The organism is Mastigocoleus testarum BC008 (genome assembly GCF_001456025.1).
In the GTDB taxonomy this organism is placed as follows: Bacteria; Cyanobacteriota; Cyanobacteriia; order Cyanobacteriales; family Nostocaceae; genus Mastigocoleus; species Mastigocoleus testarum.
Genome location: NZ_LMTZ01000137.1, coordinates 1 through 55094 on the forward strand (window position 1 = coordinate 1; position 55094 = coordinate 55094).

Below are 55094 nucleotides of genomic sequence, written 5' to 3' on the forward strand. Positions count from 1 at the left end.
CCTTAATTTTTACGTTGAAAGAGAATCTGCAAGGATTGGTCTCAAAGCCTTGTAAATACTGCCTTGTAAATTTTAGGACGGGTCTAAGGAGAAACCTGGACATTTGAAATTTAAGGCACTTTTCTTTTTAAGATATCTCCTAAGTCATACCTCGAATAAAGCTGATTTGAGTAACTCTATTGTTGATTTCAATTATTGTTACTCATTAAACTTGTTTTAATACTCAGTGTTATCTTTGAGATGTTAATCATAACAAGTGTAATTAACTGTACAAAATGCAATATAAATCTACTTTATTTTTAATGTTACTCTTCGCAGGTACAATCTTTACTAGCTGTGCTAGTTCTACAACTGAATCAATAAAAATTTCAGAATCAGGAGAGGTATCAAGTGATACTTTTGTTGCACAACGAGTAAGTGACGCTAGCTCTAAACTAATTGAATCTCCACAAGCTGTAAAAGCATCTCGTCCAAAAACTCAACTAATCAAAAAAGCAGCCATGACTGCGATCGTTGACTCAGTGGAAGAAAGTATTGATGCTGTATTGGAAATTATTACTAAACAGCAAGGTGATTTAATTAAGTTAGAACAAAAACAGCCCAGAAATAATCGTACTCCCTACAAAGCATTAATTCAAATGCGAGTACCACAAAATTTATTAACATTAACTCTTGATGAATTAGCTAAATTAGGTACTGTACAAAGTCGTAATATTACGGCTCAAGATGTAAGTGACCGCTTAGTAGATATTCAAGCCAGACTCAATAATTTGCGCAAGACAGAAGCTAATTTGCAGAAACTTATTGATCGTGCAAAATCAGTAAAAGATATATTGAGTGTAACTCAAGAACTAAGTAAAGTAAGAGAGCAAATTGAGCGAATTGATGCTCAACTCAAAAACTTACAAAATCAGGTAGCTTATTCCACAATTACCTTAAATTTAGAAGCCGCAGTTGTTAACTCTAGTCCAAAACCCAATTTTGGTAGTCAAATAAAATCTACCTGGAATAACTCAAGTAATTCTGTTGTTGAATTTACAATTGGTTTACTCAAAATAGGTATTTGGCTAGTTGCATACACCCCATATTTATTGATTATGCTTGCAGCTGCATATGGTATTAACAAATGGCGACGCAGTTCTAATAACTTAAACTAAAGGCGAGAAAGGTTCTTGGGGAATTCTTTGCAAAAATTAAAACCCTTATCAAATCTGGATCAAGCACAATTTTTTTAATATTCACGAGAACAGGCGGTCAATTTTCTCTCGATCATAATCTAAAATCCATGCATTATGACTTTTATAAAGCTTTTGCAAAACATCTTTTTTTAAAGCAACTATATCCATGCCTCTATCATCATAAAGAAGCAAGACTAAACCTTTAGTATGATTGATAAAAAAGCATTCACCGCGTAATGAAGGTTGTCGCATTGAGCCAAAATCAGTGTTTATCAACGCCAATAATATATTTTTTGAATTTACGTCCTTCACTTTAAGGTTTGGGATAGTTACTCTACGCAAACACATGAGTTTACCATACAAGTCTTGGGAATATATTTCTCTATGCTTAGTAAACTTGATATTTCTATTCTTGATATTACTGACCTGCTTGAAGAGAAAATTCCCCTTTCTAATTTTATTTCGACCATGAGAGAAAATTTGATAAGCGATAGAAATATCATCATCTGGTGAAAAAGCGGACTCAAATATACTTACGGCTCTTGCAAAAGCTACATTAAAATATTCTTTGTTTAATATTCCTTTATCAAAGTCAGTCCAAATATCTACTTCAGCCGGACCAATCTCAAACCTTAGCCCAAAGGTATTGTTATAAAAAAGGGGTTGTTCTAGTTTTATCTCTTCACAGACCACAGAGTTAACCAGGAAATAAACAAGTATTAAGTATATTTAACAAGTATACAAAATAAGTAATCAAGAAAGTTGTTTTTCAACACTTGAAAAAGTAGAATAGCCAAAATTACAAATGATATTTCTTAGCTTTTCTACGTAATTAGACTTCATGTCTTTAGGAAGATTACTTACAAAATGCAAAATGTAGTCATTAACATCTTCTGACTCAAAATATTCATCTTCTTTATGATAATTCTCGAGATACAAGTAACCATCTTCAAAAGCTTGCTCAACGTCCTCAATTATTTTTATTATTAAATCTCCAATTTGCGAAGGAAATTTATCCCACAATCCTCTAATTTTTTCTAGCTGTTTTAATAATTCATGTTCAAACTCTTTGGGATTATACAATTTCTCCTCATCAGAAAGTAGAGTATTGATAGTTTTTGAAACTTCTTTTAAGAGATTAATCGCATCATCTTGACTGGCAAATTGGGTATTAACATTTTCAAAAAAACTTTTCGGTGCAAATTTTAATACCAACTCAATAAGCTCTTCTTTTGTAAGATTATTTAAGTAGCTTAAAGTTCTCTTTTTTAAGTTCGGTTTACTCATATTATTGCCTGTAGCTTATGTGAAACTTACAAATTAAACCAAGTAAAGATGTAGTGATAATAAACTATATATGGCCACAGGGTAACTACACACTTTGCTTATCTTCTAAAGAAGAAGACTTTGGTCAGAGATAAAAGATTTAGTTAAGATAGCCGTGAAAATGCATTGGAAACTGAATAGTCAGATAATGAATGATGGAATGGTCAATAGATAGTACTTCGGGTAAAAAGTTTGTAACTGTGCCAGACCTGTTGCCTGATAAACTTATTAAAGCAATGGATAATCCTCCTGGTTCATTTTTATTAGATCCTTATAGGAATTATCGTTTTTCTTCCACCAGACTACCGGAAATACTGGATAATCTTCACAAGGCAATATATGACCCTCGTCAAATCAATCGTCAAGAAGTTCTTGAACGTCTACACTTGAAGCAGTGGGAAGAATGGGCTTGTGGCGCATTACAATCTGCAGAGAATAAAGACATACTTCTAGTTACACTTTTGAAATTAGAAGATTTGTGTTCTTATGCACTAAGGGAAGGCAAAGACATATTAATTTTTGGTGATTGATCCACATTTTGAGTGACTACAAACTACCAGAAGTGACGCACAACCAATATTATTTTTTCTTTCCTCGATTCTTTCGACGAGATTCTTTCTGCATTTTTTTCTTTTTCTTCGCTTTACTTTTAGAAGTCTTTTTACCTGACCTGGAAAAACCTTCTATTCCTGTCAAATTATTGTTCAAATTTTTTGGCTGATTCTCCTCAAAACAAGCCCAATATCCGATTTCCGATATCGTATCTTTAATCAAAGAATAACGCTCATCTTCACGAAGCTCATTCAAATTTGCTTCTGAGCCTGCTTGGAGATTATCATTAAATTCATCCCTTCCGAAAAAGAATGGTTCGATTAAATCTTCATCAAAAGCTCGCTCAATATACTCCTTAAGTTCTTCAGGACAAAGTATAGAACTGTTAATTACTAACTCTGTCCAAAATACATATTCCCCTTCCCATTCAAGATCAGTTTTAGAATCTTTAGTTGCAAACACAGTTAAGAAAAGTTTCTCAAAATATTCTATAACTTCTTCCAGAGGAATAATTTCTTGAACTACCAAAATAACTAAAGTTCTAATAGCAGCACTTCTGGTAAATTGGTCAACTTCTTGCTTTTCTATCAGTTGTTTGATCGGTTCAATATTTCCATCACTTACCCCAAGCTAGTATTTTGCCTAAACCCTCAGTTACTACATCTCCTGTTACTTCTAATGGCAGTTCTCCCGGTACTGAGAAAAAATCAATTATGAGAGGATAAGCCTTTGGTTCTCTAAATTGTGCTAGTAAAAATAAAGCATAAATATGTAAAAAATAGTCGGATTTATTAAATAAATCCTCCAAATTATCTTTACATTCTGATAAAACATCTAACAAAAAAGGAGTAATTGCTTCCTTTGATTCAATAGCTCTTTCTAAAGCTTCACGAGGAAATTTTCCAGTATTATTTTCTAATTCTGATAAAATCTCTTTTACTTCCATATTCTTAAAATTCCTTTGACGAGAATACGAACAATAGTTTAACTAGTATAAATTTTTGCTATAATTTTAAATTACCTAATTTCATCTAGTCACATATCTGATTTCTTTACACTTACACCTTTTTGAGAAATGGAACCAAATGCATCATGTAATCTCGTTTTCCGATGGGTACACCATCCATACGAAGAATGTCGTAAGCCGTAACCATATGGAAGTAAAAGTTTGGAATCAGAAAGTCATTCACATAATCTCTACCAAACATCTCGATGTAAAGACCCTCACCTAAGTCAACGCGGGTAAACTCACGCCCGCTTTTTATCTCCAACATTAATGTATCCAAGAAGCCCCTTAGTATTTGCTATATGTTCGTATGCCTGCACAAGAGATGTAACTTCTGGATTTAAATTATCCATCGGTTTACTATCACACCACAAAGCAAAGTTACGGGGTTGATTGCAAGTAAAAGCGATCTGTGTACCAAAGGGAAGCATATCAGCCACAATCCGCTTGTGAAGAAACGACTCACTACCACTAAAATGAGTCTGGGCTAACTTTAGAATATGCTCAAGAGTTGTTAGACGACTTTGGAAGATTGTTTTGATTGAATCTATATTTTGATTCTGCATTTTGTGATCTCTCTTATCAACAGTATTTATAAAAAACTATCTCATACACTTACAAAAAAAATATAGCTTGATAATATCTTTCTAGCTTCCTACGGCTACCCTTGCTTTTTGCTGTGAAAAATACCGGAGTAAAAATCTCATAATCTACACTGTGGGCAAACTTGATTTTGATCATTAATAATAAAAACTTGAAAGTCAACACCCTCAAGGAATCTAGACGTTTCAAAAGTAGAATTAGCATTACCTTTTGTGGAATAACCAATCCACCATCAAGATAATCGAAACCAATTGAACTGTTCTTTCGTTCAAAGTATTAATTCAAACGTTAGATTTACACCTGACTGATTATTTACAAGACTTACAGTAATTGAAGACCACAAATCGTAGTATATTCAAACACTGTAAATACTAGTATAAAAACTAATTATGCAAATAGCTGCCAACTTCATATTTGTGTTTTCTCAACTTTTTAAGAGCACGTTGCTGTATTTGTCTTATGCGCTCGCGACTCAATCCTAAACGTTCTCCAATTTGGGATAAAGTTAGTTCATCTCCATCCGTTAAACCAAAGCGCAGAGTTATAATTTCTTGTTCTTGAGGAGTTAGTTCTGACAGAAGTTTCTTAATATTTTCACGCAGAAGCTCTGCTTCAACATAAGACTCGCTGCTAAAACTTTCACATTTAAGCATATCTTTTAATTCAGTATCTCTATCTTCACCAATTCGCATATCCAAAGACTTCGGTTTACGAATCAATCTCAAACATTCTCGAATCTGTTCTGTAGATAAAGATAATGCTTGAGCGATCTGTGCCACATTTGGCGCATAACCCAGTTCCTGAGACAACTCTGCTTGAACACGCTTAATTTTGTTAAGTTTCTCGGTCATGTGAACTGGTAAACGTACAGTGCGTGCTTTTTCTGCAATACCTCTTGTAATACCCTGACGAATCCACCAGTAAGCATAAGTTGAAAATTTGTAGCCTTTGGTTGGATCAAATTTTTCTACTCCTCGTTCCAAACCCAGAGAACCTTCCTGGATTAAATCCAGAAATTCCATGTCTCTATCCTGATATTTCTTGGCAACGTGCACTACAAGCCTTAAATTACTCTCCATCATTTTTCGCTTTGCTATCTGACCTTGCTGAAGTTGTTTTGATAGCATTTCTTGACTGAGTTGCATTTTGTTAGCCCACTCGCCAATTGTTGGTTCACGATCTAATTGCGCCTTCAGCTTTTCTTTGGTCTCAAGCAAAGTAAGCATCTGCTGAATTTTCTTGCCGTATTGAATTTCTTGTTCAGCATTTAAGATTGGAAAACGTCCGATCTCGCGAAGAAAGGTTCCAATAATATCACGGGAAGACTTAGGTTTTTTCTGTTGTTCGTTGTTATTTTTAACCTTTGTTGCATTCATTTAAATTTCCTCCGTCAACACCCTTATTAATGAGTAAATTAAAGTTATAAAAATTCCAGAATAAATAAATATCTTAAAAGTAAGTCATAAAATTTTTCGTTTAAATGATTTATCACAATACCATAAATTAAACATTCTTGTATTTGTTGAGGGTAACAGTACCAAACCCTTGCCAAATGAAGGTTATTCCCAATGATATAATTCAGAGGGCAACACTGCATATTGGATTCTATCTACGGTTATATTGCAAAAATAGAATTAAAATGTAGTTAGAAAACATTAATAATTTCAGTGATAGTATTCCCAACAAAAGTCACACAGTGAGGTCAATCAGACTCTTACATTATTCACATTTGTTGAAACCAGTTTTATAATTGTTAAATTATTTCTTGAGAGGCGAAATATGCTGTTTTCTGCAATTGGGGTTTTAGCTGGTAATATCACTCAAAAAGATGACAAGCTATTTATTTCTATACAAGATAAAGAATATCCTTTGTTTTACAGCAAGTATGACTCCAAAAAAATAAATCAATCCCTTACAAGTAATTCCTCTACACAACAGCGTATCTCTGTTTACCCAAAAATATCACACTCTAATAAAAAAGATAAAGTACATACTATAAAGTTTCGTTTGCTGAAATTTGAGCCAGAAATATCTAATACTGTTACCAAAGGTATTTTGCAGACTTTTGAACCCAACGAGTTTAAAATTTTTGGCTTATGGCAATTTCTTCAACAATGTCAAACTCCTGTTATTTCTGTTTATAGAAATTTTGATCAATACCGCTTCAAAGAATTAGAAAAACTCGAACCAAAACAACAAACTAAACGCATTTCTCCTTCTCATTTACCTGTAATGTGGGAAAATCCACCTGTCCAACCAGTCAAATTAAACTCCAAACAACAACATCCATATTTTGTCCAAGTAAAAGCTAAATTTAATCCGACAACAGATATATTTGAGTTTGATAGTTTATTATCTGAGCCAACAAAGGAATGTCCAGAATATTTTAAGCCTAACTATAAAAAAACAAAGTCTAAGGAAGAATCTAAAACTAATCATGAAGAGCGTTCTGTTTCCACTGCTGCATAATTATTTTTGAATGCATAAATAAATAATTAACAGCAAAAAATGACCCCAGACTTTTAATAGTCTGGGGTTAATTCTATTTTTTCACACATCAAAAAATTTAATTTCCAGGAAATCCTCTTCTGGTTGCCAGTCTCAACACTTTATCCTGGAAGCACTTCAGCATTTTTGAACTTTGTTTAGTTGCCACTTATTTTTGTAGCTTTTAAATTTCAACGAGAATAAGCCAAATTCTGACTATTTCTGGAATCTCTGCATCTCTTAGTGTTCTTAGGTGCATTTACATGTTGTTTCTTCCAATTTGCTTTGATTCCTGAGATAAAGCTTGTTGCCTTGGTATTTTTGGCTTGCAGAAATTCCTCAACTGCCAACCAAGTACTTTTACAGCGGAAGTCTGCATTGGCACAATTGTAACCAATTTTACTCAAATTTGATTTTAATTGGACAAGGTTTTGCGCTCTTGCTAGCTTTAATGCAGATTCCTTGATTTCTTGTAGTTTTCTTGGACTTGTTTCTTTGGATGAATTTTTTACGTATAAATTTGGTAAACTTTTGGAAGACGCGCGGCTGCGCCACGAATGGCTTTAATTTCTTGGTTCTCATTTTATTGAAGAGACGTAACTGTGGCGTTAATTTGATACTACCACAGTTATTGCAACTTAACCAAAATGCCAGTCTTTATACAGGGAAAGGTTAGTCTTGAGGACGCCTCTATCTACTGCATTCGCAAGAGCATCTACAGCATCAGCTAAATTCATGTCACCCGTCTTGTGTGAAGAGGCACACAAGGCGTTCCATTGAAGTTCACTTTGTAAACTTTCCATCTGCTGGAGGATTTCTGCTAACTGCGATTCAAATTCTTGGTTGTTCATTTCATACCTCAAAATCAAATATACCTTGCACGCCATGTATATCCAGCTTTTCTGGATCGACCAAATTCTGTTTTATCTTTTCTAGCCTATTTGCTGCTCCATCAAAAGTTTTGTAGAGTTTCGCATTTTCTATCCCTTTCTGCGGCTTGTTTTGTTTGCCCCAGTACCATAGATCATTTCCGTCAAACCAAAACGCCCCGTAGAAATAATTTTCTGTATCCATATTTCAAAATTTTCAGGTCAAACTGTGTTTACGTAAGCGTTGCAGCAACGCTTACAGGCAATTCTATAATTAAACTATTTTGTTAACTTGACAGTTAACAGCAGGCACAAGGAACTCAGAAGCATAAACAGAAGCATAGGTTTCCCAACTGTCATTATCAGCAACTTTAACAAGTAAAAAACCATATGAACTCGCATCAAAATTGCAATGATTAGCAACAGCTTGAATGTCTTGAGAATCAGTAACGAGAAGAATGTTTTCGCCTGCTTGAAAATCACCTACAGTATAATTTTTCATTTTTCTGATTCGCCTTTAAATATTGCTGTAAGAAGTAATACTTATTTCAATCTGTAAACTGGAAAGTCAACAACAGGAACGAAATATTCTTCAGAATAAATTATTGATTCGTTATTGCTGACTAAAAGAAAGCCTTTTCCTTTAGGATCAAAGTCGTGCTTTGTTGCGATCGCTTTAATTCTGTCATAACCATTAATCAGACTAAACTCTTTATCGTGCATGAAGTCACGGACGATGTTTTTAACTTCTGGTGCAGCCATTTGTTGATTATTCAATTACTAGGTTCAACTCAAATTCTTGATAGTCTATCTTTTCAAATATCTTTTATGATGTGTAATCCCAGCGTCGAAAACAATGGAACCGTCATCAGCATGACACTGGATCAATTTGCGGAACTTCTTCTGGATGAAGCCACACAGAAAATCCGTCTTTTTCTCTTGCTTTTAGGTTTTCGCGTTTGGGAGGAATCACAACTTCTAGATCACTTATAGAGACTTCAGCTTTATATCTCTCGGGCAATTCTTCAGCAAGATTTATTTCTTTACCGGTCTTCTGATCAACCAATGCAAACTCAAAATTAGTCTCTCGACTACTGTTTTTGACCTCGTAGTCAACTATCTTCGCTTTGAAAGTCGCTTCACTGGGAGTTTTTTTGTTGTATTCGAACATTTCTCTACGCTAATAAATAGTAAATGGCTCACAAAATGTTGATGAACATATTGTGTTCATCAACTATAAAAAAACTGATTTGCAGTTTACGAAATCGCTTTGAGTAGCTCTAACTGGCTGAGAAAACTGCCTTCTTCTTTCCACTTAGAAAACTCTCTGATAGCTTCGACATGAGTAAAATTTCCTGTACCGTCAGCTTTATCTACTTTTGTAGTCATAATTTTTAAAGCCTCAAAACGTGTCAATGGTGCATCTTTCCAGAGGTCGTGAGAGTGGAGATAATGCACCCAAAAGCTTTGCCCTTTCTTGGCTTCTTGATGGATGAGTTTCTTGTGTAGAACCAATCACGCGAGTCACATGGGAACCGGGGAATTTAAAGTGTTTCTTCTTCATGTCTTGAAATATCAAAAATTATTGTAGTCATGTCTGCTTTGAGGTACTTTAAAAGCTAACGATCGCCATAGAAATGCAATATTTTTTCCCATTGCTTTCTGATATACGATTCACGAGAAAAGTCGTCAAAAACAAAGCTTTGATCATCAAGATTACTAGTAACACTGAAATCAACTGATTTCTCCTACTTTTTCTTTCATCAGCTAACTCCGCTTGAGTTCGTTTTGGAAGACTAGAAATTTGACTTTTTTTATCTCTGAATTCTGCTATGACGACAATTGGTGGTTGCTGTTTCATTTTAAAAATTACATGTAAGCGTTGCTGCAACGCAAACATTAACTGAAAATATTTGTCAATTTCTGTTTTGCTTATTTTTAAGTGCAGCAACATCGTCATCGTACCACTTAGACAATAGTTCAGGGTGTCTCACCCATTCACCTTTTGGCAAGCCTTCTAGTTCATTTCTAGCATTGGCAGTTCTGACTAATTTTTCTACGGCACGAGACAAGCGCGCCTTTAACTCTTCGCCCATGAGAATCTCCTTATTTTTCAGTTTCCTTGGTTTCTAGTAATGGCAGCTTGATGTCTCAATCCAGCTGCACTGGTTTTTAAGTCCTCCGACACCATTCGAGCTTCTTTACTTCCGAGTTGGAGCTTTAGCTCCTCAAGCATTCGTGGCTCAAAGCCTTCTACCATCTTGGCTTTTCGTTCAAGACAATATGCTTCAAAATTATTTTTGAGTCGGTCTACAAAACTCATTGAAATATCCTATTTTTTTAAATGACAATTTCTGAGATATTCTCCCATTTCTGGGGTATAGCCGGTGTGCTCTAAATAGATCTGAAAATCTCTGTTGTATTCGGGACTAGAACCTGAAGCCCAACGAATCACAGATTGGTCTGAAACTTCTTTTATTGCTTCTTCTGGAGTTAAGTCTCTGAAAACTCCCTGGCTAGCGCACTCAGCTAAGTCATCTCTAGCCCATGCAATCATGTTTGCATCTATATTCTCTGGCAACATTTAACTTTTTTCCTGTTTTATAAATATTGTGATTTAATGCACAAAGATATCAAAAATTACCGTAATCAAAAGCAACAGACTGACTTTTAAATTAACCAAATGTTGGAAACGACATCGCCTGAGGGGCATTTTTTTATTAATCCAAGGTGAATTCGTATTGAAAAATACTGTTGATAATTTCATCTGGAACTCCTTGGTTGTAATTTATTTGTTCATCAGTTTTTCTGGCAGGACACCCCATCCTTGCCCGCACTACGTGAACAACCATTAGGTAGGTTGGGGAGGAATGCCAGCCAACTCAACCAGTAATGTTTACAATAAGTCCGCTGCTTCTCTTTAACAGCTTGGTCTTGCGGACAGAGAATTGACCAAGCCGCTTCCAGTCAGCATTGCTGACAGAAACTTGTGTTTTAGTGTCGCCACTCACCCAACCTCTAACCGTTTTATAGCTGCATATCAGATAATTTGATATTCGTCAGTTTCAGAATGCCAGATTGCTTTTTCTTTACTACTCAAAGCATCATCAATTATCTCACCAGCAAGATAATAACCAGCTTTAGGATCATGGGACAAAATCTCCCAAACTTCTGCTGTTACAGTATCTCTAACTCTTTCGTCAACGTGAAAGATGTTTGATGTATCGTAGTTAGTCTCTTTCATTTAAATTTTCTAGCACGGATAATAATTGATTGTTGGGAATTGTCACCTCTTGCATTAAAGTCAAACCATGAGTCAGACTTACATTACCCAATGAATGCTTTTTCATTACCGCTTTGATTGCTTCGCGATCAACACTGTCAATACTTATTCCTCCACATGTAATATTTGCTTCTAATCCTTCACTACGAAATTTTTTGATAATTTTACAAGCTTCTGAATAGCTCCAAGGTCCTGAAATATTCATGTTTTCCTCGCTAATATTAAGTCGAATTTCACAGAAAATTGAACTGTAAACGGTGCAGCAACTCCAGCAGATTGGCTCAATCAGCAAAATCGATTTCTGAATACCAATCTTGTGCATTTAAAGCTTCCGGAGTTTTGGATTTAATAGCGTCGTAAAACTCAGAATCGCTAACCTGTTCTGCATGCCGCACCCTCAAAACTCTTTGATATCCATCTGGATGTTTCGGACAACCTTTAATCCGATCGATACATCCTGGATTATATTCGTACTTAAGGCTGCCATCATCTGCAATTGAGAACAACTTCCATCCATTAACTTTTTCAAATGTCATTTAAAATACCTCACACTTTGTTTCTATTGGTCTGAAGTCTTCCCAGCGAATGACCCAGACTATTTGATTATCGTCACCATTACTGAACTGGTTAATGTAATCTTGGGCAGTTTCCCAAAACCCACCTTCCAGAAGAACATCGCTTTCTGGCATATCTTGCAGATACTCCAAGTAAGGTTCACAGGTTAATTTAAAAGTACCGATTTTCTGAGCACCCCCAACAAAAGGGGCGTTTGACCAAGCGTCGTGGATAATTCGACCTTCCTTATAAGCCTTGATCCAAGTGGCAGCGTGCTTGCTTGACCAAAAACGGCGAGAAACAGTTTTTAAACCCGTGTAGAGCGGATCAGGAACACCACGTTCTCTCGCTAATTTTGATGTAAGCGAAAAAGATAGGATCATCTTTTAATCTCTGGAGACTTAAGTAATTCTGACGAAGAAATTAATTTTGTGTGAACAGAAGACTCTCCTGGAAGCCTTAACTCATCTGGAATATTGACTTGCACTCTATACATTTTTTGACCACAAAAATATAGAGATTCCAACTACATGCTGCTGATATGGACTTGGATGAATGTACGCATTCGCATGAACAAAATTATTTTGCATTTTGTACCTAAAATATCGATATATTTACAAAATTCTCTCCAACTCAGTATCTAGATAAGGCATGAATTTCTTAGACGCGCGGCACAAGCGCGTAGCGTGCTGTAGGCATTGCGCCACGAACAGAAGAATAAACTTCCTTATATTCTCCGTCACCAACATTAACTATCAAAAAGCCGCAGTCATGTTGCTTGATACCTATATGTTCTATGACCGCATCCATATCTTGGGAATCTTGAAGCAATTGATATTGCTCACCTTGCAAATCTCTAGCGTAATGATTCATTGTTTAAAATCCTCAAAATGCAGAATTATTTACGTTTAGACCAAAGGTTTTTTAGTTCCCATTCTTCATAATAACTATCCCAAACTTTCTGAGCCTTGATTTTCCCACGAGTCTCTATAGCTACTTTTTGAGATGAAGATTGAGCAAATTTTACTTCAAGCTCAGTTTCTTGAATAACCTCCTCAAAGGCTGCATCAGCCTCATAATCTCTTGCCTCGCCTTTGGTCATAGGACCATATGAGGTCACAATAATTTCGTTCTGCCATGAGGTCATATTCGTCTCTCCCTAATATTTTAATTTTTTGAATCAGAAGTTACGTAGTTTACAATTGCAACTCTATCGACAAGTGCCTTGCATAAAATATGGACAAAACTGCCAGCCCTTATCAGTTATATGTTTTAACCAATAATTTATTGGCAGCTAAGATTCTCTTTAATCGTTTTTAAATCCTTTGAAATTTTCTGGCAAGGGACTGGGAATGAAAGGAATTTCGCTTTCATGCTTTCTATGACTCTCCCAACATGCAGCAGAATATTGTGTGTACAGAATTATTGTTTGGTGTAATTTTTTGTTTGGGTCGAGGAGTTCTATCTGTGCGATATTGTTTAACTCATCGACAAGTAATTCAAGGTGATCTTTGGTCATTTTTAGATACAAAAAAACTTGATTGTGACGCAGCTGTAAACGTTGCTGCAACGCAAGCATTTTGTTAGCGGCAGGGGGAATTAATCTACTTCCAGATAATAAGTAAAGCTATCCCAGCAATTTATTCGCTCCATAATTGCATGATGAAGTGGATTTATGCTGGGACTTTCCAACATTTCTTCAGAAGCTATATTAAAAGCTTCTTGCATATTTTCTGCGACATATTTTATTTTTCTTTGAGCATTTCCAGATAAATAATTCCTTTTTCGCTCAACCAAATCCTCAAGTTCTTTTAGCTCTTCTTTTGAAGGATATTGCGGCATTTTTACAATGTCTCCTTGTTTTATTTTTCATATTTACTCCTTTTTTTAACTGCCATTACTCCCAAGGATTCTCTTGGAACATGGGGTCTACCTTAATTGTTCTAGTCACTAATTCTTCCAAATTCTTGCAAGTATCAATAATTATCTTCTCTCCAAAAAAAGCAGCATAAGTATCTTCATCTATTTGAGCGAATCGGACATTTTGATAAGGAGCTATTTGTTGATTTATTTTCCGAATTTCATCATTTCTATCAACCATATTATTTTTAGCCTTTTTAACGAACAAATATTACCTGTACAGACTCCGAATCTAAATCAAAGTATTTTAGGAATTTTTCTGCATCCTCCTTAGTTTTAAATTTTTGACTCTCCAGACTATCAGGCGTGAATTCACCATTAAAGTCTAGGTAATTCATGTTTATCTCATGGTCGTCAAACCTTATGTCAGAGATTACATAAAAATTAGAACTTTCCATTTATTTTCCTCCTGAAAACATTATTTGATTTAAATATTTTTGAGTCTTTGGGAATAAGTTTGCAAATATATTGTTTAATAATACAACTATGAAAATTCAGTTATTTCCAGCAGTAAAATAATTTTTCCCTCATTTATATTATTTATATTTTCATGAAAATCAAGTTTATAACTAATAAAATTAATGCAGTAAAACCATAGACTTAATTAACAGTAATAAAAAAATAGTAGAGAACTAAATAAGCTGTTGACACCGTCAAAAAGTTTGTTGCCTCTTGTTGACGTCAACAAGGGGCAACAAACAGGTCAACAAGGAAGTCAACAGGGTCGAAAGCTTACATAGAAGGGGTTTCATTGCTTAAGTCAACAGGAACAACAAAGTCAACAAGTTTAAGGCAACAGGGGCAACAAGGGGTAAACAGGGCATTTTAATCTTTTTTTTATTCCTGTTGACTTTGTTGCCATCGTTTATTTAATAACCAATGAAAGTGAAACCATTCTCTAAATCACCTTCTAATTGACCCCCTTCTTTAAATGCGAGCAACTCATTTTTGATATACTCGATTCCTGGGTATTCTACTTTTTTTTGTTCCCAATGTCTCGAATTTCTGACTGTTTTTGGGGTAATAATCCCTCGACTATTTTCAATGATTCCTTGAACTATATTTTGAACTGCATCTATATAGTCGTCATTATTTAAGTCCTTAGCTAAAAAATTATCTTCATCAGAATTATCTTCAACTCTAGAATTATCAGACTCATCCTTATTGACTGATTCGTCGGATGAATTATCAGCCTTAAAGCTGTCTTCGAGATGCTGTATTACGTCTTCTTCCTCTTTTTCAACTGGACGAGGTTTGGTGCTATTAGAATCAGTGGATGATTCATTTTTAGGTTGTATTTGAGTTGGATTATTATTACCAATAAATTTTCCAGAATCCCTATCAAAACCACTAAGATTTTCTAACTTAGGCATTGGGAACCAATCGGTAAAAGTACCATGATATATGACTCTTCCCACTGGGGATTCTTTACACAAACTCTCAAATTGTTCAGCAGTTGGAACTTTTTCACGGGGTATTAATTTAGCACTCAGAATTTGTAGTGCTTCGCTAATTGATTCATCGCGAACAATAACAATTGGACAAAAGATTGCTTTATCACCGCCGTTTAATCCACAACCTTCCACATGGGCATTTTGCGCCATTCCCCAAACTCTTTTGCCACGAGAACCACCATTACAAGCATAGTTAGCAAGTTTTGTTTTTATGGCATTAAGTCTTTTCTTGCCTTTACCAACTAATTGGGCAGTTTTTAAAATTGTTGGTAATTCATTAATAACTAATAATTTAATGTCACTGTTAAGCTCATTTTCTTTGCAATAAATATCATAATGAGCTAAACAGCTATCAATGAAGTCTGTTGCGTCTGAGGCGCTGACGTTGTCGAAATCTTTGCGAAATAAGAAATCAACACTTTGGAAATACCCAGTTTCTTTGCTATCGTTTTTGGGATCTATAAAGAAAACTTTGGTTTTTGGATTCTTAGCCTTAAGTCTTGCTAAAGCATTACTGACAAAGAAATCTTTACCAGCCCCAGGCACACCGACAATCAAAGAATTTTTGCAAGGATGAGCCATATTTCCTGCTAAATCAGGGATTTTTCTCGTAAACTTAATTTCTTGTGGGGCTTGTTGAGTTATGGTAGTTCCTCCTCTGGATTGAGTTGATGTACCACCACTCCTCAATAAACTCAATTGCTCTGCATGAGATAAATCTGACTCATATTCAGACAAAAGTGGTTGTGCAGTACCCGGCATTAAGAGAGGGCGAGCATCTAGAAAATCTTGTGCTGCCAAGCTCAAATCATATTCTTCCTCAACAGCAAATTGTAATTCTGCCTGTACTGCCTCCTCCCCTACCTGGCGCAGATACTGGCGGAAATTATCCCCATCCAGAAGATGTGCGATCGCGCCATAATCCACAACAGCTTTAATATCCCTTTGCTTCCGTTTAATACCTGCAATCGCCTCATAAATCAGGTATCCACCTGCTGCGGCTCCTACTAAGGGTGAGGCATAAGCGGATAGAACAAGTCCTAAAACTATTCCCCCCACCATCTTTTTAGAAGCGCCCGTCTCCATCGCTTCTTTTAATGCAATTTCGCTCCATTCTTCTGGCGATCGCTGCATACGACTCGGATCAAACCGTGACACACGACTAACTCCTTGAATTTACAGAGCAACCACAGGATTCGACCCTGTACCATCACGGCTTTTTGGAAATCCCAATAAATAAAATCTCCAACCGTTCCTTGTTCACTGCGTGAACAAGGGCCAGCAGTTTTTGGTTTTACCCAATATATATTTATACGGTTGGAGATTTTATAAATTTGAAGTCCCTTGGTTGCCAAAAATTAATTGCTGGACTGACGCATAAAATACATTAACTTGCCAACAAAAATAATCCCCAAAATGATTGTTTCAACGGCGAACAATATAATCAGATTTAGCCCAATGGCATCCCAATCTAACCTGCTATATTGACCAGTTGCGATTACTGTAACCAGGTCAAAAATGGTTCCATTAAGAACTGGAGGGTTGATTATGCAACAAAGAAATAAATCCAACAAGTATGCGAACGCCATAATCAGAAGCAGATTGCTCAAAACCTCTGTAGGAAGTCTGTTGGCAGCACGCTTAGCTATTTTGAGGGCGAAATCATCGCCGTCCTTGACTTGATACTTTTGGGCGCTGTCAGCTTGTTGGATGAATGCCTTCAAGAAAAGACCATGACCCAAGAGAATCAGGGGCAAAACTTCAGGAATTTGGAAACAAGCCCAAAGAACAGCTCCTACACCAAAAGTGAATACCTGCGATATTGCAGCAAATATGGGTCCAATTACCCAAATATTTGATAAAAACTCCCATAAATCAAAGTATTGGACCTGACCAGTTAAGTACCTCACCATTTTTTCGTAGGGTGAGATATTCAGATAAGCTGCCCATCCCAATGCCCCGTATAGACACCAATAAAGCGTAGTCAAGTACCAGGGAGCTTTAGCTCTCCTACGACCAGAAGAAGAAGATTTTCCCCAATTACCTGCTCTCATTGCTACCCCCATTTTTATAGGAAACATCGCCTACTACTGGCATTGAATATTGCTGTCTACGGAATCTTTTTGTACGTCTGGCTACTAAATCCCTATTACCAGTAAAGGCGACTGCACTAACACGCCCTTCTTCGTTCAAGACACCAGTTACGCCAAAGGCATCGCATACAACCGTGCCCCTCACCAAAGGTGCGCCACTAATCCGATCTGTTATTAATTGATCCTTTTTTAACCCCACGAAGTAATGACGTCCTCGACGCCGAACTTTACCCACAACGGGAAGACACTTCTCATAGCGTTGTTCTGCTATTTTGGCTTCTCTTTTCTCATCTGCCCTTTGTCGCTCTAATCTACTCAAGCGATCGTTACTAGCACTAACCTCTGCCTTAACTCGATTAGTCATGGCGATATTGTTGGCAATATCATCACGACTCACAAACAAGCCGACAACACACACTGTACCAAACACGATTTTGATGCCGTGTTTTTTCCATACACGATTTTTCCTCATCTTTTTTTATTTAGAAAACACTGCATTTTTTATTTTGAGAGCTAAATCCAATTGGTATACAAACGTAACAATCAATACTGTATTGCAAGTACAATCCCCACCAACCCAGTCTATTTTTACTTTTTGTATTTTTCGTTACAAAAAGCCGTAAACGTTGCTGCAACGCTAGCACTAACTAAAATTAAACCAAAATTCATATAAACTGCTAACGCTGGTGCAACGATAAGCTCTACAAACTCTGTGGTTAAAGTCTTTTAGGTGCAACGCATAACATTCATGTAGCATAAATGTTTACTCAATTAAGTCAAGAATTTAACCAGGTAAAAACTCAGCTAATCCATTCACTGCCCACTCCAAACCAGAATTCAGTTTGTCGAAAGGTGTAATAAAAGTTGCATTCAAAATTCGCCCCAACATTTTTCTTTTACTCCCGCTTAACTTATACGATAATTTGTTGATTGCCTTACGTCCCAAGGGACTTGAATTAATAAACTTTAGTAATTCCACACACTCGAAGTATGTGGAATCATGAATGTTTCTTACTATGTGATTTGGCACCAAAGCTGGTGCAGTAACTGCCAGTTCCACAAGTAGAAGTCTTAATTCCCACTCCCTCCTACTACTCGCTGATAATATTTTTTTGATTTTTCAACCACATTTTGAGCATCATCTCGCAGTCCTTGTAATTCTGCTAAAAGTTGCTGGTTGTCATCCGCCAAAGAATTTGCCCAATCTTGACGTTGTTTTTGATTATTTACTCGTTGTTGATTAGTTTGCTGTGTAACCAATTTGGCATAATTTAACCACGCACTAGTTCGACCTTGTTGAAAAGCGGCTATTTCCTCAAAGCCACTTTGTACACCCTCTACCAAAATTTCATTTACTGATAAATCAGATATTGTTTGACGTACAGCAAGTTGTACATCATGTTGCTGTAAAGCTAAGTATTCTGGAGTTAACTCAAACCCTTGAGTTGGTGCTGTTGTTAACTTAGTCTGTCTTTTATCACGAATTTTTTCGTATTGCTCAACAAATTTATCTGCAATATCTGCTCTTACAGGAGTATCAACTGCCCAGTTAATATCGTCGTACTCTGCACGCAGAATATCCAATAAATTTTGGACATCTATTTCGATGAATTCTGCTAATTCTTCTACAGTAAAGTTAGTCATTGTCTATTTCCTTTAGGCTGATTGTGGTTTTACTTCATTGAAAACTGTCATTATTTGATCGAATCTTTGTTTAGAAAACAAAGGACGATTATTACGAATGCATTGCTTCGTCATCTCAGCGTTGCAATAATAAGCCATTAGATTTCTTACCCGACTTATAGCCCAAACTTGATAAGGAGTTAGTGGTCTTGTTGTGTCCAGTCCTCCATTACTCATTTGTGGACATTCTTTTTTATAATCGGGAAGAATAAATGCTATTTTTGCAAGCTTTTGAATATATGCTCGCGAGCAATTAAGCATTTTAGATAGCTTTTCTCGCGAGATGTTGTAATCCATATAGATGGAATTATTTTCTAATAACGTATCTATTGTGTGTGCTTGAACTTGCATTTCAATTACTACATCATCGACTCAAAATTTTAATCAAAAGTCAAAACTTTCTCTATAAAAAATGGGGCAGTCTTCCCGTTACTGGGTCTTTGACCCAGTAACGGACGAGTTTCTACATTTAAAAACGAGAGCTTTTTTAAAAGACTGCCCCATTTCAATGCGCGCCTGCGGCGAATAGAAGTGGGCTCAGTAAGCGTTGCAGCCTCGTTTACGCTGAAACAAAAAAAATAAACTTTCAAGCATTGTCTCGGCTTTCGATCCAGTCAACGAATTTTCTGCGAGTTATTTGTTGATAGTTTTTTTCTTCTAAAAGAAATATTCTTAGATCTTGCACCAGCAGAAATTGATGTAATTGTATTACTCAGTAAAAAGCCATAACCCTTAATTTAGCGATATAATGTCATAAAAATTAGGTAGCGTTATCGAACGTATTTTGAATTTACCTGGGTTAATACCTAGAGGTGCAAGATCTGAGTATTCTCGCTTCATCATAGGTTCGGTTCACTATCAACAAAATTTCCACAAAATAAAGCAGAAACCGTTGATAACTATCAAGTCTATGTTTCTGCTTCTTGTTACCGAAATCCAAGTAATTTTGTGCTAGTACCAAATTCGGTTCGATGACTAATTTCCAGTTACGCCATGCTCCATTTCTACCAATACCTGACCTCAAATACCATTCTCTTCTGGTTAATTCACCGCTCCTAAACTTATTTTTCAGTACTTCTAGTACTTCTAGTATTTCCAGAACTTCCAGTTCAGACTTTGGTAATTTCTGCATCAGTAAAATAAATTCTTCAGGTAAGACAAGATTTTTCTTCACACCACAAAACATATAGCTTGTTAAAATTACTCAGAGATTGGTTCGTCATCCTCAGTTACTTGAAATGAGAAAGTATTAGGATCTATAGCACTATTATTCTTAGATTTGTATTTGGCATACCAATTCGCATGCTCTAGATCCAAGTTGAACCAAGCATTACCAAGGTCAGAGGTAACGCCACCATCCTTCGACAGATACCTTTCTTCATCACTGAACTCATCTCTGACAAATTTAATCCCGTAGGCTTTAAAAGACTTAGGCACTATAATTACCTCCTAATTCTTTGATTATTTCAATGGCCTTATTCTCCGGAACAGAACCGCTATACCTACTACCTACTTGAACCAGAAGCTCATAATCTACCAATGTGCTCAAAACAATACTTCGCTTATTTTTTGGTACGTGCTTTTGAATGAAACGGGTGCATTGGGTCGCGTTAAGCTGCTTCATCAGATACCTCAGAAGTCTCTTGATTCATAAGACGAACTGGCAAATCTTGAGCATCATTAATTAACTCACTCACCAGTTCTGCACCAGACATAAAAACTTCATAGATTGTGGGAGCACTCACCTCTTTTCCAGCAATCCTTACCTTATATTTGCGAGTCAAAATATCAAAACTAAAATCGCCACCAATTTTGGAGAAAAAATCAGTAGCGACTTGCACGCTTATTTTTGGATATGACATGTTATTTATTTAACCAGTTGTCCATTTCTTTAATTGCAGCTTTGTATTGACCTGATAAAGCTTGATATTGATGTTGAGAAATCGCACCATTTTTGAAAGCTGTATCAAGTTTTGTACAAACTTGCTCATATCCTCTTTTTCGTTGAGCTACAAAATTTATCTCATCCCGCTCAAGTTCCCTGAAGTCTTCACCCTCATAGCGTTTACCATCAACTTTTATCGCTGTTTCATAAGCTTTCTGACGTTCACGAGGCGACAAAGTTGGATCGAAAGCTTTATCAAGATTGTCCTCGATTTGGCAGTCTGGGTCTAACCTACGCACAACTGCAGCGCCTACAAAAGCTGCACCAGCTAATACTAACGGCAGCATTAATTTCCCCCTTTTAAAAACTTAGAAACATCCATCATTAGTTGGAAACGCTTATTACAACGATCAGCATAAGCAGGATTGTGCGGATAATTTCGAGCGCCTTCTTGAAATTGAGTTTCTGCTAGACTTTCAAAAAAATTACCGCGTTCGACTCGCTCCAATCGGCACTTGTAAGCGATATCCTCTTCCTTATCTTCTATCGAGATAAGAACATCACCAAAAACATCGCCTTGACTAGTTATGATTGGACGATGAATAGGGTAATCTTGTGCAAACTCAAAATTATTGGGCATAATCAAAAATCCCTAACGACAAATCCTCGCTGTCTCCACGCACTAGCATCTTCTTCTGGTATAGGCATCCTCTTGAATTCTGAATCAAAGACAGCACCACGTTGTGCTCCTGTGTACAACCAGTACTCGGCATCACTGGTGCTTTTCATCGCTTCCCATTTTTGAGAAACTGGTGCAAAACCGTTGGTATAATGACCATTTCTGTCTTTGAGATATACAACATCAACACGAGTCATTTGACTTAAAATTCCTCCTATTTAACATCCGTTTTAAGGCACTTGCGCTTTAAAAAGAAGCCGTCATAACCCAGATCTACGCTACACAACGAATAATCCCAAAACACGGCTGGTACCTTTTTTTTTGCGTCTCCCTAAAAAGCAAAATTCCTCGTAAGACTTTGATTAACAAGGGATTCAAAGATTTCAGATTTTTTATTGATTTACTGTTTTTTATTGTTACCTCCAAAATTTGAAATCGCAGTTGTCTGAGCTTCTGAATTATCGATTATTAGCTGTGCATCTTCTCTTGTACTACGGGGGTTTCATAAAAATTACTCAAATCTGCCCAGCCCTATTCAAATCTACTCATTAATACCACTGATTTTGGCTTGTGGCTTGGTGGGTATTTATACAGAAAGCCTTGATTGTAAACTAATCAAACCCACCAAGCCACAAGGGCTGGGCAGATTTGAGCAGGTTTTTCCAAGGGGGTAATTTTCAGAATTACTCCGTCATGAGGAACAACAAAGCGCTCAATTGCATAGAATTTATCAGACATCAATATCTCCTGAATACACAAAAGTTTTTATAGAAAATGCATGGCAAAGCCACAAACAGTTTTGAGAATTAAGCGCGAGAACGGCGCTCTACCAAGAATTGGGCTTTCTTGAAATCACCGTAATTGATATCTTCACGACTTACTTTAAAACCTTTAAATTCACCCTTTATCCTATCTTCGACCTTAGACATATCCCCTGCTGTCTTGCAGCCAAATTCTTTGTAATCATCAGGGTAGTAAGTGAATTGATATTCAGGCATCTTAAATCTCCTTTACTTGAAGATACGGAAGAGTTTTATCAATAATTTCCTGATCTACCTTACTCCGACCAAGATTTTTGAGGTAAGCATTATCGCGTCCAATCACTTGTGCTGCTTGATATGCCAGAGTCGGCGGACAACCGCTATTGAGAAAAACTTCCCATGCACCCTCATGAAACGCTGGATTGCTTGTATCAAAAGAGATTTCACTCATCCAAAATACCCCCTAGAATCATTCCCTCAGCCCTTTCTTGTATCTCGTTTAAATCGATTTTTCCATCGATAAATGCTTGGAGAATACTTACATGGGCAGCACCAATTTCTTGGATGTTTGGATAATTAAATCCATGAATATTTGAGTTAGATACTGCCCGACACAGAGCATCCTCTCGAATTTTTTGAGGATATTTTTCGTCTCCTGCAATGTTTAACTGTTTTTGGATATATGATTTATCTGGCATTATTCATCACCATCCATTTCAGATAGATCAAAAATTACAAATTTCTCAACTCCATTGACCGGCGTACCAACGATGAATTTACCTTCGAAAGCACCACCTGTATTTTTCGGTCGGAAATTTTCTACTTTTAAAGATTTATCTGGTTTTTCAGTTATTATTTCTAGATTTGCACCTTTACTCACAAGCACCAATGCTTGCTCTCTCGTCAAATTCGTTAGATCAAAATCATCCGTGTTCACAGCTTTAATACCTTATCCGTGACGACATACTCGACGATACCATCAGCTTCCGGAACTGCAAATATGCGCATATTTTGGTTGATACCGCCTTTATTCGTTGGTTGATAGTCGTGCATCCGAATTTTCCCGTCTTCTTTTTGGACGAAAAGACTCAACTCAGCACCGTTGGCAAATGCTTTAAGAGCTTGTTCTTTATCGAGTCTATCCAATCCTATAGACAAAATGTCAGTTGTTTTTTCCATTGTTTACACCTTTTTTAATAAAGAAAAACACGACACTCGGAGGAATATCGTGTTGAAGGCTAGGGTTCATATCAAATTACAGAAGTTTACTAAGGGTATTCACTTCCTCCAAAAGAATGTTTTTCGCTTCCCAAATACCGAATTTCATATCATTAAAATCTAATTTGAGTTCTGGAACTATGCCTAACTTTTCGTCAGTCATATTCAATACTTCTTGATAACCAGGCATTTCGCTTAAACTTTCCATTTCTTGATTGATTGCCCGTAATTTCTGAAGAATTGCCGTTTTTTGTTCTAACTCTTGATGCTTGTAGTCCATATTTTGTTTCTACGAGAAGAACATCCTTGAGAAGAAATCGAATTTTGCTTAGGGACTTCAAAGTAATAAAATATCCAGCCCTTGCGTTGCGCCGATAGGCGCAACGCTCAGCAGTCCTCGGTTTTACCCAAAATATATTTGATAGGGCTGGATATTTTATTTTTTGGATCTCTCTTATTTGAGTTCAACGATGATTCCCATGAACTTAATATACGGTCTATTTCTGCAAAGACTTCATCTAATCCTTCAAGACCTTTCTCAGCTTCCAAGGCTAGATCAAACAATTCACGTCTTTCCTTTTCGTTTATTTCCATATCTAAACCGGAACCCTCCTTGATTGTTTTGAAAATTGCGTTTCGAGAAAGCTTTGATATTTAGAGTTACTCATAGAGCTTAAATCTCTCGCTTCTCTTGGGTATCCGTTGCATCGCATTGCAGATACCGTAGCTTTTTGGTCGAGTAGATTGCAACTCAAACTCTGAACAAAACGCAAACCTTTAATCAAACGTTCTGAAAATATTATCGATTCCGGCAATTCAACTACCGGATACATTCGAGCCTTTCTTACAATTTTTTTGATTTCTACCGCACTTAAGTTATTGTTCATTTTTATATTTGGTTTTTATCTCCTCTACTTTTTTACGACAATCCTTAACAAACACGTCAGACTGGTTTAACTGTTCAAGAAGTGCTTTAGCAGCCTCACTTACTTCAGAAGAAAAAATTTTAGCCATTATTTTCAGTCCCAAAAAGAACGACAAACAAGTGACCAAAAGCCAGTTGCATATCAACAACTTGGCTGGGATACAGAAGCTTTAGTTCTTCCTGGAGTCTAAGAATTTCTTGAAGAGGAAGATTTACAACTTCTGTGATCTCACTATATCGCTCAAATATTTTTTGCTTTTGTTCTACCAGAGCATTGACAAAATCCTCTGGGGAGAATTCTTGTAGGCTCCAAACCAAACTTGCATAAGCTATCTGAGACATTGTTAGGTCAATTAGTGGAGTCTTTTTATTTATTGTCTTCATCAACTCTTTTTTTCTGACTCTTCGTGATACTTGTAAAAGCTCGTTGCTTGTTGAAAATATTTCATTACATTACGTTTTGGTGCTAATGGCGAACGACGAGTACGAACAATCGTAGCTGAATTTGATAAAGGTGTAATCCCATGCTGCTTTGCTTTTCGTACTATATTTTTAATTTCTCTTGCAGTTAACTTTTTCCCAGCCATAATCGTACTCTGTAAAAACATCAATGTTTAACTTGGCACAGTGCTTTATTGCTCTATACCTGCAAATTTCACAATGCTCTCCAATCAAAACCAAAGTTAATTGTTTTCCTGGATGATAAGCGCCATAAACTAATAATTGGCCTATTCCATGTTTCCAATTATGCGCAACCTTAACTTCTATCAAGCAGCTACTGGTCAAAACATCAATGCGCCCATCTGGGGTATTGACTTCTGTTTGACCATTTACTTTAATTGCTAGTTCACGGCAGAAACTAAGCTCAAACGTATTCTTACTTGATAGTGGAAGTATTCTTACTGGTTGAGACAAAGTACTAACTCTGCTTTTAAGCTTAGGCTTTACCTCACATTCTTTTTCTACTTTAAGCTTCGGTTTTGGTTTCGGTTTAGCCTTATTTTTAAGGATTGGCAATGGTTTTGGCTTAAATTTAGGATTAATCTTTGGTATTGGCAACAAACATGGTCTATTAGATTTTTCAGAAAGTGATTGACCATTTATGGCAAGCAATTCAACTTTGTTATATTTTCTTGAATACTCTACCCTACGTTGATAATCCTTAATTTCTGCTTGCGACTGCTCAATATGCTTTTGTTCCAACCAAAAAGGAGTTACTCTAGCTGGAATCATATCACCTCTACTTTTAACAAAAACATGGTAGCGGGGACTTAAACTATTTAGAAGAATTATCTTTCTTATTAATAATCAAAAACTCTTTACCCTTACTTAAAGGACTAAATTTCTCACATCCTAGAAAGTTAGGTCGTTCGCGTTCAATAAGACTTGCTGGCAAAGGCCCAATTCCGTGCTGCTTCCTTTTACGCAAAATTTTCGTGGCTTTTTTTGCAGTTATTTTTTGATTTGATCTCGACATTTCCAACCTCTCAAAAGTCGTTGATGATTGAGAAACTCAATTATCAACCTTGTCAAAATCAAAAAAAAAAAAAAGAAAAGCATCTTCACGACTCTAATAATCACACGACGGCGTACAAACTACCAAAGTCGTTACTTTCATTAAATTTTCAAGGTGCTTTGTCAATGCAGAGATACTGTAATTTTGCTGGAACATTTCTTGCAGCAATTTGTGTTTCTTTGCTCTTGACATTTTTAATGTAGCAATAGGTGATGCTGCTTGTCAACACCTTAATGTAAAAACATTTTTAGGTGATGGTATTTGGAGCCATTTGAAGACAAAAAGCAGCAAAAAAAGCTAGAATAAAGTAGCTTACAAAATCAAATACTCAAAAACATGGAGGTGCAAAATTCCTGGTCAACAAAATCCTAATCGCACAAGAATCACCATAACTATCGACAAAGCATTGGCGAGTTATCTGGAAGATTGGGCTGAAAGGGAAGACAGAAACAGTCGTGCTCAATGGGCAGCAGTAATAATAAAGCGAGCTATAGAGAAAGACAAAGCTGGCGAAATCGTAAACGGACATATGCTCGATGAGATCGAATTTGAACAAATCAAGAAATTCTTGGCTTTGTTATCAGGCGAGCACGATCGCAACGGAATAAGCTTTTCAGTAATTGCTGATTGCTTAGGTCTAGATCAAGATAAGCTCAATGAACTGTACTTAATGGTTTTATCCATGAGAGAAGTGGAGCAAATGATAAACAAACCACCACCAGGTTATAAATGGGGGTTGATTAAAACAAATGAAGAGAAGGTGAACCTATGACTGAAATAACATTGAATCAAAAAGAACTAGAGCAAGTACAAAAATTTTTCGCACTTTTAGATGGTAAAGAGAACCGAAACGGAATCAGTTTTGCCCTAATTGCTAAATGCTTGGATCTAGACGCAATAAAATTGAACGATCTTTACTTAAGAACACTACCTCAAAAAGAGGTACCAATTGCACCACCAGGTTTCAAGTGGAAATTAGTCAGAGAAATAGACGAGCAATAGCACAAAACGGTGGAAGCTACTACCTCTTCCACCGTTTATGTTTCTCGCCCATTAGAGCTAGACAATATTTTCTGTTACAAACAAAAATATTACTGGCTTCACAAAAACCAGCGGGTAATGTATGCTGAATTGTATCTATCCCCACAAAAAGGAGGAAAATAGTAAATAATCAGAAAAAATTACAACCGCATTGATTCTGAAAGTGTGACGATTTGGATTGGAGACCCGATGAAATCACACCTTAGAAAAAACACGGTTAATAGGGAAAGTTCCATAAAGACCCCTTAGGTCATAAAGAACTAAAAGCAATCCTGGTGCAACACAAATTTTTGTGCCTCACGCGGGACGAATGCTTTCGTGTCTTATGCTAACACGAAAGTGACAGTGTTGTATACCCTGCTGAAAACCGGGTCAGGCAGACAGCTTCAGGATTCTTGCCTTTGGAAAACGTGCGGCGTAGCCACGAACACTGAAAAACTTAGAAATTTTGAAACGAAATAAAAGCTGGAATTTCTGAGAAGGAAATGGGTTATCCTTCCGGCTCAACACATTGCTACATTCATGAAAATCATTCCTGTAAAAGGAAGATCCCAAATTCACGTGTGACCCGAAAGGGAAAACCACAAATTACAAAAAAGCAATTCGAATGTAACAATTCTTGAGAATAAAAGACAACTTTGGTGAAAAAAATTGCAAGATTAAGCAACTTAGATGTAAAAATTACAGCTTTAATCAATATAAGTACTGCATATCATCACTGATTTATTCTTGAGCCGTTGCGGATAACTCCGAATCAACAAAACCGGAGGAAACGATGAAATCACCGCAAACGACAATCAAAAACGAAAAAACCCCAACCGTTGGGCTGGGATCTAAAGTACCAAATATATTAGTAGGGGATTCCGAGAAAGCGAGGGCGATCTCGAAATATAAAATGAATGGGGAAGTTGATTTCCCTAAAAATGAGAAGAATAGTCAGGTTGAAAGTAAAGCATACTCTGTCCCAGAATTAGCAATACTCTGCACAAAAATTAACATTGTTGGAGGTGAGAAATGGTAAATTTCTTCAACTTCAACCAGTTCAGCAACTACGTCAGAGGCAAGTTCAAGCCCTACAAGAAGGGCGAAGTGTGTCCAATTTGCCAAAAACACTCTTCAAAATGCAGGAAATCAGACGCAAATCCAGACTTCAGATACTGCGGAAACGTAGATCTACGGTATGGAGACACAATCGGAGAGTGGAAATGCGTGGACAGAACCCGGAGGGGACATGGTCTAGCATTCGCACGGCGAGATAAAAACCGCTTTGGCTCGGACAGAGAGCGAGAAACCAGGCGACTACAGCATGAGCAACTGCTAGCGAAGATTGCAGCCAAAAAAAGGCAGGAAGAAGCGAAGAAATCATTTACAGTGGAAGTCGCACCATCTCTACCAGCAGAAGAGCGGCATGAATACTACCAAAAGATCCTGAAGGAACTAATTCTAGATTCCGAATCTCTCGAAGACTTGAAGCGACGTGGTTTCACTGAAGAACAGATTGAGAAATGTGGCTTCAAATCAATCAAAAGGAACCAAGCCTTAAAAAGAAAATACCCAAAAAATCTCCCAGGAATCAGTTGGAATCAAAAGATGTTGTTCGTGGGTGGTGCAGGAACCATCATCCCAGTACGCAATGCTGATGGCTACATAGTGGCGCTACAACTAAGGTTTCATAAACTGCTTGATGATAGTGGGCGCTACCGTTGGGTATCCACTCCTCAAACGGCAGTTCTTCAAACAAAAGAATTTGGAGAGTTACCACTGGCGATCTATATTCCCAGTTCCCTCAAAACTTTTAAGATTGTGTTCCCTGAAGGTACTGGTCACAAACCTTATTTGGCTGCAGAGAGATTGGGTGCTGTTGCGATAGGAGCAGCTGGAGGGCTGCATGGAAGCTCTCCAGAGACTCTGCTGGATGCTCTAGCAAAGATTAAATCTGCCCTCAAGGAAGTTGTCACAAACTTTAGTTCAGTTAAAGACTACCAAGGTAACTGGCTGAAAACCCAATTACATAAAAGCCTAGAACTTGGCTTGGCATCAGAAACAGACAGTAAAAAAGATACTGAAGAAATTAGGGATACAAAACTTCAAGAAATAGACCTGGCAGATGATAATTCCCAACTCAAGCACAAATTGTGCGATGAATTAGATAATGTTGCGTTTGAGGACAAGTCATTAGCTCAAGCATTGGATGATGTAAAAGCTAATGGCTTTTCTTTGGATCTTGAGATTGTACCAGATGCAGGTTTCGCATTAAACTCGCACGTTAAGCGCAATCTGAAGAACTTAGCCGAAATACTGGAAAACGTAGTCAAAGACGGAGAAGGTTACAACCCAATAATAGTTGCGGAGTGGAACCAGATTTGTAAAAACTGTGGAGATATAGACGAATTACCAGAACTGGGAGTTATTCGTCATTTGCAACTGGAGTCTTTCTACAATAAATATCAAACCGCATTTGAAGACCCCCAAGGCTATGAGAAGTGGGCGAAAGACCGAATAACACTAACTGCGGATATTGTACAGTATGAAAGATGGCTGACGATTCCCAAAGATATTGAGAAACAATGCGACATCTTGTTGATTCGGAAAGGACTTGGTGGTGGTAAGACACAAGGTTTAATCAACTTTCTTTTAACCCAAGCTGCAATCACCCTATTGATCGGCTATCGCAACACATTGCTCAATAATACGATCAAAAGATCCAACGAAGAAGGATTATCAGCCGCCCATATCAAGGCGGCCAAAGAATTTGAGCAAGTCATCAAAGGATTTAACAGCAAAATCAGAATCAACCTGACAGGGGAAGATTCCCTCACCAAACTTTGGGCTGGTTGCGCGGATAGTTTCCACAAGTTTAATGCCCTGATCGGGCATGTTGGTAAGTACTTTACCGCTCTCGATGAGATTGTTTCGGTACTCAACCACCTTAAAAGTGGTGGCACTTTGAAAAAGAGACAACAAAGTGCGATCGCATGGGTAACAGAGACAATTGAGAATTCAGCATTCTCAATCATGATGGACGCGAACCTCTCAGACAAGGAGGTGGAATTCATCAGAAAGCTATTTCCAGAAAAAAGAATTCTAGTATTGGACTCTATCCACGAAGTTTCACCTCGCACATTCCACTTTGTTGAAACTAAAAGTAAAAAAGATTATAGCCGTGGCTCTAACCATTTACCAGAACATCTAGTACAGATCGCAAGACAACACAAGCGAGTCCTGTGGTTGTCAGATTCTCAACGTTCTTGCGAAACTGCTAACGAGCTCTTCGTAAAAGAAGGGCACAAACATTTTAGACTAGACCGCAAAACTTCCAGTGATGAATTAGCCAAGTTGTTCCAGGAAGATCCACAAAATTTCATCGTCACAGAACAATTAGACTCTGCCAGCCTTAGTCCATCTGGGGAGTCAGGATTGTCGATCGCACTATTCGGTTACTTTGATGCGGTATTGTTTGATATTCGCGGCACTGTTGGAGTGAACACACTCACTCAGATGTCTGCAAGACTGAGAGATACTAAAGTTCCGATTTTCGTCGCATGCCCAGAATTTGTGAACTTTACCGAAAACATCTGTCCCCACGGAATACATAAACTCAACCAAGTTTTACTGGACAAAATATTATGGTCAATTGCTCAAGGCACTAAAGTAGAACCTGGATTAAGCGAAACTGAATTTGCAAAATTGGCACTATACGAGTTTGCAGAAAATGCCCTCAATGACCCCTGGTTCATTCAAAGTCTGCAGGACAGTAAACAGTTGGTTTATGAACACCAGAATCTAAAGCTGACTCTTAAGACCGCCTTATTGCAACAAGGTAATATCATCCATGATTTAATCGTTGAAATCAACGCCCAAACAGAAGGGGAATTCAAGGAAACCAAAGAAGTGATTGGCATGCGCCACGCCACCAAAGTTCATGGTTCAATCAGCATCGACATTGATACGGCGCAAATATTAAGTCAAACTGACCAGAGCTATGATGTTCAATGCCAGGTTGAGAAAGCATTTTTAATGCATCGTCTTCCTGGAATTGAGCATACCACTTCCTGGAGTCCCGAGTTCATCTACCAGATATCAGTGAAAAATCCACATTTTCTTGAAGGCCGCTGGCGACTTCACCAACTCCAAGATGAGGAACTGGCAAAAGCTGAGTTTATCAATAATAATAAGCACTCCTTCGAGGAAGGCTTTAACCCAATGGAAGTATGGAGTAACAAATCCACAAAACTCGAAGCATTACGGGAATTTGGAATCAAAGAATTGATTGATGGGCAGACATTTACAGCTTCCAGTACTCAAGCATTCGTAGATCGCTATTATAAAGAACAATCTTGGTTCAATTTAATTGAAATCTCCAGAGCAAAACAAACTCGTAACGAAAATGGAAAGCTTGCAAACACCAAATATGTCAAAGTAATGGCTGATAGGTTCCTAGGATTCTTTGGATTAGAAGCCAAGTCCAAGAAAGGTAAATATGAGAATTCTTATGCGATCGCTGTCCCTGAAGATTTCCAAGATTTCATCCAGGATATCGACAACTGCTACAAGGTAAGAGCTGAGAATGCGATCTCCAAAGCAGAAAAGATTTCCCTTACTGAGTTAGCTCAAACAGAAGAAGAACAGCGTAAGCAAGACATACAAGGGGATATAGAGCATCCAGCAGTATTAGAACAACCGATTATCTATCAAGAGACAGTATCAAATAATGCAAACTCCATCTACGGGGGTGAGTTACCTGTTAATTATATAGAAGAAGAAAGACAAGTCACCCCCTTAGAACTGAATTGTAATAATAATAACAACCAATCTACTGTATGCCGCAAAGCGGCGCGTGCCGTACACGCTCAGCGTGCGGACAATACCTGGTTTACTCCAGAGAACCAGAACTGGCTTGCTGAGGGGCTTTGCGACTGCGAGACACCCCAAGATGTTAACGCTATAAGGGGCTTTGCGCCGGTGGCAGCGCTGAAATCTGCAGCTAGGTTACTGGACGAAAATGCTCGTGCAAAGGTTAGGGAGTTAACCAAAATTGCAAACCAGAATCGTAATCTTGGATTTGGGGTGAGTTAGTTCTCTGATTACGGGAATTTACGACCACCATTCGTGGCGCATGCCGCGCGTCTTCCAAAACACGTTTTTAAGATGTTGACTTTTCTTCTTGTTGGGGGAAGGTAAATTTGTTATGGAATTTTTTGTGAATTCAAACAACTCTTCCAGAAAATGGCAAGCTTGTACCAAAAATTCAATTATCTGGTTTATCTGTAAGCCAATTTGTATGTAAATATGCTGGTTTTCATAAAAATATAAAATACAAGTAGTGTGGAAATATTCGTTTAGGCACTACTTAAATGTAGTAATGGTATAAACTGCTAATTAAAACTCATTGGCGCAACACCGCACACTACCCGAAAACCGTGGTTGAGGGAGATGACGCTGCGCTCTGCCCCCTCGAAGTTGAGGCGGTACGCACAACGACATTCGTTAGGATAGTAAATCCACGAACCACCCCGCAGTACAGCTCTGCCCTGCTTTTGAGAAAGATAATTATTGTTGTTAAACCATGCACCACCGTTGACTGGTGCTCCTTCACTCGATCCTTCCTCTTGGGGGGGTGCGCCCATCAGAAATGTGCCGCCTGGAATTTCTACCATTTCCAAGATGACACTATTGCCCAAACCTATGTCTACTGTGGGCGGATGTTCAGCAAGGTGAATGGACTCTACACCGCCCTTGATTTCTGCAATTAGTATGGGAATGTCTTCTCCAAGCTGCTTTAGGGCTTTGGCGGCTTCTCTACGAGTTTTTGCAACTTCGCTGTCATTTTCTAGAATTCTGCGCAGGCGAGGAATGGCTTTATTAGCCTTATTGCCCATATTACCCAAGTCTTCAGCAGCACGGGCGCGGTACTCTGTCTCTGGTGCGGAAAGTTCCTGAATCAGCATCCGCACTCGCCGTTGACGTTGAAATTGCTGCACTGAATCGGGATCTAAACCTGCCTTTTTGCCCAGTTCCTCCACAACAAATTCAGGAACATCAGCCCTTTTCCCCTTCACCTCGCAGCAGTCGTGCAGTGCCAACAAAAAGCCTTTGATTTCTTCTGGAAATCCTGGTTTATGCTGGGCTTGAGCTAAAATTTTTCTCCAAGCATCCTCATCATTCCTATACTGTTGAACCAAGTGCAATCCTGCCAAATATTCGGCTAAGGGGTCGAGGGTAAAACGCAGGGTTTGCAAGTCTGGTTTCTTCTTCCGCACCAGGTAGAGTCGTGATTCTAGATATTTAAGGTGCTGTTGAGCTTTTTCTGCTGCTGTTTCTGCTTCTGATTCTAGAGACTCCAAGGCTGTTAATACTTGCTTGCAATCGGCAGACTCAGGTTTAAAGGTAGGCTGGATGCATTTCCAAGCGACAATTTGAGCAATTTCATGCACCTTTTGATGACTTAGTTCCGTTTCGGTTAATTTATTCAGTTCATTTAAGTATTGCAGCATTAAGTCGGGCACATTATCTGGTAATTCATCCGTAGATATGCTTTCTTTAGCAGTAATCATTTGTTCGGCGTAGAGTTTTACCAGCAGGATGGAAAGACCTTGTTTGCTGGATGTTTTGATTTCAACTTGCCTAACACTTGCCATCCCCTCTAAGCGGCGATAAGCTTCGGAATAATCCAGTCCGTCAAAGAGATCTGCTTTGCTTTTTTTTTCCAAATAGCGGTTAAGGAAGGAAGCCAGATTACCCACAGAAATCCGAAATGGTTCTATAAAGGTGGGAGTGACTTCTGAACCCAAAATATCCTTGAGGCGAGAAGTAACAATTAAGGCATTAGCGGGAAAATCTTGATTGTCTGGCTGAATTTTTTTGCGGGTTTCTTCTCCCATTTCTGAGAGATGATCGACAATCAGTAAAATCCGCTGCTGTCTGAGTAATTGCTTTAATAATTCCTCTGGAATCGCTTTACCTTCCTGGGTTAACTCCTTCAATAACCCACCAATGGTTTCCAATAAGGGTTGATCTAACTCATCCTCAATCAAAATTGGTAGCATAGGATGCTGACGAAGGCGATTGCTAAGGGGCGTTTTCTTCAGCGAACGTAGATGCCCACAGGGTTTATCAGTTTTCTCTTGTATGGTCGCTTCGCCCATGTCCTCTATCGCCCATTTAGCGATTTGACAAGCCAGACTGGTTTTCCCTGAACCACCTTCCCCCCAAATCACTACCCGTACCTGAGATTTAGAGAAAGTATCTTTCAGAACTTTGGCGTTAAAATCTGGGATATCCACTTTCTGGTCATTCAAAAGAATTGGTTCAGCAACATGGATTTCGTGCTTCTTAACCGTATCCCTACTCTCAAATTGTTCCTTGGCTGTCTGAATTCGCTCATTTACCCAAGCATCTAATACCCTGGGATGATACTTAAGGAGTAGTACATACCGCAGTGACATAGGCAATTTTACAACTGGAATCGTAAACGTTGCCGGCTTAATCAATTCATCCAGCTTTAACAACCAAATAGGATAGATAATAAATATAACAAGATAACCAACCAAATACCCCACAGCTAACCAAAACCAAGGATTATCCTTAACCCACTTAGCCATTTGGTAAAAAGTTTGCTTTCTTAGTTGGGTTAGCTTCTTTTGCAGCTTACGATCGACCCGAGATAGTTTGCGTAGGTATATTTTTTTATTTTTAAACTGCCGCTTATCTTTTTTTAAAGCAGTAATAGCCTTATTCAAATTCTCCTTTAGCTCTTCCAGTCTTCGAACCGTCTCAAATTCTGATTCTGTGAGGTTATCCGTCTCCTTTACCACTCCCTTAGTAATCTTATACAAAGCAAAAGCCGCCTTGCTACGAACTTTTTTATCATCATCTTCCAAGGCTTCTAACAGCCCAGGAACCCCGTCTTGGGCATCTGCACCCATTTTCCCCATAATAGAAGCCGCATAGGCGCGAATTGCAGACTCATTATCACTCAGAGCTTCTGTTAGGGGTTCAATCGCACTTTCCCCACACTTTACCAATGCATTACTATCATTTTTATGCGTTTCATCATCCTTTAACAGCTTAATTTTTGCATCAACATATTTTGGCGTACACTTCTGTGCCCAAGCATTACTACTGACTAATGAAGATAGTAATAGACTCAAGAAAGCAGCATTTAGGCAGAGAGCAATTTTGTACGAGAAACCCTTACTCATTTATCCACATAAATCTCAAAATCATACTACCCCTTCTTATTGACTTAGTAGTAAAAAATGCGATTAGTTGGAGCATCTCACTTATAGTAACTTTCAATACTTTGGCTATGATATTCTCTTAAGAAAAAAGTAAGAAATAACCATAGCAGTATAAGTAAAAATCAGTATTTGCAGTATTTTCATCAGGGTAGTGTTTCGCAAGACTCCTAAGCACCATACCCTTGATTCTTAGGCTAACTTTTAAGGAACTTGTCAGCGATCGCACAGATAGATCGAGCCATATATGAAAGCATCAAACAAAAACGCAAAAATCCAGACAATTCAGGAGATTTGCTGTCACTTTTGGCAAACGCTGAAGACGAGAATGGCGGTAAAATGAGCGAGCAACAACTACGAGATGAAGCAGCTACAATGATACTGGCAGGACATGAAACTACTGCAAATACTTTGTGTTGGACTTTGATGCTTTTATCACGTAATCCACAAGTAAGAGCAAAATTGCAACAAGAATTAGAAGAAGTTTTAAGTAATAAAAAGCCTACTTTTGCTGACTATTCTCGTTTGAAGTATACCAAAATGGTAATCAAAGAGTCGATGCGACTTTATCCAGCAGTAAGGGAGTTATCTCGTCAGGTAAGTCAAGACTGCGAACTCGGAGGTTATAAAATTCCTGCTGGCTGTATACTAATAATGAGTCAGTGGGTAATGCACAGAAATTCCGATTATTTTCCAAACCCAGAGATGTTTAACCCCCAACGCTGGGCTAAAGACTTGGAAACACAGCTTCCTAAAGGAGTTTATTTCCCTTTTGGAGATGGCCAAAGAGTTTGTATTGGTAAAGGATTTGCTCTATTAGAAGCTGTATTATTATTAGCAGCGATCGCACAAAAATTTGAACTAAATTTGTTATCAAACGATCCAATTATCCCTCAACCTTCTATCACTTTACGACCTGAAAAAGGTATTAAAGTTATATTGAAAAAACGGTAGTGATTCCCATGTAGTGGTGAGACAATAAAATAATACACTAGCTCTAATGGGTGGGGTAGTACTTCTGTGTTAATTGATATTTGTATAAAATCTTTTAAAAGTCTTTTATGAGCAACTAATTTTGCTTGTATATAACGTATCTTTAGTAAACGACGTTTCCTATAAAAATGGGCAGGCTTATTTATTAGTATCTATAACTAGTCAAGATTAATCTTAATGTATAAATCCTGCCCCAATTTCAATGCGCGCCTGCGCCACGTTCGGCGGCTACGACGCGTTTTAGGTTTTAGAAATAATTTTGTAGGATAGTGGGGACGCAGCACGTTCCATAAATTGCCTTCGCCTACGGCGCGTGCTTGCCTTTGTTAGTTAGCGACCCTGCGGGGCGGCTACGCCGGATCGCCCCTTTGGGACGATGGGCAATTTATGAGAGTAATTCCACGGGATAATTTATTTTTTGGTCTTCTCTAAACACCTGTGGCAAACGGGGTCTAGTCCAAGGAACGAAAATATTGTCTGTAATAATATTGCTCAATTTTATTTTGGTAATATCTTATTCTTTCTGTGTTTCCCTGCTCGTAATACAAAAAGTCACAAACTAACTGATAAGCCGAAACAGTTAGTTCTACATTACAACTCACAGCACTATCAATGTAGCGAATTCCTGTAGCATCTTGTTTCTCCAGTAAAATTTTACCTAGTAGATGATTTGCTGGAGCATAATAGGACTTCTCGATAAGTAAATTTTGTAGCAAAGGAATGGCTGCATCACCTCCTTTGATTTCCTTTGTCCATCTACAGATATTCCATTTTTCATCAAAAGTTAGCTTTCGAGTTTTGGCTTTTTCTTCCAACTCCAATAGCTTGGGAGTTATATCTTGAAGATAGCTATTACGAACTTGCCAAAATCCCATATTGGTTTGCAGCCACTCTTCATTTGTTTGCATTGTGATTTTTTTCAGAAAATCTTCGCTGAACAGTTCCTTCGCAGCAGACTTAGTAATTACTAACTTTTGTGAAAGCTTGAAAGCATTAGCAAGATATCCTAAAGCGCTTAGACGCTCGGATAAACAAGGATGAGTGTCACTGGTATCAGTTTTCTCTGTCAATGCGGCTTTTAACCATCTTTCTTTTTTATCAGAAGGGATTTCGGTTTGTAAGGCTTGAAACATTAGAGGTATAGCATCAGGAGGTTTTGAATTGCGATCTGCCTGTTGATATATTTCACGCCAAAAAGTTCTATTTATATACCTGTGTTTGACAGCAATGCTGATTAGCCCTTGTGCAAAATGTTCCCCTCCCACCAAATTTGCAGAGCATTTATCTGCTTCATACTCATTAGTGCTTGCTAGGACAAAAGAATAAGCAGTGAATTTGGAAACAAACCACTTGAAAAACCAACCGAAAACCAGGAATCCTAATCCGTTTGCAACAAGCATTAAAAGATCGATATACCAGATACCCGATCCAGATTTCGAGTTTTCATAGTGTTTATGCAAGCCTTGCAATAATTTAACCCAAGCTTGACGAGTTCGATAAATCCAACCTGCAAAACGGCTATGCTTTGCAGATAAATGACCGAATTCATGGGCTATAATTGCATGGAATTGTTCTAAAGTTAGCGCTTGCATCAAAGGTAAACCCACAAGCAGATAATTCTCAAACCAACCAAAGATACCCAAGCGCGGTCTCTGTAAAACCGCAGCATTTAACTCGTTTGTCAGTAAAATATTATGAAACTTTGGAGTTTTGAGAATAATAGAAAGTTCATCTACCAACTTGAACAGACATGGTACTTCCTTGCGTCGCAACCTCTTTCCTTTAGGTTTTGGAATTTGTACCCACAAGGATCGCACAACAATTCCCAACAATATCAGAGCTATTACCAAAGCAGATCCCATCCATAGAGAGCGATAGTTTGCACTACAGATAGTTACGATCACCCATAAAAGAAACGATAGAACTATTAATATATACCCATAGCCCATTATCACCAGCAAAAAAACACGTTTTCTAAAGTCTTCTGGTTGTCGGTAAGCATAGACTTCTAGTTGCTTTACCAAGTTGTCAAATTGTTCCTGTGTTAGAGTCATACAACTTGTGCGCGTAGTCATGTCTTCATTAATTATATATATTTAGTGCTTACAAACACCGCAAGGCGCGTCCAAGCGCCCATCTTCTATTAGACATATCTGAAGAACATTCAGAAATAGATCAACCAACAATTTTAGTGAGTCACGGTTCTTCACCTTCACAATATCCAGGTTGGGATGATGAAGACGAAGACGACGAAGAACATTGATAACTGGGATAACGGCGTATATGTAAGCTACCCCACGGCTGCTAGAAAGCGGGGGCTTCCTTGCTTTGATTATCGGTGAATATTACCTTTAATTTTTTACTAGTTTTGTTCTTGGTCTAAAAGTGTTCTAATTTGATTGAGGAGTTTTTCTAGGGTTTTCTTCTTTTTGGGATTATTCCAAACTTTAGAATAACCCAGTTGTTTACTTAATTTCTTGTATTCTTCTTTAAGGGATGGTGTAGTAATACCCTTATTTTGTGCCAGGATATCTTTTACTCGTTGTTGAATATCATTTAAAGATAAGTTATTCTCAATTGCTTCAATGAGCAATTGTTTGCGCTCATCTTCAATTTTAAGTTTTGCAATTGCTCGTGCTTTAGTATATTCTATTTTTCCAGATGCTAATGCTTCTTGGATCTCCTGGGGAAGATTCAACAGAGGTAGGCGATTTACTCGAAAAGATTCAGGAGAAAGCCTGCCAATGTAAGCAAAAATACTGTTTATTAGTTCAATATTTTCTGTGGGTATAAGATTATCTGTTTGGTTGTTTTTTTTCGAGCGGATAACGTTATCCGCTTTTTGGCGATTAGCTTTTTCTATACGATGAAGTAGGCTAACTACCTGGGTTTTAGTCATTTTTAGCTGCAGTGCTAGTAATTCCAAAATTCCGATAGTTTCCTCATAGGCATTCAAATCTTCGCGCTGAAGATTTTCAATTAACCTTACTTTTTTGAGAGTATTTTCATCAATTTCCTTGATGACACATGGTAATTCAGAAATTTCTGCAATTTCTGCTGCTTTGAAGCGACGTTCTCCAGCAATAAGTTCATAGTAGCCATCATTTAACTGACGGACAACCAAAGGTTGAAGTATACCGACTTCCTTGATTGATTGAGAAAGTTCTTCAAGTTTTTTTGGATCAAAATACCGCCGGGATTGATTGGGGTCTAACTTTATTTGCTCAGCAGAAATGATTTTATTGGTTTGCTCAACTGAGTTTTGTTCAGAAAAATCAGAATCTTCAGCACCAAACATTAAATCAAGGGGTTCGACATGTTTGAGCTTTGTATTATATGCTAGATTTTTTTTGCTCACGATTTTATCTCAAGTTTGTCTAATTCTGTAGCAATTTTTTTCATTTCTTTTACAATTGGGTGTTTTTTATCATATATCGCAAGTGGAATTCTGCGCTCGGATGCATCTGCAAAAGCGATAGATTTCCGAATAGCAGGATATATTGTTGCAATTTTTGAAAGTTGTTCCTTTATTGCATCCAATGTACGACTTTCTTGTGCTGTGCGAGCATCTAGCATGGTAGGAATAAAGCCAGCAATTTGCAGATTTTTATTAAGTTTTTTCTTCACACGAGCAACAGTATTGAGGAGCAGGTCAGTACCAAGGAAAGATTTGAACTGACATTGGATAGGTACAACCAAGTGAGTTGCAGCAGTTAAGCTAAGGATACTCAAAACTCCCAGTGATGGTGGAGAGTCAATTAAGATAAAATCATAATTATTTTGGATAGGTGCAAGGGCTTCAGCTAAGCGATATTCCCTGGCAGTCGCGGCAGGTAAAAGTAATTCAGCTGCACTAAGGTTTATATTAGTGGGTGCAAGCTGCATAGAGTGAATTGTTTCGGGAAGAATAAATAGTGGTTCTTCGTCAATAATCGCGTTATAGATGGTTTTTTCTTGTGTTTCGGGATCTATTCCTAAGAAATTGGTAAGGCTAGCTTGTGGATCCATGTCAACTAGCAGAACTCGGCGTTTCTTGAGTGCGAGGTGATATCCAAGATTTTGAGTAAGGGTAGTTTTGCCTACCCCTCCACTTTGGTTGAATAGTGTAATAATACGTGTTTTACTCATTTATGTTTTATAAGAAAATTGCTCTGTTGATGCTTTAATTAATCGTTGTTGCAATTGAGTGTAACGTGGTTTTTGGTTTACAGAACGTACAGCCATACCAATAGCTTTTTTAGAACCAATGATAATTGCTAATTTTTTAGCACGAGTCAACCCAGTATAAAGCAAGTTCCGTGACAGCATGACAAAGTGAGTTGTGTACATTGGGAACAGAACAACGGGATACTCGGAACCTTGACTTTTATGTACTGTGACAGCCCAGGCTAGAGTTATCTCATTCAAATCAGCAAAGTCATAAATAACATCCCTTCCTTGGTAGTGAACAACCAATTCTTGTTCTTCAGTGTCGATGGTATTGATAAATCCCACATCCCCATTAAATACTTCTCGCTGGTAGTCATTGGTAAGCTGAATAATTCTGTCACCCACCCTGAAAATATTCCCGCCTCTACTTACTTCCACTTTTTCTGGATGAGGTGGATTAATTAGCTCCTGCAAAACATTATTAAGATTACGAGTACCTACAAGACCCCGTGACATGGGACATAAAACTTGGACATCTGTACTGGGATTAAAACCACGCTCTGGAATAAAATCATTAATCAATTCACTAATAGCTTGTACACCATGTTCTGGTTGATGTCCACCACCATGCCACAAACAGTCAGTTTCTGGAATATCAGAAATTGGTTCAATTGTGGGGAAATAACCGCGATTGATTTGGTGGGCAGCACTTACAATTGCACTGGTTGCAGCTTGGCGGAATACTTGATTCAAACGCACGATTGGTACAATACCTGAATTTATCAAATCACAAAGTACTCTTCCTGGTCCCACTGGTTCGAGTTGGTCGCTGTCCCCTACCATCAAAAGTTGAGAGTCTGGTGCTAAAGCTTTGATTAAGGAATGTGCCAAAAATAAATCCAACATACTGGCCTCATCTACTATCACTGCTTTTTGTGGTAGTGGATTATCCTTATCTCGCTTAAAACCCATGGTTTTTGGATCAAATTCTAAGAGGCGATGAATGGTTAATGCTTCCAGTCCTGTCATCTCACCTAATCTTTGTGCAGCCCTGCCAGTTGGCGCAGCCAAAGCAATGGATTTACCCATTGCCTTCCACAACTCAACAATGGTTCGGGTACAAAAAGTTTTCCCGCAACCGGGCCCACCTGTAAGTATCATAAATTTAGAGTAAGCCGCTGTTTCTACAGCTTGTTGTTGCTGTGGAGAAAGTTGGATTTTACGGGATGAGGTAAATCGGGCAATCCAATTTTGGACTCTAGGCATATCCCTATTCACCTGATGATTCAAACGATGCTGGATGATAGTAGCTAAATTTTGTTCTGTGTGGAAGAAGGTTGGTTTATAACATAGTAGCTCTTGGTCTGGTGCTCGTTCTCGAATCAGTTCATCTAATTTACTCATATCTTGAATGATTTGAGTAATGGTAGATTCCTGTGGTTGATGTGATTCAGTTTTGAGCAATTGAGAAACATTTTGGATCAATTCAGGTTGTGGTAGATAGCAATGTCCATCTTCTGCAGCTTCGCTAAGTACGTGAGTCATTCCTGCACGATAACGAAATTCAGAATCGGGAGCTACACCCAAATTACGGGCAATCTTATCAGCAGTAAGAAAGCCAATACCGTAGATATCACTTGCTAGTTGATAGGGGTTGTTAGTTACAATCGCAATGGCTGTATCGCTGTACTTTTTATAAATTTTTACAGCATAAGTAGTAGAAACACCGTGGCTTTGCAAAAATATCATCACTTCTTTGATGGCTTTTTGTGTCTCCCATGCTTTCTGAATCATGGTGATACGCTTTTTCGCAATGCCATTAACTTCGCTTAGGCGTTCAATGTGATGTTCAATAATATCCAGAGTTTCTAGCCCAAAATGGGTAACAATACGTTTTGCAGTTACCGGACCAACACCTTTTATCAGACCACTACCTAAATATTTTTCTATTCCCGTGAGAGTTGAGGGTTTACTTTCTTTGTAACTGTTAACTTGAAACTGTGGACCATACTGGGGATGTTCGCGCCAAAACCCGGTTAATTGTAGCGTTTGTCCAGGTTGAATATTAGCAAAGCTTCCTACTATAGTCGTTAAATTTCTAGTTCTGGGTCGTTGCAATCGCGCTACAGTATAACCCGACTCTTGGCTATAGAAAGTCAGACGTTCCACTACACCCGTAATTGTCTCCTGTCTGGGAGTTGCATTTATTTGTTGTTGGTTATCAGGTGTAGCTGACATATTTACTACTGATAAACATGTGTCTAATATATAGTTTATGTTAAGAAAAATCAGCTAAATCCAAATCTAATTCTTCTTTAGGTTCTTGATTAAGATTGTCCTTAATTTGTTGCTTATTTGTTTTCCAAGCGTGAGAGCTAACAACTACGCGACTGACGAGAACTTTAGGGAGTTCTCCAATGTGGGCCAGTGCTCCAAAATATAGTTTTTCTATCTCATCAGTTTTTCCAGTATTGCGATCGACTGTTCTTAAAAGCATCTGTCTGCTAATCAGTGCACCCTCACCAACAACAAATTTCTCGTTCTCAAGCTCAACAGAACCTAGACCATCTGAAGCAAATACGTTTTTTGCACGATAACTGGGAACTCTTTCGTAAACATTATCTCCAGCAACTTTAATATTCCCATTGCCAATGTCAAGTCCAAAATAATAAATCATCTTCGGTCTACCTCGTCTGGGCATTCTTTCTACTCTTGTTTGCATGTAATATTTAAAATATGCGCCTTAGAAATTTTGCCTGCATATCAAACTCTATTTTTGAGGGAGATGGTCCCGTGCTAGATAAGCAGGATACATGACATAGTAAATACAATGCAAATGCTATGTAAAAACTTAAAATATCGGACTCAAATCAAAATAAATTGATGAAATAACACATAGTATTTACTATGCAATTACTATGCATGAAATATATTTCGTCCAAAAAGTAAAAGTAATGAATATAAAATTTAATTATTATCCAAAATTTGAATATTTAAGGTATTAACAATATTATTTAACCGTATTTTTTATTTAAATGTTATACGATGCTTTTCAAAATGTTATGAGAAGAAAATTTAATAAATCCAAAATAGAGAAATAATTATTTGAAATTAGTAGCTAATAGATAAATAAATAGATTAATTTTCAGTTATTACTAAATATGTGATTTTGGATTATGGAGATAAATCTTAGGTAATAGAGGTTTTGGATCTAGTATTGCCAAGAGAATATAGCTGTAAGTCTTGCTAGTAAAAGATTTGCGCTTTCTGTTCTCTTCTTATAAACTCAATATTTACAGGTACTAATTTTAGAATAAATTAGATATGTCAAAATATTTTGTTATACAATTAACAATATTTATATCGCATTTTACGCTAACTACTATTAATAAATAGAGGGTAATCAAGTTTTATTCGGTGGATAATTGGAATTATAAAAAATATTATGCTTAAGAGATTAGAAATTTTAAATAATTATATAAATTCCAAAAATTAATGGTAAGTGTATTTAGATTAGAGTAATCAATAAAGCAAGGGTACTACAATTTATTGATTTTTCAGATATTAATAATAGTTATTTTGAGTATATTTGAGAACTTCAATGTACTGAGGCAGTGTCAGAAACTCGTTTGTGCAGCCTGTCGCCGTTACGCTGCGCTCCACTTTGGACGCGCTTACAGCGAACGTGGCGCAGCCGCGCGTCTTCCAAATAATTTTTTCCAGCGCTGCCCAGTTATCCACTCACAAAAATAAATTTACTCATCGGCAGCGCAAAAAAATGATTTGCGACCGGCTTTTAATCTGCGGGTACAGAATCCGGACTTTTTTGTGAAACCATGTCAGCATCGGATGTCGAATTTTCTAGGGAGTTAGCTTTTCTTAAGAGATCGAGTCTTTGGCATCCTCTACGCCACGGATGCTTTTGATCTTCCGAACCAAAGGGGTAATAAGTCACCCAGATACTACCATCTGCAGTCTCATACAGAAACTTGATTTCAACGGTGTACTCACCAAAATTGCAAGTATTAATTTTGATTTTCTCTCCAACAACAAAGGTTTCTCCATTTTGGTTAGTTGCTGTTTCCAAATTCTTATATGGTGGTGGAGAGGATTCTTTCTTCTGGAATTTTTTGAGCTTGATTGCAGGTTTAGGCTTGGAAGTCTTATCAGTTTTTTGGTTGTCGGTTGTTGACTTTACTTGTTGCTTTTCGGTAGTAGGTTCACTTTGAGAAGAACTGGCAGATTTGAGTTCAATAATTTCTGTTTTTTGGTCTACTGCATCAGAAGAATTTGGCACTTCTTCAAGTTGAGAAGAACTGGCAGGCTTGAGTTCAATGATTTCTGTTTTTTTGTCTACCGCATCAGAAGAACTTGAAGCTTGTTCAAGTTGAGAAGGACTGGCAGGTTTGAGTTCAACAATTTCTTGTTTATCTGGTTGGGACTGTTTTGATTTTTTCTTGGACATTTATTTAGATATAGGTTTTTTGGGTTTTGGATTCGGTTTTTGATTAATTTTTTTATTACCTTGAGGGCGACTTCCTTTCTTCTTGTTAAACGGCTTTTTATTAAAAGGTTTTTTGGAAGGGTCAGAAATAGGAGCAATGTGTTCACCAGACTGAATTAACAGGTCTGTGCCAACACGGCGCACTTTAAATTCCCAGAAGCTTTTGAGAGATTTTGGTGGCAAGTAACCTTGGAGCTTGAGTTTAAAGAACTTGGGTGGTTCACCTTTCTTTCTTGGTGATTGTCTGATTTTTACGATTACTTTACCAGTGGTAAAATCCTGATAGACTACTTCGCCTTGTACAGAAAAATCATCAACTTGATACTGTAGATCCGTTGGTTCTAATTCGGGATGTAGAGTTTGAGGTTCCCAAATACCAGTGATTTGTACGTGCAGAGGTATCTCTGATGATTCTTCCTTGGGAGTTTTGGGATAAACAACCCAAATATGTTCCTTGTCCAGATCGATTTTTGATTTAACCAAGCTGAACATTTGTCCTTTGACCACAGCATCAATCAAAGTTCTGTCTTGAGTCATCAAGATTCCTTGTTGAAATTCCTCAGCACTGGGAATATACCTTGCCATCAGCAATCCAATTGCTCGGTACTGCTGTTTTCCAGTAGGAGATTTTATTGGTTGTAAGGCGGTGGTTTCGGACTGTTCTTCGGTAGTATTGGTCATCAAGCTGCGGACAAGTTTTTTGTTCTTTAGGAAGAAGACATTATCTCATCTTTCAATTAATTTTTGGTAATTGGTAAAGGTGGTGTAAAAACATAATTGCAATCCTTACAACGAAATCGCTGATGCATTTGACCATCAGCCAATAACTCAAACCCATCTGTAAGAAGTTCTTTAGATTTACAGTTAGGACATTTGTAAGTTGAACCTTTATAAACTTGCTTTTTCTTCTTTGTAGTTGTGTTCTCAGAAGATTGATTGCTTTTCAAAGGAACTTTTAGTAAATCGATCGCACGCTTTTTGGCATCTTCACCACGTCGATCGTATTTACTTGTAGTATTTGGAGAAGCGTGACCAGCAAGCTTAGATACAGTAACAATATCTGCTCCTGCATCCAATAAATTGCCAATAAAAGTCCTTCTAAAATCATGGGGCGTAAAACCATGTACGCCAGCACTTTCTCCACGCCGCTGCAAAGCCCGTAATATGCCCTGATCACTCATTCTTCTGTACATAATTCTATGGCCTTTGGTGAGAGGATAAAAAAGTGGCCCTGGTTCTTTACCTCTAACCAATAACCAATCTTTAATGACAGTTATTCCATAGGAGGGTAAGTATACAATTCTCTCAGTATCTCCTTTTGTTTCAAGGATTATTAAGGAACGAGAGCGGGAACTAAAATTTTCCAGGTCAAGATTTGCAATTTCGCTGCGTCGCAACCCAACCGTTAAAACTCCCAGTAATGCCGAATCTCTAGCTCCTAAATTAGAATTATCTTTTAAACAATGTTCCCAAAGAATAGAAATTTCCTTATCATTGAGTGCTCGTCCTTTGAGTAAGCTTTTACCACGTACAGAAGGGATATCAACAGCCCGTGCATAATCCTCCCTGTTCATCAACTCCAGACGCCAAGCTTCTTTGAGAGTCCTTCGCAAAGCAGCAATCATTTTATTCGCCATTGCTGGGCTGTATTTTTCCATTAACATAGAGCGAATTGCGCTCGTGTGTTGATATCTGAGTTTTGACCAATCCAGACCGATGGCATCACAGGCATTATCCGTTAACAAACCGGCAATCTTATTTAATGCTTGGCGCATTGTCCGCCGAGAACCTTCACTCAAAGAACGCAAATAAACTTCTGCCGGATGTAAGAACAAAGGTAGTGGTTGAGTTAACATCAATGACTCGGAATTAAAATAATTACCATTGATGCTTCGCAGATTGTCATCAGACATCGGACTTATTTAGGCGAAATAACACAATATATCTTCTTACATGAGTAAGGCCTAGCGAGGTGAATATTTGTTGCGAGAAGGGGTATTCTCTCCATCTATTGCAGATATACTACCTCTTACGCTTATAATCTCTCTAAAATACTTCAACCCGATCTATTATTCCTAAAAATCTAATTTTTCTAGATTCCTACAAAAATTCCTAAAAATTTTCAAATTCCTAAATTTATACATTAAGCTTTTCCGTAATCAAACTTTATGATGCACTGAAAAAAATTTATCTAGGTTTGCGCATAAAGTATTCACGTAATGCAGGGCGAAAATGTGTCGCAGATAAAGTGAAAAATTCCGGCACAATTTGCCTGTATAAAATGAATGCGGATAAGATAAAAATTTCTGCAACGTTCACTCTGGCATTTCTATGTCCGTGCCACGAAAAAATAAAGGTTACAGCTACTCGTTTTCATTTTATGCACAAAAAATTTTCAACTTAAGTACTTAGGCATTAAAAAACCGTTCGCCACGGTCATTGGCGCGTACTTCGCCAGCCTTGTCCCAGCCCGCAAGGCTGGGACGACCTCCACGTTCGTTGCGCAGCAGCGCGTTCAAGAGACTTTGGAAGAAAATTAGCTAATAAAGGCTGGCGAGAAACGCGCCGGCGTGGCGAACGGTTTTTTCCCGCCGGTCTACTTACATCAAAAACTTTTAGGTAAACTCAACTCCGGCTGTAAAGCTATTGGTTCCCCTTTGACAAGGGTTCTGGAAAACTTTTCCATCTACTGAATTTATTATATGGAAGGTTTCCGTATAATAAATAGTTAGCCAGATTTGATCGCTGATACCTACTAATACCCTTACACCTATCTCCAAAAGCCGAGAACATAATGAGATCTAGATTCAAGGAAAAGAATCCCAGTTTGGCACTATCAATATCACTAATAATTTTGGGCATAGGATTGGTGGTCGCGCTAATTTTGGTCACACCATGGATAGGTAATTACGTTTTTGCTAATTTATCTGATTCACAGGCGACTGTTATAGGAGCATTCATTGGAGCACTCTCTGGCATTCTAGGAGTTGTAATATCGGGAATTATTGGTCTAAGTGCTTTCACCTCAACAGGAAAACTTCCTTGTATGGTTGTGTTACATTTCGGACACTTTTTGACTGTGACTTGATGTTGAGTGACGATTATGACTGGTGCTGGTATATCGAATACTTGTCGCTTGATAATTTTTTCTACTGCTACCCCCCTGACATCACATCCACATTTACCACATGAACATGGTGTTGGCTGTTCTATTACTTTATCCGGGTGCAATACTTGTTCTAACGTTTGACCCCTATGGCCAAATTGTCCCCCAGATGGACGTTTCCCTTTTTCTCGTAAACTTTTAGTCCTAATCTGTGTCTTTTTTTTCAGTCTGTCACTTGAAGGTGGCTTTGAACTGTTTTGACTATAACGTCCAAACCGTCTCTCAAGCTCTGCTATCTTTTCACGCAGCGCTTTGTTTTCTTCCTCTAACCTTTCAATTTTTTTATCTTTTTCTTCTGGACTCATGCAAGAACATTAACATAATTGCGTACGTCAATGGAATAATCTGCCTCAGCCCTACCTAGGGAGTTACGATAAAATTCTATTTTCTGCTTTTCATTTAATTCCTGTTTTCTTTTTTTCTTATGAGGAGTAGTAATATTTATACCACCTTGATATGCCTTATCTGCTTCAAATTCCAATCAATTTTGAAACAATTTTGCTCAAAGCCCTCTTGTGTTCTCGCTTGCCAACCACTTTCGGGTAAAACTTTCCCTACCAAGTCAACATTTAAAAATCGATTTACTATCAACTAAGTTTTGAGCATCGATATAGCCAGTATCTACAATATGTTGTTCTGGTAGGAGATTATTTGATGCTAAACGGGTATGAATTGCTGATGTCATCTCAATATCTGGACTAGTCGCAGCTTCCATTTCCATTTCCACATTAATAATTAAGCTTGGCAGAGTTTGGTCACAAGTTTGCGGTCAAATGCATCTTATAGCCAGTCCAATTGATTTCTCGCTTACTCGAATTGCGTGCGTCAACATCATAGGGAGATTCAATCCGTAATTTATCATCGCCTGAGGGGCACCGGACGGTGAACGGCTCGTTCGTGGCGCTAGCCGCGCGTCTCCCATGCCGCGCGTCTTCCAAGTCAGAAATAGGAAGTCAGAAGTTTTTTAGTAACAAATTAATTGGTTAACTTTCTATTTCTAGGGGAAAAAATTGGGTTTAAGACCCCCGCTAAAAACTTTAGCGGTATAGGCGTTACTGGCGGGTTCAATCCCCCAGTAAACTGGCAATTCTGACTTGGGGATTTCTGACTTATGACTTCTTGAATCGGTGGTAAGCTATCTTGTTCTCGCCAGTAAACTTGTTCAGATTGGATATAGTATTTTTGTACCCAAACCACACGTAATGTTTCCACTGATGGAATTTGCAACAGCCAATTAGAGTTTGAACATTCATAACTAGCTTCCAGTAGAAACTTACACTCACTTTTACATTAAACCAAGTCGGCTATGATACTCAATTCCCTCAGAGCAGCTTTATTGCAAGGTTAAGGCTTATGTTTGTGCGATATGTAGTAAATGCTACCTATTTTAGAGTATAATTTTACGGAGAATCTTCTTTTTGGTCTATACCAAAATTTCAACATTTTTTCCTAGTACATATTTAAAAAATCACTGTGAAGAAAATCCTCATCCTCGGAGCTAATCCCAAAAATACAACTAATCTACGTTTAGATGAAGAGGTACGAGAAATCAAAAAAACACTTCAACTATCTCTCAATCGGAATGACTTTCAAATCATCACTGAATCAGCGGTACAAGTTGATGATTTAATCCGTTTTTTATCTAACCATCAACCAACAATCGTTCATTTTGCAGGACATGGCTCTGGTGCTGATGGATTAGCTTTGGAAGATGATTCTGGGCAGATGCAACTGGTAAGTACAGAAGCCCTAGGAAAGTTATTTAGTTTGTTTCAACATATTATTGAATGTGTTTTGCTCAATGCTTGCTACTCAGAAGTTCAAGCTACTGAAATTCATCAACATATTGATTGTGTGATTGCGATGAATAAAGCGATTGGGGATAAAGCGGCAATTAAATTTAGCATCGGATTTTATACTGCTTTGTGGTCTGGAATGAATTATAAAGATTGTTTTCATATGGGTTTTACAAGTATTGATTTGCAGGGAATTCCTGAGTACTTAACCCCTGTAATTAAAATTCGGCAACGCAATCAAGGAGAACAGTCAATAAATTCTCCAATATCTGACGAAGAACCTGTTGGAAAACAGACAGTCAATCAAACAAATCAAAATCAAACCAACATAGCAAGTGGAAATACTGTCAGTGGAGATTTTAACTTCTCACCAAAGCAAGAAGGAACCAAAGATACTTAAGCAATAGTGAAGTATGAGTCGACCAAATCCTAAGCATAAATCTCAGAAACAAAACAACCTTGTTAAGAAGAATACTGTTGGTGGTAACCTTATTTTTGCACCTCAGCAGATTGATACATATATCGAGACTCAGATAGTAGAGATTTCGGTTGATAAGATTACTCATCAACCACTAATTAAGACTTCTCCTTATAAAGGAATTAAAAGATTTAATTTGGGAGATAGAGAATACTTTTTTGGCCGTGATGCGCTCATTGCTAAATTATTCAATGCAGTCAACGAAAGTAGCTTTAGCTTGGTTTTAGGTGCTTCTGGAAGTGGTAAGTCATCAATAGTTCGTGCTGGGTTAATTCCTGAACTTAAGAAGTCCTTAGAATCACAAAAATTTTATGATTTTATCTTTACACCTAATCAAGATCCTTTTGAGTCTTTATATCGCTGTTTACTTAGTGAAGAAAAGGATTATCGCTTTAGTGAATCAGATGTTGATTTTGTTAGAGAAGGAAAAGATAATACACTGCCTCAATTGATTAGTAAATTGAAGAAAAATGAGGAACGGTGGTTTATATTTATTGACCAATTTGAACAATTATTTCTTAATATTGATCCAAAAAAGCTAAATAGTTTTATTAAAGGAATTACTCAGGTTGCCAAAAAAGGAGATAGTTCTGTCAGAATTGTGTTAGCAATGCGGTCTGACTTCTTGGAACAGTTTAGTTTTTACAAAACTTTAGGTGAAATTGCAAATAAAAATAATATACATCTAGTTACTGAGATGTATCCAGATGAGCTACGACAAGCGATTGAGCAGCCAGCAGCTAAAAATGGAGTGGTATTTGAAAAAGGATTGGTTAAACAAATTATTAACGAGGTGGAAGGACAAAAAGGTTATCTTCCTTTACTACAATATACTTTAGATTTACTCTGGCAAAAGGAATGTACAACTAAAGCTGCTGATGGTTGTTTCCATATTGAAGACCGCACTTTAAATAAGGCAAGTTATACAGATCTAGGAGGAGTAAGAGGTGCACTACAAAAGCGGGTTGATGAAATATATACAGGTATATGTGAAAAAAATGAAAATGGGGAATTAATTACCAAACAGATATTTTTGAAGTTGGTAAATATTGTTGAATCGGAATCGGGCAGTAGAGCAGTAAGTAGACGAGCTTACTACAATGAATTTGTTGGTGAATCTGTAAAAAATACCCTTAAGACTTTTGTTAATGAGAATTTACTAGTAAGTAATTATGAATATTCAAATCAAGAACAATTATCGATTGGAACCCCTAAAAAATTAACACAAAATGTAACAATTGAAATAGCTCATGAGATTTTACTTTCGTCCTGGAATAAATTAAAATCCTGGTTGGAAGAAGAAAAAGAAGCGATTATATTAAAAAATTGGTTAGCTACCGAAGAAAGAAGGTGGTCCAAAGTTCGAGAAGAGAATAAATCTAAGGCATCTGAAGAACTTTTGAAGGGTTCAAGATTAGACCAGATATTAGAATTTCGAGATAAGAATGCTTTTGAAAAACTTGGTGGTTTAACTGAGAAAGAAAATCAGTTTATTGATGCTAGTGTGGGATTACGTGATAGAGAATACAAGCAACATGAACGGAGAAAGTTATTTACTATCTCAGGGCTGACTTTTGTTGCGGTCATATCCTTGATTGTTACTGGTATTTTATGGTGGCGTTTAGATATAAATAAAAAAAATGCGGATTTAATTATCCAAAACATTAACCTTGAAGAATTATGGTTGAGTAATGCTCCTCAACTGCAAGCTCTAACAGTAGGTATTGAAATTGGGAAAGAAATTAAGAAAGAGAGTAAAGCAACACCAGAAACGCGAATGCGGGTGGCAGCATTGTTAAGGGAAATAGTTTATGGCATTAAAGAACATAATAGTTTAGAAAAGCATAACAATTGGGTCACAAGCGTAGCGTTTAGCCCCGATGGCAAAACTATTGCTTCTGCAAGTAGGGATAGTACCGTAAAGTTATGGAATTTGCAGGGACAGGTAATGCAAACCCTAACAGGTCATGTGAAGGGTCTGACAAGTGTAGCATTTAGTCCTGATGGCAAAACTATCGCCACTGCAAGTTGGGACAGTACCATAAAGTTATGGAATTTGCAGGGTCAGGTGATTCAAACCCTAACAGGTCATGGCGAAGGAGTCACAAGTATAGTATTTAGCCCCGACGGTAACACTATCGCTTCTGCTAGTGCTGACAGTACCGTAAAGTTATGGAATTTGCAGGGGCAGGTGATTCAAACCCTAAAAGGTCATCAAGAAACAGTCAATAGCGTAGCATTTAGCCCTGACGGCAACACTATCGCTACTGCAAGTTGGGACAATACCATAAAATTGTGGAATTTACAGGGTCAGGTGATTCAAACCCTAACAGGGCATATCGATTGGGTTCGTAGCATAACATTTAGCCCCGACGGCAACACTATTGCTACTGTAAGTAATGACAACACGGTAAAATTGTGGAATTTGCAAGGGCAAGTAATTCAAACCCTAACAGGGCATAGCGATTCGGTCATAAGTATAGCATTTAGCCCTGACGGCAACACCATCGCTACTGGAAGTATGGACAAGACAGTAAAATTGTGGAATTTGCAAGGACAGGTGATTCAAACCCTAAAAGGACATGGCAAACAAGTTTTTAGTATAGCATTTAGCCCCAACAGCAACACCATCGCCACTGCAAATGCGGACAAGACGGTAAAATTGTGGAATTTGCAAGGACAGGTGATTCAAACCCTAACAGGGCATAGTGACCCGGTCATAAGTGTAGCATTTAGCTCCAACAGCAACACCATCGCTACTACAGATACGGACTACACCATAAAGTTGTGGAATTTGCAAGGACAGGTTATTCAAACCCTAACAGAGCATAGTGATTCAGTCATAAGTGTAGCATTTAACCCCAACAGCGACACCATCGCTACTGCAAATGCAGACGACACCATCAAGTTGTGGAATTTGCAAGGACAGGTGATTCAAACCCTAACAGGACATGGCAAACAAGTCTTCAATATAGTATTTAGTCCTGACGGTAACACTATCGCTACTGCTAGTAGGGACAATACCATAAAATTGTGGAATTTGCAGAGGCAGACGATTAAAACCCTAACAGGGCATGGCGAAGAGGTCAATAGCATAACATTCAGTCCCAACGGCAAGACCATTGCTACTGCAAATGCAGAGACGGTGAAATTGTGGAATTTGCAAGGAAAGGTTATTCAAACCCTAACAGGACATAGCAAACAAGTCTTTAGCATAATATTTAGCCCCGACGGTAACACTATCGCTACTGCTAGTAGAGACAAGACTGTAAAGTTGTGGAATTTGCATGGGCAGGAAATTAAAACACTAACGGGACATAGCGAAAAAATCAATAGCATAGCATTTAGCCGCGACGGCAAAACCATCGCTACTGCTAGCAAGGATAAAACCGTCAAGTTGTGGAATCTACAGGGGCAGATGATTAAAGCCCTAAGGGGACATAGCGAGGGGATCAATAGCGTGGTATTCAGCCTCGACGGCAAAACCATCGCTACTGCTAGTGACGACAAAACTGTGAAGCTGTGGAATTTGCAAGGACAAGCTATTAGAACCCTAACAGGACATGACAAAGCAATCGCAAGTGTAACATTTAGTTCCAACGGCAAAACCATCGCTTCTGCTAGTTACGACAAAACTGTGAAGTTATGGAATTTTGATTTGGATGACTTACTGGTGCAGGGTTGTAATTGGGCACGGGATTATCTAAAGAATAATCCCAATGTCAGTGAAGAAGATAAGAACTTATGTGATGACATTGGTAATAAAAAATGAAGCTTGTTTGAGATGGAGGTGTTGCAAAGGTGTTGGTATCAACTTAAATTCAATACCCGTGAATGAAATCGATAAGCAACAAAAAATCTAACAACTAAAGAATTCTATTAAAATGAGTTTTTTATTAGGAAATATCCAAATAAAATCGATAAATGCTGATTAATAATTGACGAATATATCAGATTATTTATTAATATAAAATGATAAAATTATGAGTATATTTTGGCAATTATATTTCATTGATAGCAAAGCAAATTTTTGATTCGATAATGACAATTAAGTACATAGGCATAAAAAACCGTGAACGCCACTAAAACCTTGCTTTCTTTTTTCTTGCACACTGAGGCAGAGCTACGAACAGATTTTTACAGCACTTTGCAAGTAAATGAAGTACAAAACTATATCCTTAAACTCTTGTTATATCAGCATTAATGTCCGTTTGAATCTACCTCACCAACCTGAAATATGCTGTAAATTAATTTTTTAGCATACTAAGTACCGAACAGCCTAAAGTAATTAATTTTAAATACTCTAGCTGCCTTTAGATATCTATTTTTTTTGAGCGAATAAAAGAATAGATAAATATGGTCTATTAATAAACCCTCCATGATTATTTAATATTTGTTCGACGATATTAGATATATTATTTTTTTTATCTTCATTGAAATCTTGATAAACTGTTCGAGTTTTCAATAAATTTAGATATTGTTGTGAATCATAATTAATAGACCAAGGATACTGTTTCACCAGCAATTTTTTGAAACACAAACTATTATTAATCCAATTTTCTCTTTTTTGTATTAGTGAATCAATTGAGGGTGGGTTGTATACCATTTGTGGTGCATACTTTTTAAATGCTTCATTGAGTGATTGAAATGCTGGAGTATCAGCTAAAGGGGAAAAATTCCAAAAAAATGCAATATGACCATTTTCTTTCAAAGTTTGTGCAACTTTTGGATAGCCAA

The 55094-nt window shown here is 37.7% G+C and carries 78 protein-coding genes and 1 pseudogene (1 of these 79 running past the window's edge); 11 read left to right on the forward strand and 68 right to left on the reverse strand.

All coding sequences use genetic code 11. The features are described from left to right. Positions 1-275 precede the first annotated feature (275 nt). Positions 276-1157 carry a DUF4349 domain-containing protein gene (locus tag BC008_RS36155; RefSeq protein ID WP_036264727.1) on the forward strand — a complete coding sequence of 294 codons (882 nt, stop codon included), beginning with the start codon at positions 276-278 and terminating at the stop codon, positions 1155-1157. Positions 1158-1238: 81 nt separating this feature from the next. On the opposite strand, the gene BC008_RS36160 is transcribed toward BC008_RS36155, so the two are convergent. Both BC008_RS36160 and BC008_RS36165 read right to left on the reverse strand, forming a co-directional pair. Next, positions 1239-1871 carry a DUF3885 domain-containing protein gene (locus tag BC008_RS36160; protein WP_036264726.1) on the reverse strand — a complete coding sequence of 211 codons (633 nt, stop codon included), beginning with the start codon at positions 1869-1871 and terminating at the stop codon, positions 1239-1241. Positions 1872-1931: 60 nt separating this feature from the next. Next, a complete protein-coding gene (locus BC008_RS36165; protein WP_027841281.1) occupies positions 1932-2465 on the reverse strand; it encodes a hypothetical protein in 534 nt (177 codons plus the stop codon). Positions 2466-2656: 191 nt separating this feature from the next. On the opposite strand from BC008_RS36165, the gene BC008_RS36170 reads away from it, so the two are divergent. Further along, positions 2657-3034, forward strand: a complete 378-nt coding sequence (locus BC008_RS36170; RefSeq protein ID WP_027841280.1) for a hypothetical protein — start codon at positions 2657-2659, stop codon at positions 3032-3034. A gap of 49 nt (positions 3035-3083) precedes the next feature. Here the strand turns inward: BC008_RS36170 and BC008_RS52300 are convergent, their stop codons facing one another. The 5 genes from BC008_RS52300 to BC008_RS36185 form a co-directional block, all read right to left on the reverse strand. Further along, positions 3084-3665 carry a DUF1186 domain-containing protein gene (locus BC008_RS52300; RefSeq protein WP_321170101.1) on the reverse strand — a complete coding sequence of 194 codons (582 nt, stop codon included), beginning with the start codon at positions 3663-3665 and terminating at the stop codon, positions 3084-3086. Positions 3666-3672: 7 nt separating this feature from the next. Continuing rightward, positions 3673-4002, reverse strand: coding sequence for a DUF1186 domain-containing protein (locus BC008_RS52305; protein ID WP_268768268.1), 330 nt, complete (start codon positions 4000-4002; stop codon positions 3673-3675). Positions 4003-4114: 112 nt separating this feature from the next. After that, positions 4115-4246 (reverse strand): DUF1993 family protein, encoded by a 132-nt coding sequence (locus tag BC008_RS52310; RefSeq protein ID WP_268768269.1) that lies wholly within the window; start codon positions 4244-4246, stop codon positions 4115-4117. Positions 4247-4304: 58 nt separating this feature from the next. Next, positions 4305-4628 carry a DUF1993 family protein gene (locus tag BC008_RS52315; protein WP_268768270.1) on the reverse strand — a complete coding sequence of 108 codons (324 nt, stop codon included), beginning with the start codon at positions 4626-4628 and terminating at the stop codon, positions 4305-4307. A gap of 420 nt (positions 4629-5048) precedes the next feature. Next, positions 5049-6041 (reverse strand): RpoD/SigA family RNA polymerase sigma factor, encoded by a 993-nt coding sequence (locus BC008_RS36185; protein ID WP_027841279.1) that lies wholly within the window; start codon positions 6039-6041, stop codon positions 5049-5051. Positions 6042-6444: 403 nt separating this feature from the next. Here BC008_RS36185 and BC008_RS36190 point away from each other — a divergent pair, with 403 nt between their 5' ends. Beyond that, positions 6445-7134: a hypothetical protein gene (locus BC008_RS36190; protein ID WP_027841278.1), complete on the forward strand. Its 690-nt coding sequence runs from the start codon at positions 6445-6447 to the stop codon at positions 7132-7134. A 656-nt stretch (positions 7135-7790) separates the two neighbouring features. Here BC008_RS36190 and BC008_RS36205 read toward each other — a convergent pair. The 17 genes from BC008_RS36205 to BC008_RS36280 all read right to left on the reverse strand — a co-directional run bounded on the left by BC008_RS36205 (position 7791) and on the right by BC008_RS36280 (position 13006). Then, complete coding sequence (locus BC008_RS36205) at positions 7791-8015, reverse strand: hypothetical protein (protein WP_161938201.1); 225 nt, start codon at positions 8013-8015, stop codon at positions 7791-7793. Beyond that, positions 8005-8226: a hypothetical protein gene (locus BC008_RS36210; protein ID WP_027841275.1), complete on the reverse strand. Its 222-nt coding sequence runs from the start codon at positions 8224-8226 to the stop codon at positions 8005-8007. The genes BC008_RS36205 and BC008_RS36210 overlap by 11 nt, the downstream gene beginning before the upstream one ends. 69 nt (positions 8227-8295) lie before the next feature. Then, positions 8296-8523: a DUF6839 family protein gene (locus tag BC008_RS36215; RefSeq protein ID WP_027841274.1), complete on the reverse strand. Its 228-nt coding sequence runs from the start codon at positions 8521-8523 to the stop codon at positions 8296-8298. Positions 8524-8564: 41 nt separating this feature from the next. Next, positions 8565-8783, reverse strand: a complete 219-nt coding sequence (locus tag BC008_RS36220) for a hypothetical protein (protein ID WP_027841273.1) — start codon at positions 8781-8783, stop codon at positions 8565-8567. A 106-nt stretch (positions 8784-8889) separates the two neighbouring features. After that, a complete protein-coding gene (locus BC008_RS36225) occupies positions 8890-9192 on the reverse strand; it encodes a hypothetical protein (RefSeq protein WP_027841272.1) in 303 nt (100 codons plus the stop codon). A gap of 86 nt (positions 9193-9278) precedes the next feature. Continuing rightward, positions 9279-9410, reverse strand: a complete 132-nt coding sequence (locus BC008_RS52320; protein WP_268768271.1) for a hypothetical protein — start codon at positions 9408-9410, stop codon at positions 9279-9281. 13 nt (positions 9411-9423) lie between these two features. Further along, entirely contained in the window at positions 9424-9585 is a 162-nt protein-coding gene (locus BC008_RS49960) for a hypothetical protein (RefSeq protein WP_161938202.1), read from the reverse strand. 48 nt (positions 9586-9633) lie between these two features. Beyond that, the gene (locus BC008_RS36235) at positions 9634-9882 is read right to left on the reverse strand and encodes a hypothetical protein (protein WP_153009721.1); all 249 of its coding nucleotides are present in this window, start codon (positions 9880-9882) and stop codon (positions 9634-9636) included. A gap of 55 nt (positions 9883-9937) precedes the next feature. Continuing rightward, a complete protein-coding gene (locus BC008_RS36240; protein ID WP_027841269.1) occupies positions 9938-10117 on the reverse strand; it encodes a hypothetical protein in 180 nt (59 codons plus the stop codon). A 17-nt stretch (positions 10118-10134) separates the two neighbouring features. Further along, entirely contained in the window at positions 10135-10344 is a 210-nt protein-coding gene (locus BC008_RS36245) for a hypothetical protein (RefSeq protein WP_027841268.1), read from the reverse strand. A 9-nt stretch (positions 10345-10353) separates the two neighbouring features. Beyond that, the gene (locus BC008_RS36250; protein WP_027841267.1) at positions 10354-10605 is read right to left on the reverse strand and encodes a hypothetical protein; all 252 of its coding nucleotides are present in this window, start codon (positions 10603-10605) and stop codon (positions 10354-10356) included. A gap of 456 nt (positions 10606-11061) precedes the next feature. Beyond that, complete coding sequence (locus BC008_RS36255; RefSeq protein ID WP_027841266.1) at positions 11062-11265, reverse strand: hypothetical protein; 204 nt, start codon at positions 11263-11265, stop codon at positions 11062-11064. Next, positions 11252-11509 carry a hypothetical protein gene (locus BC008_RS36260; protein WP_027841265.1) on the reverse strand — a complete coding sequence of 86 codons (258 nt, stop codon included), beginning with the start codon at positions 11507-11509 and terminating at the stop codon, positions 11252-11254. The genes BC008_RS36255 and BC008_RS36260 overlap by 14 nt, the downstream gene beginning before the upstream one ends. Before the next feature lie 76 nt (positions 11510-11585). Then, positions 11586-11840 carry a hypothetical protein gene (locus tag BC008_RS36265; protein WP_027841264.1) on the reverse strand — a complete coding sequence of 85 codons (255 nt, stop codon included), beginning with the start codon at positions 11838-11840 and terminating at the stop codon, positions 11586-11588. Continuing rightward, complete coding sequence (locus BC008_RS36270; RefSeq protein ID WP_058184389.1) at positions 11841-12242, reverse strand: hypothetical protein; 402 nt, start codon at positions 12240-12242, stop codon at positions 11841-11843. It abuts the gene before it with no gap. Positions 12243-12519: 277 nt separating this feature from the next. After that, positions 12520-12732: a DUF6839 family protein gene (locus tag BC008_RS36275; protein ID WP_036264723.1), complete on the reverse strand. Its 213-nt coding sequence runs from the start codon at positions 12730-12732 to the stop codon at positions 12520-12522. Between the two features lie 25 nt (positions 12733-12757). After that, a complete protein-coding gene (locus BC008_RS36280; RefSeq protein ID WP_027841263.1) occupies positions 12758-13006 on the reverse strand; it encodes a hypothetical protein in 249 nt (82 codons plus the stop codon). Positions 13007-13254: 248 nt separating this feature from the next. Here BC008_RS36280 and BC008_RS49965 point away from each other — a divergent pair, with 248 nt between their 5' ends. Further along, a complete protein-coding gene (locus BC008_RS49965) occupies positions 13255-13446 on the forward strand; it encodes a hypothetical protein (protein ID WP_161938203.1) in 192 nt (63 codons plus the stop codon). Between the two features lie 12 nt (positions 13447-13458). Here the strand turns inward: BC008_RS49965 and BC008_RS36290 are convergent, their stop codons facing one another. The 30 genes from BC008_RS36290 to BC008_RS36425 all read right to left on the reverse strand — a co-directional run bounded on the left by BC008_RS36290 (position 13459) and on the right by BC008_RS36425 (position 25954). After that, complete coding sequence (locus BC008_RS36290) at positions 13459-13701, reverse strand: hypothetical protein (protein ID WP_027841261.1); 243 nt, start codon at positions 13699-13701, stop codon at positions 13459-13461. A 55-nt stretch (positions 13702-13756) separates the two neighbouring features. Continuing rightward, positions 13757-13960, reverse strand: a complete 204-nt coding sequence (locus tag BC008_RS36295) for a hypothetical protein (RefSeq protein ID WP_153009722.1) — start codon at positions 13958-13960, stop codon at positions 13757-13759. Between the two features lie 16 nt (positions 13961-13976). Next, on the reverse strand, positions 13977-14117 hold the full coding sequence (locus BC008_RS49970; protein ID WP_161938204.1) for a hypothetical protein: 141 nt from the start codon (positions 14115-14117) through the stop codon (positions 13977-13979). Between the two features lie 531 nt (positions 14118-14648). After that, positions 14649-16391: a hypothetical protein gene (locus BC008_RS36305; RefSeq protein WP_153009723.1), complete on the reverse strand. Its 1743-nt coding sequence runs from the start codon at positions 16389-16391 to the stop codon at positions 14649-14651. Between the two features lie 200 nt (positions 16392-16591). After that, the gene (locus BC008_RS36310) at positions 16592-17287 is read right to left on the reverse strand and encodes a hypothetical protein (protein WP_027841257.1); all 696 of its coding nucleotides are present in this window, start codon (positions 17285-17287) and stop codon (positions 16592-16594) included. Continuing rightward, a complete protein-coding gene (locus BC008_RS36315) occupies positions 17274-17798 on the reverse strand; it encodes a hypothetical protein (protein WP_027841256.1) in 525 nt (174 codons plus the stop codon). Before BC008_RS36315 ends, BC008_RS36310 begins: the two co-directional genes overlap by 14 nt. Positions 17799-18110: 312 nt before the next feature. Beyond that, complete coding sequence (locus BC008_RS36320; protein WP_027841255.1) at positions 18111-18386, reverse strand: hypothetical protein; 276 nt, start codon at positions 18384-18386, stop codon at positions 18111-18113. A gap of 11 nt (positions 18387-18397) precedes the next feature. Continuing rightward, positions 18398-18970 carry a hypothetical protein gene (locus tag BC008_RS36325; RefSeq protein WP_027841254.1) on the reverse strand — a complete coding sequence of 191 codons (573 nt, stop codon included), beginning with the start codon at positions 18968-18970 and terminating at the stop codon, positions 18398-18400. A gap of 12 nt (positions 18971-18982) precedes the next feature. Then, positions 18983-19360 carry a hypothetical protein gene (locus tag BC008_RS36330; RefSeq protein ID WP_027841253.1) on the reverse strand — a complete coding sequence of 126 codons (378 nt, stop codon included), beginning with the start codon at positions 19358-19360 and terminating at the stop codon, positions 18983-18985. A gap of 448 nt (positions 19361-19808) precedes the next feature. Then, positions 19809-20183: a hypothetical protein gene (locus tag BC008_RS36335; protein WP_153009724.1), complete on the reverse strand. Its 375-nt coding sequence runs from the start codon at positions 20181-20183 to the stop codon at positions 19809-19811. 26 nt (positions 20184-20209) lie between these two features. After that, positions 20210-20446 (reverse strand): hypothetical protein, encoded by a 237-nt coding sequence (locus tag BC008_RS36340; RefSeq protein ID WP_027841251.1) that lies wholly within the window; start codon positions 20444-20446, stop codon positions 20210-20212. Beyond that, on the reverse strand, positions 20439-20633 hold the full coding sequence (locus tag BC008_RS49975; RefSeq protein ID WP_027841250.1) for a hypothetical protein: 195 nt from the start codon (positions 20631-20633) through the stop codon (positions 20439-20441). Before BC008_RS49975 ends, BC008_RS36340 begins: the two co-directional genes overlap by 8 nt. Next, complete coding sequence (locus BC008_RS36350) at positions 20620-20871, reverse strand: hypothetical protein (RefSeq protein ID WP_027841249.1); 252 nt, start codon at positions 20869-20871, stop codon at positions 20620-20622. The genes BC008_RS49975 and BC008_RS36350 overlap by 14 nt, the downstream gene beginning before the upstream one ends. A 1-nt stretch (position 20872) precedes the next feature. Then, the gene (locus BC008_RS36355) at positions 20873-21241 is read right to left on the reverse strand and encodes a hypothetical protein (protein ID WP_027841248.1); all 369 of its coding nucleotides are present in this window, start codon (positions 21239-21241) and stop codon (positions 20873-20875) included. After that, positions 21241-21534 carry a hypothetical protein gene (locus BC008_RS36360; protein WP_027841247.1) on the reverse strand — a complete coding sequence of 98 codons (294 nt, stop codon included), beginning with the start codon at positions 21532-21534 and terminating at the stop codon, positions 21241-21243. The genes BC008_RS36355 and BC008_RS36360 overlap by 1 nt, the downstream gene beginning before the upstream one ends. A gap of 2 nt (positions 21535-21536) precedes the next feature. Further along, positions 21537-21770 carry a hypothetical protein gene (locus BC008_RS36365; RefSeq protein ID WP_027841246.1) on the reverse strand — a complete coding sequence of 78 codons (234 nt, stop codon included), beginning with the start codon at positions 21768-21770 and terminating at the stop codon, positions 21537-21539. 418 nt (positions 21771-22188) lie between these two features. Next, the gene (locus BC008_RS52325) at positions 22189-22311 is read right to left on the reverse strand and encodes a hypothetical protein (protein ID WP_268768272.1); all 123 of its coding nucleotides are present in this window, start codon (positions 22309-22311) and stop codon (positions 22189-22191) included. A 68-nt stretch (positions 22312-22379) separates the two neighbouring features. After that, positions 22380-22571, reverse strand: coding sequence for a hypothetical protein (locus BC008_RS36370; protein ID WP_027841245.1), 192 nt, complete (start codon positions 22569-22571; stop codon positions 22380-22382). A 1-nt stretch (position 22572) separates the two neighbouring features. Beyond that, positions 22573-22785, reverse strand: coding sequence for a hypothetical protein (locus tag BC008_RS36375; RefSeq protein WP_027841244.1), 213 nt, complete (start codon positions 22783-22785; stop codon positions 22573-22575). Continuing rightward, a complete protein-coding gene (locus tag BC008_RS36380) occupies positions 22778-23032 on the reverse strand; it encodes a hypothetical protein (protein WP_027841243.1) in 255 nt (84 codons plus the stop codon). Before BC008_RS36380 ends, BC008_RS36375 begins: the two co-directional genes overlap by 8 nt. Further along, entirely contained in the window at positions 23032-23271 is a 240-nt protein-coding gene (locus tag BC008_RS36385) for a hypothetical protein (protein ID WP_027841242.1), read from the reverse strand. Before BC008_RS36385 ends, BC008_RS36380 begins: the two co-directional genes overlap by 1 nt. After that, entirely contained in the window at positions 23268-23513 is a 246-nt protein-coding gene (locus BC008_RS36390; RefSeq protein WP_036264722.1) for a hypothetical protein, read from the reverse strand. Before BC008_RS36390 ends, BC008_RS36385 begins: the two co-directional genes overlap by 4 nt. Before the next feature lie 76 nt (positions 23514-23589). Continuing rightward, entirely contained in the window at positions 23590-23832 is a 243-nt protein-coding gene (locus tag BC008_RS36395; RefSeq protein WP_027841240.1) for a hypothetical protein, read from the reverse strand. A gap of 107 nt (positions 23833-23939) precedes the next feature. Further along, complete coding sequence (locus BC008_RS36400; protein ID WP_027841239.1) at positions 23940-24146, reverse strand: hypothetical protein; 207 nt, start codon at positions 24144-24146, stop codon at positions 23940-23942. Positions 24147-24148: 2 nt separating this feature from the next. Continuing rightward, a complete protein-coding gene (locus BC008_RS49980) occupies positions 24149-24439 on the reverse strand; it encodes a hypothetical protein (RefSeq protein WP_058184391.1) in 291 nt (96 codons plus the stop codon). After that, the gene (locus BC008_RS49985) at positions 24429-24566 is read right to left on the reverse strand and encodes a hypothetical protein (RefSeq protein WP_161938205.1); all 138 of its coding nucleotides are present in this window, start codon (positions 24564-24566) and stop codon (positions 24429-24431) included. Before BC008_RS49985 ends, BC008_RS49980 begins: the two co-directional genes overlap by 11 nt. Further along, positions 24559-24861 (reverse strand): hypothetical protein, encoded by a 303-nt coding sequence (locus tag BC008_RS36410; RefSeq protein WP_027841238.1) that lies wholly within the window; start codon positions 24859-24861, stop codon positions 24559-24561. Before BC008_RS36410 ends, BC008_RS49985 begins: the two co-directional genes overlap by 8 nt. Beyond that, complete coding sequence (locus tag BC008_RS36415) at positions 24861-25064, reverse strand: hypothetical protein (RefSeq protein ID WP_058184393.1); 204 nt, start codon at positions 25062-25064, stop codon at positions 24861-24863. Before BC008_RS36415 ends, BC008_RS36410 begins: the two co-directional genes overlap by 1 nt. Continuing rightward, positions 25030-25710 carry a hypothetical protein gene (locus tag BC008_RS50870; RefSeq protein WP_058184395.1) on the reverse strand — a complete coding sequence of 227 codons (681 nt, stop codon included), beginning with the start codon at positions 25708-25710 and terminating at the stop codon, positions 25030-25032. The genes BC008_RS36415 and BC008_RS50870 overlap by 35 nt, the downstream gene beginning before the upstream one ends. Before the next feature lie 43 nt (positions 25711-25753). Beyond that, positions 25754-25954 (reverse strand): hypothetical protein, encoded by a 201-nt coding sequence (locus BC008_RS36425; RefSeq protein ID WP_027841237.1) that lies wholly within the window; start codon positions 25952-25954, stop codon positions 25754-25756. Positions 25955-26399: 445 nt separating this feature from the next. On the opposite strand from BC008_RS36425, the gene BC008_RS36435 reads away from it, so the two are divergent. The 4 genes from BC008_RS36435 (at position 26400) to BC008_RS36450 (ending at position 32110) form a co-directional block, all read left to right on the forward strand. Next, positions 26400-26765, forward strand: a complete 366-nt coding sequence (locus tag BC008_RS36435; RefSeq protein WP_036264721.1) for a hypothetical protein — start codon at positions 26400-26402, stop codon at positions 26763-26765. Continuing rightward, positions 26762-26995: a hypothetical protein gene (locus BC008_RS36440; protein ID WP_027841236.1), complete on the forward strand. Its 234-nt coding sequence runs from the start codon at positions 26762-26764 to the stop codon at positions 26993-26995. Before BC008_RS36435 ends, BC008_RS36440 begins: the two co-directional genes overlap by 4 nt. An 814-nt stretch (positions 26996-27809) precedes the next feature. Continuing rightward, positions 27810-28055: a hypothetical protein gene (locus tag BC008_RS36445; RefSeq protein WP_027841235.1), complete on the forward strand. Its 246-nt coding sequence runs from the start codon at positions 27810-27812 to the stop codon at positions 28053-28055. Between the two features lie 188 nt (positions 28056-28243). Next, entirely contained in the window at positions 28244-32110 is a 3867-nt protein-coding gene (locus BC008_RS36450) for a hypothetical protein (RefSeq protein ID WP_058184399.1), read from the forward strand. 299 nt (positions 32111-32409) lie between these two features. Here BC008_RS36450 and BC008_RS36455 read toward each other — a convergent pair whose 3' ends face one another. Beyond that, positions 32410-35235 (reverse strand): HEAT repeat domain-containing protein, encoded by a 2826-nt coding sequence (locus BC008_RS36455; protein WP_027841233.1) that lies wholly within the window; start codon positions 35233-35235, stop codon positions 32410-32412. Positions 35236-35484: 249 nt separating this feature from the next. On the opposite strand from BC008_RS36455, the gene BC008_RS36460 reads away from it, so the two are divergent. Continuing rightward, positions 35485-36225 (forward strand): cytochrome P450, encoded by a 741-nt coding sequence (locus BC008_RS36460; protein WP_058184401.1) that lies wholly within the window; start codon positions 35485-35487, stop codon positions 36223-36225. Between the two features lie 491 nt (positions 36226-36716). Here the strand turns inward: BC008_RS36460 and BC008_RS36465 are convergent, their stop codons facing one another. The 12 genes and pseudogenes from BC008_RS36465 to BC008_RS50875 form a co-directional block, all read right to left on the reverse strand. After that, positions 36717-38318, reverse strand: coding sequence for a M48 family metallopeptidase (locus tag BC008_RS36465; RefSeq protein ID WP_058184402.1), 1602 nt, complete (start codon positions 38316-38318; stop codon positions 36717-36719). 308 nt (positions 38319-38626) lie between these two features. Further along, positions 38627-39622 carry a ParB/RepB/Spo0J family partition protein gene (locus tag BC008_RS36470; RefSeq protein WP_235595996.1) on the reverse strand — a complete coding sequence of 332 codons (996 nt, stop codon included), beginning with the start codon at positions 39620-39622 and terminating at the stop codon, positions 38627-38629. After that, positions 39619-40392, reverse strand: coding sequence for a ParA family protein (locus tag BC008_RS36475; RefSeq protein WP_027841231.1), 774 nt, complete (start codon positions 40390-40392; stop codon positions 39619-39621). Before BC008_RS36475 ends, BC008_RS36470 begins: the two co-directional genes overlap by 4 nt. After that, on the reverse strand, positions 40393-42651 hold the full coding sequence (gene recD2, locus BC008_RS36480) for an SF1B family DNA helicase RecD2 (RefSeq protein ID WP_027841230.1): 2259 nt from the start codon (positions 42649-42651) through the stop codon (positions 40393-40395). 40 nt (positions 42652-42691) lie between these two features. Then, a complete protein-coding gene (locus tag BC008_RS36485; RefSeq protein WP_027841229.1) occupies positions 42692-43135 on the reverse strand; it encodes a ParM/StbA family protein in 444 nt (147 codons plus the stop codon). A 1074-nt stretch (positions 43136-44209) separates the two neighbouring features. Continuing rightward, positions 44210-44878, reverse strand: coding sequence for a hypothetical protein (locus BC008_RS36490; RefSeq protein WP_027841228.1), 669 nt, complete (start codon positions 44876-44878; stop codon positions 44210-44212). Next, entirely contained in the window at positions 44879-45598 is a 720-nt protein-coding gene (locus BC008_RS36495; protein WP_058184404.1) for a hypothetical protein, read from the reverse strand. It abuts the gene before it with no gap. A 56-nt stretch (positions 45599-45654) separates the two neighbouring features. Beyond that, positions 45655-46830: a tyrosine-type recombinase/integrase gene (locus tag BC008_RS36500; RefSeq protein WP_036264720.1), complete on the reverse strand. Its 1176-nt coding sequence runs from the start codon at positions 46828-46830 to the stop codon at positions 45655-45657. Between the two features lie 994 nt (positions 46831-47824). Further along, positions 47825-48388, reverse strand: a complete 564-nt coding sequence (locus BC008_RS36505) for a DUF6444 domain-containing protein (RefSeq protein WP_027841227.1) — start codon at positions 48386-48388, stop codon at positions 47825-47827. Further along, positions 48385-48564: a hypothetical protein gene (locus BC008_RS51815; RefSeq protein ID WP_058184406.1), complete on the reverse strand. Its 180-nt coding sequence runs from the start codon at positions 48562-48564 to the stop codon at positions 48385-48387. Before BC008_RS51815 ends, BC008_RS36505 begins: the two co-directional genes overlap by 4 nt. Beyond that, positions 48546-48943 (reverse strand): annotated as a pseudogene (locus BC008_RS51820) (IS5-like element ISAva5 family transposase); the annotation flags it as partial. The gene BC008_RS51815 and the pseudogene BC008_RS51820, both read right to left, overlap by 19 nt. A 115-nt stretch (positions 48944-49058) precedes the next feature. Continuing rightward, entirely contained in the window at positions 49059-49295 is a 237-nt protein-coding gene (locus tag BC008_RS50875) for a hypothetical protein (protein ID WP_058184408.1), read from the reverse strand. A gap of 261 nt (positions 49296-49556) precedes the next feature. Between BC008_RS50875 and BC008_RS36520 the strand changes: the two genes are divergently transcribed. Together BC008_RS36520 and BC008_RS48910 are read left to right on the forward strand one after the other, a co-directional pair. Beyond that, positions 49557-50279 carry a CHAT domain-containing protein gene (locus BC008_RS36520; RefSeq protein ID WP_058184410.1) on the forward strand — a complete coding sequence of 241 codons (723 nt, stop codon included), beginning with the start codon at positions 49557-49559 and terminating at the stop codon, positions 50277-50279. Positions 50280-50292: 13 nt separating this feature from the next. Further along, on the forward strand, positions 50293-54129 hold the full coding sequence (locus tag BC008_RS48910) for an NACHT and WD repeat domain-containing protein (RefSeq protein WP_058184412.1): 3837 nt from the start codon (positions 50293-50295) through the stop codon (positions 54127-54129). 549 nt (positions 54130-54678) lie between these two features. Here the strand turns inward: BC008_RS48910 and BC008_RS36530 are convergent. Further along, positions 54679-55094 carry the 3' portion of a class I SAM-dependent methyltransferase gene (locus BC008_RS36530; RefSeq protein ID WP_058183526.1) on the reverse strand. The gene runs 355 nt beyond the window's last position, so only the last 416 of its 771 coding nucleotides appear in the window; the start codon falls outside the window, past its right edge; its stop codon occupies positions 54679-54681.

Bases quoted from the DNA above. Each gene is read 5' to 3' on its own strand.
- BC008_RS36325 (WP_027841254.1), bottom strand. From the start codon at position 18,970: ATGACTAACTTTACTGTAGAAGAATTAGCAGAATTCATCGAAATAGAT.
- BC008_RS36315 (WP_027841256.1), bottom strand. From the start codon at position 17,798: ATGAGGAAAAATCGTGTATGGAAAAAACACGGCATCAAAATCGTGTTT.
- BC008_RS36260 (WP_027841265.1), bottom strand. From the start codon at position 11,509: ATGAATATTTCAGGACCTTGGAGCTATTCAGAAGCTTGTAAAATTATC.
- BC008_RS36500 (WP_036264720.1), bottom strand. From the start codon at position 46,830: ATGTCTGATGACAATCTGCGAAGCATCAATGGTAATTATTTTAATTCC.
- BC008_RS36225 (WP_027841272.1), bottom strand. From the start codon at position 9,192: ATGTTCGAATACAACAAAAAAACTCCCAGTGAAGCGACTTTCAAAGCG.
- BC008_RS49975 (WP_027841250.1), bottom strand. From the start codon at position 20,633: ATGAAGCAGCTTAACGCGACCCAATGCACCCGTTTCATTCAAAAGCAC.
- BC008_RS49960 (WP_161938202.1), bottom strand. From the start codon at position 9,585: ATGAAGAAGAAACACTTTAAATTCCCCGGTTCCCATGTGACTCGCGTG.
- BC008_RS49970 (WP_161938204.1), bottom strand. From the start codon at position 14,117: ATGAATTACCTAGACTTTAATGGTGAATTCACGCCTGATAGTCTGGAG.
- BC008_RS36425 (WP_027841237.1), bottom strand. From the start codon at position 25,954: ATGTCGAGATCAAATCAAAAAATAACTGCAAAAAAAGCCACGAAAATT.
- BC008_RS36485 (WP_027841229.1), bottom strand. From the start codon at position 43,135: ATGCAAACAAGAGTAGAAAGAATGCCCAGACGAGGTAGACCGAAGATG.
- BC008_RS36505 (WP_027841227.1), bottom strand. From the start codon at position 48,388: ATGAGTCCAGAAGAAAAAGATAAAAAAATTGAAAGGTTAGAGGAAGAA.
- BC008_RS36210 (WP_027841275.1), bottom strand. From the start codon at position 8,226: ATGGATACAGAAAATTATTTCTACGGGGCGTTTTGGTTTGACGGAAAT.
- BC008_RS36490 (WP_027841228.1), bottom strand. From the start codon at position 44,878: ATGTCCAAGAAAAAATCAAAACAGTCCCAACCAGATAAACAAGAAATT.
- BC008_RS36265 (WP_027841264.1), bottom strand. From the start codon at position 11,840: ATGACATTTGAAAAAGTTAATGGATGGAAGTTGTTCTCAATTGCAGAT.
- BC008_RS36280 (WP_027841263.1), bottom strand. From the start codon at position 13,006: ATGACCTCATGGCAGAACGAAATTATTGTGACCTCATATGGTCCTATG.
- BC008_RS36235 (WP_153009721.1), bottom strand. From the start codon at position 9,882: ATGAAACAGCAACCACCAATTGTCGTCATAGCAGAATTCAGAGATAAA.
- recD2 (WP_027841230.1), bottom strand. From the start codon at position 42,651: ATGTCAGCTACACCTGATAACCAACAACAAATAAATGCAACTCCCAGA.
- BC008_RS36275 (WP_036264723.1), bottom strand. From the start codon at position 12,732: ATGAATCATTACGCTAGAGATTTGCAAGGTGAGCAATATCAATTGCTT.
- BC008_RS36375 (WP_027841244.1), bottom strand. From the start codon at position 22,785: ATGAGTGAAATCTCTTTTGATACAAGCAATCCAGCGTTTCATGAGGGT.
- BC008_RS36365 (WP_027841246.1), bottom strand. From the start codon at position 21,770: ATGACTCGTGTTGATGTTGTATATCTCAAAGACAGAAATGGTCATTAT.
- BC008_RS36270 (WP_058184389.1), bottom strand. From the start codon at position 12,242: ATGATCCTATCTTTTTCGCTTACATCAAAATTAGCGAGAGAACGTGGT.
- BC008_RS36370 (WP_027841245.1), bottom strand. From the start codon at position 22,571: ATGCCTGAATATCAATTCACTTACTACCCTGATGATTACAAAGAATTT.
- BC008_RS36395 (WP_027841240.1), bottom strand. From the start codon at position 23,832: ATGGACTACAAGCATCAAGAGTTAGAACAAAAAACGGCAATTCTTCAG.
- BC008_RS36220 (WP_027841273.1), bottom strand. From the start codon at position 8,783: ATGGCTGCACCAGAAGTTAAAAACATCGTCCGTGACTTCATGCACGAT.
- BC008_RS36245 (WP_027841268.1), bottom strand. From the start codon at position 10,344: ATGAGTTTTGTAGACCGACTCAAAAATAATTTTGAAGCATATTGTCTT.
- BC008_RS36165 (WP_027841281.1), bottom strand. From the start codon at position 2,465: ATGAGTAAACCGAACTTAAAAAAGAGAACTTTAAGCTACTTAAATAAT.
- BC008_RS36445 (WP_027841235.1), top strand. From the start codon at position 27,810: ATGAAATCACCGCAAACGACAATCAAAAACGAAAAAACCCCAACCGTT.
- BC008_RS36415 (WP_058184393.1), bottom strand. From the start codon at position 25,064: ATGGCTGGGAAAAAGTTAACTGCAAGAGAAATTAAAAATATAGTACGA.
- BC008_RS36350 (WP_027841249.1), bottom strand. From the start codon at position 20,871: ATGTCATATCCAAAAATAAGCGTGCAAGTCGCTACTGATTTTTTCTCC.
- BC008_RS36170 (WP_027841280.1), top strand. From the start codon at position 2,657: ATGATGGAATGGTCAATAGATAGTACTTCGGGTAAAAAGTTTGTAACT.
- BC008_RS36250 (WP_027841267.1), bottom strand. From the start codon at position 10,605: ATGTTGCCAGAGAATATAGATGCAAACATGATTGCATGGGCTAGAGAT.
- BC008_RS36155 (WP_036264727.1), top strand. From the start codon at position 276: ATGCAATATAAATCTACTTTATTTTTAATGTTACTCTTCGCAGGTACA.
- BC008_RS50870 (WP_058184395.1), bottom strand. From the start codon at position 25,710: ATGATTCCAGCTAGAGTAACTCCTTTTTGGTTGGAACAAAAGCATATT.
- BC008_RS36410 (WP_027841238.1), bottom strand. From the start codon at position 24,861: ATGAAGACAATAAATAAAAAGACTCCACTAATTGACCTAACAATGTCT.
- BC008_RS36465 (WP_058184402.1), bottom strand. From the start codon at position 38,318: ATGACTCTAACACAGGAACAATTTGACAACTTGGTAAAGCAACTAGAA.
- BC008_RS36495 (WP_058184404.1), bottom strand. From the start codon at position 45,598: ATGACCAATACTACCGAAGAACAGTCCGAAACCACCGCCTTACAACCA.
- BC008_RS52305 (WP_268768268.1), bottom strand. From the start codon at position 4,002: ATGGAAGTAAAAGAGATTTTATCAGAATTAGAAAATAATACTGGAAAA.
- BC008_RS52325 (WP_268768272.1), bottom strand. From the start codon at position 22,311: ATGTCTGATAAATTCTATGCAATTGAGCGCTTTGTTGTTCCTCATGAC.
- BC008_RS36440 (WP_027841236.1), top strand. From the start codon at position 26,762: ATGACTGAAATAACATTGAATCAAAAAGAACTAGAGCAAGTACAAAAA.
- BC008_RS36290 (WP_027841261.1), bottom strand. From the start codon at position 13,701: ATGCCGCAATATCCTTCAAAAGAAGAGCTAAAAGAACTTGAGGATTTG.
- BC008_RS36215 (WP_027841274.1), bottom strand. From the start codon at position 8,523: ATGAAAAATTATACTGTAGGTGATTTTCAAGCAGGCGAAAACATTCTT.
- BC008_RS36190 (WP_027841278.1), top strand. From the start codon at position 6,445: ATGCTGTTTTCTGCAATTGGGGTTTTAGCTGGTAATATCACTCAAAAA.
- BC008_RS36475 (WP_027841231.1), bottom strand. From the start codon at position 40,392: ATGAGTAAAACACGTATTATTACACTATTCAACCAAAGTGGAGGGGTA.
- BC008_RS36455 (WP_027841233.1), bottom strand. From the start codon at position 35,235: ATGAGTAAGGGTTTCTCGTACAAAATTGCTCTCTGCCTAAATGCTGCT.
- BC008_RS49965 (WP_161938203.1), top strand. From the start codon at position 13,255: ATGCAGCAGAATATTGTGTGTACAGAATTATTGTTTGGTGTAATTTTT.
- BC008_RS36380 (WP_027841243.1), bottom strand. From the start codon at position 23,032: ATGCCAGATAAATCATATATCCAAAAACAGTTAAACATTGCAGGAGAC.
- BC008_RS49985 (WP_161938205.1), bottom strand. From the start codon at position 24,566: ATGGCTAAAATTTTTTCTTCTGAAGTAAGTGAGGCTGCTAAAGCACTT.
- BC008_RS36185 (WP_027841279.1), bottom strand. From the start codon at position 6,041: ATGAATGCAACAAAGGTTAAAAATAACAACGAACAACAGAAAAAACCT.
- BC008_RS36295 (WP_153009722.1), bottom strand. From the start codon at position 13,960: ATGGTTGATAGAAATGATGAAATTCGGAAAATAAATCAACAAATAGCT.
- BC008_RS36400 (WP_027841239.1), bottom strand. From the start codon at position 24,146: ATGGAAATAAACGAAAAGGAAAGACGTGAATTGTTTGATCTAGCCTTG.
- BC008_RS36360 (WP_027841247.1), bottom strand. From the start codon at position 21,534: ATGCCCAATAATTTTGAGTTTGCACAAGATTACCCTATTCATCGTCCA.
- BC008_RS36310 (WP_027841257.1), bottom strand. From the start codon at position 17,287: ATGAGAGCAGGTAATTGGGGAAAATCTTCTTCTTCTGGTCGTAGGAGA.
- BC008_RS36240 (WP_027841269.1), bottom strand. From the start codon at position 10,117: ATGGGCGAAGAGTTAAAGGCGCGCTTGTCTCGTGCCGTAGAAAAATTA.
- BC008_RS36355 (WP_027841248.1), bottom strand. From the start codon at position 21,241: ATGCTGCCGTTAGTATTAGCTGGTGCAGCTTTTGTAGGCGCTGCAGTT.
- BC008_RS52320 (WP_268768271.1), bottom strand. From the start codon at position 9,410: ATGACTACAAAAGTAGATAAAGCTGACGGTACAGGAAATTTTACTCAT.
- BC008_RS36255 (WP_027841266.1), bottom strand. From the start codon at position 11,265: ATGAAAGAGACTAACTACGATACATCAAACATCTTTCACGTTGACGAA.
- BC008_RS49980 (WP_058184391.1), bottom strand. From the start codon at position 24,439: ATGAACAATAACTTAAGTGCGGTAGAAATCAAAAAAATTGTAAGAAAG.
- BC008_RS52315 (WP_268768270.1), bottom strand. From the start codon at position 4,628: ATGCAGAATCAAAATATAGATTCAATCAAAACAATCTTCCAAAGTCGT.
- BC008_RS48910 (WP_058184412.1), top strand. From the start codon at position 50,293: ATGAGTCGACCAAATCCTAAGCATAAATCTCAGAAACAAAACAACCTT.
- BC008_RS36390 (WP_036264722.1), bottom strand. From the start codon at position 23,513: ATGGAAAAAACAACTGACATTTTGTCTATAGGATTGGATAGACTCGAT.
- BC008_RS36330 (WP_027841253.1), bottom strand. From the start codon at position 19,360: ATGCAAGTTCAAGCACACACAATAGATACGTTATTAGAAAATAATTCC.